Here is a 55554-nt window from a genome sequence, read left to right on the forward strand (position 1 = left end):
CAGTTTTGTGGATGGGAGCGATTGGCTTTTTGGACGATTATCTAAAAAAAGTTAAGAAAAATAAAGACGGTTTAAGTGGAAAATTTAAAGTCATTGGGCAAGTTGGTTTAGGCCTAATTGTCGGAGTTACAATGTATTTCCATCCTGATGTCGAGGTTAGGAGAAAGTACGCCGATGCTACAGTTATTAACAGAAATAATGTGGAGAAGAATTTTATGCAAGATGAAAAAATTCCGGTTTCCACGGTTCCGTTTACTAAAAATAATGAGTTCGATTACAGTGGAATTTTATTCTTGATGGATGATGCAAAAGCGCACGAATGGGCTTGGATTGTCTTTATTCCAATCGTGATTTTCATTGTAACAGCAGTTTCCAACGGAGCGAATATTACTGATGGGATTGATGGCTTGGCCGCAGGAACAAGTGTAGTGATTTTGCTGACTTTAGCATTTTTTGCCTACGTTTCCGGAAATATGATTTTCGCAGATTATCTGAATATTATGTTTCTTCCACATATGGGAGAAACCACCATTTTTGCGCTTGCTTTGGTGGGAGCTGTGATTGGTTTTTTTTGGTACAATACTTATCCAGCTCAGATTTTTATGGGTGATACAGGAAGTCTGATGTTGGGCGGTGTGATTGCCGTTTTGGCAATTATCCTTAGAAAAGAATTATTAATTCCTGTTTTATGTGGCGTGTTCCTTATCGAAAATCTTTCCGTGATTTTGCAGGTGATGGTTTTCAAATACAGAAAGAAAAAACATGGGCTGGAATATGCTCAAAACAATAGATTATTTAAGATGTCTCCACTACATCATCATTATCAGAAAGAAGGTTTTCACGAGAGTAAAATCGTGAATCGAATGATAATCATAGGTGTTATGCTGGCAATTATTTGTCTAATCACTTTGAAAACTAGATAGAGAACTGTAAAATGTAAAAAGTATAATATATAATGTATTTTTTACAGAATAATTAAAATTAATAATGAGTTGATGTACAATTTATAAGTCATTTTACTTCGTACAAAATACATTTTACAAAATAGTTATGAGAGTAGTAATACTTGGAGGAGGCGAAAGCGGCGTCGGAGCTGCGTATCTGGCAAAAGCCAAAGGCTTTGATGTCTTTCTTTCGGACATGGGAAAAATCCGTGAGAATTACAAAAAAGAATTAGATAAGCTTGGGATAGACTACGAAGATGGAACTCATACAGAAGAAAAAATCCTGAATGCCGATTGGGTCATCAAAAGTCCTGGGATTCCGAAAAAGGCGGAAATGGTGCAGAAGATTCAGGAGAAAGGAATCAGATTGTCTTCTGAGATTGAATTTGCATCAGAATTTACAGATGCGAAAATTATTGCGATTACAGGAAGTAATGGAAAAACGACGACAACGTCTTTGATTTATTACATTCTGAAAGAAGACGGATTCAATGTCGGATTGGGCGGAAACATCGGAAAAAGCTTTGCAAAACAGGTGGCTAAGGAGAATTTTGATTATTATGTATTGGAAGTAAGTAGTTTCCAATTGGATGATATTCAGAATTTTAGACCATACATTTCATTGTTATTGAATTTATCCAAGGACCATCTTGACCAGTACAATTACAATTATGAAGAATATGCTTTGGCTAAATTCAGAATTGCTGAAAATCAGGATGCTAATAATTTTTTCATTTACAACAAAGATGACGAAATGAGCAAATCGATTCTTGAAAAATTGGATTTGAAAGTAACTAAAGTTCCATTTTCGCTAGAGGAAAAATTAGAAAAAGGTGCTTTCTCGATTGATGAGAATTTTGTAGTCAATATCAATGAAGGATTCACGATGAAGATTGACGAATTATCATTGGTTGGAAAACATAATGTTGCGAACAGCTTAGCGGCAAGTATTGCGGGAAAGTTATTGGAAATCAGTAATGAAAGCATCCGACATTCGTTAATGACATTCCAGGCAGTTGAACACAGATTGGAACCTGTAGCAGAAATCAAAGGTGTGAAGTTCATCAACGATAGTAAGGCAACAAACGTGAATGCTACTTACTTCGCTTTGGAAAGTATGAAACAGCCAGTTGTTTGGATTGTTGGCGGAAAAGACAAGGGAAACGATTACTCCGAAATCGAAGAATTGGTCAAGAAAAAAGTTAAAGCAATTGTCTGTTTAGGTGTTGATAATCATAAGATTATTGACTTTTTCAAAGACAAAAAAACCGAGATTTATGATACTTCGAGTATGCAGAAAGCAGTAGAAGTTTCAAAATCTCTTGCAGAAAAAGGAGACGTGGTTTTATTGTCGCCTTGTTGTGCCAGTTTTGATTTGTTCAATGGTTATGAAGACCGAGGAAATCAATTCAAAAAAGAAGTTTTACAAGAATTGACAATGAAGAATTAGAATTATCAATAGGATTGGGCTTTAGCCTATTCTAAAAATGAACGAACAAATTGGCTTTAGCCAAAATAAAAATGCCTTTTGTAAAAGTTTACATACACATTGTTTGGAGTACAAAAAACAGAATTCCTTTTCTCAATTCCAAAGACTTGAGAATCAATGTTTGGAAACATATAAAACAAAATGCGAATGAAAAAGGGATTTTTATAGATGTTGTAAATGGATATTCAGACCATTGTCATTGTTTAATTTCTTTGTCAACAAATCAGACAATAGAAAAAGTATTACAATTGATAAAAGGAGAATCTTCATTTTGGATTAATAAAAATAATTTGACTGAAGAGAAATTTGCTTGGCAAGATGAATATTTTGCAGTTTCTGTTTCAGAATCGATGATAGAAAAAGTCAGAAATTATATTATTAATCAAGAAAAACATCATTTGACGAGAAGTTTTTCTGAGGAATATGAAGAATTTATTTCAAAATATAAGTTCAATTCAAATCAAAAATAAGTTTTGGCTAAAGCCAATTCGAGAATGATAAGAAACATCCGGCTAAAGCCGGACGCAATTGAAAATAAATAGAGAATATATTCAATAAATCAGAAATATTGAATTGCAAATATCAATAGGATTGGGCTTTAGCCCATTCAAAAAATGAACAAAAAAGATTGGCTTTAGCCAAAATTTATAATAAGAATGAGCGAACAAACTACAGAAAACAAATTCGAATTACTGAAAGGCGACAAAGTCCTTTGGTCGGTTATCATTTTGATTTCCTTCCTTTCCGTATTTCCGGTTTATTCCGCAAGTTCGAATCTGGAATATATCGTGAACAACGGGACTACAACTGGTCATGTTTTCAAGCATATCGTTTTCGTTTTCATTGGTTTGGGCATTATGCGTTTCGTGGGAACAGTTAAGTACGAATACATCGGAAAACTGAGTTCCATTCTGCTTTTAGTTACAATTGGATTGTTATTAATAACAATGTTCACCGGACAAAAGATTGAAGGTGCGAGTGCTTCACGTTGGTTAAAGATTCCGGGAACACCGATTTCTTTTCAGCCATCATCATTCGCTTATTTGATGCTGATTATTTATCTGTGCAGATATTTAACTAAGAAAATCAAAAGAGAAAGACTTCCTCTGGAGAATATCATTTACATATTCGGACCAATTCTGATTGTTTTCGGATTGGTTGCAAAAGACAATGGTTCAACCGCTTTGATGATTATGATGGTTTCGATTATCATCTTGATTATCGGTCAGTTGGCTTGGCAATATGTAGCGGGATTTATCTCGCTTTCAGTAGTTTTCATCGTAATGTTTTTAGTGATTGCATTGAATACTAATTTACTTGGCGGAAACCGTGTTCACACTTGGATGAGCCGTATAGAAACCTTCTCAAACTCGAAAAAAACGGCAGATGTAGAAGACGAAAGTTTGAAGGCGAAAAACTATCAGGTAATGCAAGCGAAAGCGGCCATTGTTCACGGCGGATTCAATGGAATTGGACCAGGGAAAAGTGCTTTGAAGCAGACATTGCCACAATCAGTTTCGGATTTTATTTTCGCCATTATTGTGGAAGAATATGGCTGGATTGGAGCCTTCGTTCTAGTTAGCCTTTATATGATAATGATTATTAGGATTGTGATGATAGCCAGTAAAATGCCCGCATTTTTCGGGTCGTTGCTGGTTCTAGCGATTGGACTGATGATTTTTGTTCAATTGTCAGTTAACATTGCAGTTGCCGTGAATCTGATTCCGGTAACAGGTCAGCCTTTACCACTGATAAGTTATGGAGGAACATCGATGTTAGTAACCTACATTCAGTTGGGAATTATTTTAAATGTAAGTTCCAGAATTCAGGTTTTTGATGAAGAAGGTTTGGGGAAAAAACAGAGTGTTGAAGAAATAAATGATATCGCGTAAATGAGCAAAAAACTAAAAATATTAATGAGCGGCGGCGGAACAGGTGGGCACATCTTTCCTGCGGTTGCGATTGCTCAGGAAATCCAGAAAAGATTTCCCGACGCAGAGTTTTTGTTCATTGGTGCGAATGGAAAAATGGAAATGGAAAAAGTTCCTCAATCCGGATTCAAAATCGAGGGATTGAATATCGCTGGATTTGACAGAGGTAATCTTCTGAAAAATATCGGATTGCCGTTCAAAGTCATTTCCAGTTTGGTAAAAGCCAAGAAAATCATCAAAAATTTCAAACCGGATTTTGCGGTTGGAACTGGTGGTTTTGCAAGTGGCCCAGCTTTATACATTGCTGCGAAAATGGGAATTTCGACTTTTATTCAGGAGCAGAATTCTTTGCCGGGAAAGACCAATGTTTTCAATGCTAAAAAAGCAAAAGCTGTTTTCACGGCTTATCCGGATATGGAGAAATTTTTCCACGGAACGAAAACTTACTTTTTAGGAAATCCGATTCGTCAGAATATCATAACTGATTTGATTGATAAGGATTTAGCTAAAGAAAAATTAGGTTTAGATAAAAATAAATTAACGATTCTTTCAGTTGGCGGTTCTCTTGGTTCGAGAACTTTGAACAACGGCTGGAAAGATAATTTTGATAAACTGAAAGAAAAAGATTATCAGTTAATCTGGCAGACTGGAAAAACGGATTTTGCTGAAATAACTTCCAGCATCCAACCTCCAGCTTCCATCCAAATAAAGGAATTTATCTCAGATATGGCTTTGGCGTATTCGGCGGCGGATATAATTGTTTCCAGAGCTGGTGCAATTGCTATTTCAGAACTGGCAGTTGCGAAAAAGCCGGTTTTACTGGTTCCGTTTCCATTTGCAGCGGAAGACCATCAAACCAAAAATGCATTGACTTTGGTTGATAAAAATGCGGCAAGAATGGTCAAAGATTCTGAGATGAAGGATAAATTCTGGAACACACTTTCAGAAATCTGTGAGAACGAAAGCGTGAGAAAAGAAATGTCGCATAATTTAGAATTCTTTGCAAAGCCAAAAGCAGCTGAAGAAATTGTGGACGAGATAATTAAAAATTTAAATTTTAACCAATAACTATATGAAAACTAAATTATTAGGACTGTCAATTTTGATTTCAGCATTATTTTCTGCACAAAAATTAGATTCAAAAATGATTGGATGTTGGAAGGGAACAGAAACTGACCAGCAAATGGAAGGAATGAGTAAATATTGGATTTCTTGCCGACAAGATGATGGGAAAAGTATTCTATTATTCATTGCTCTGAGGGATGGAGAGGTAATACAGCAATCTACAGAAAATGGAAAATGGTGGACGAAAGATGGGAAATATTATGAACTCCACGATTATGATGGAATTACGGATGTTTATAATTATAAATTAGTAGGAGATAATAAGGTTGAATATAGATCTGTTGAACTATTTGGTAAGCCAGATACATCTTATGTTTTCAGTGATGAAAGAATAATTGAAACAAGAAAAAAATAAAGTTCGCTAAATATAATGAGCATCTTAAATAAATATCAAAACTTCTATTTCATCGGAATCGGTGGAATTGGGATGAGTGCGCTGGCGAGATATTTTCACGCCAACGGCAAAAATGTTTTAGGTTATGATAAAACGCCAACAAAACTGACGGCTCAGCTTGGTGTTGAAGGTGTTGATATGACATTTGAAGATGTGATCGATGAGAAAATTATAGCGTTGGACAAAGAATCAACTTTGGTGATTTATACGCCGGCAATTAAGAAATTGTCAATTCTGGATTACTTAACCAGCGAAGGTTTCGTCATCCTGAAACGTGCAAAGGTTTTAGGTTTGATTACTGAAAATACAGATTGCATCGCTGTTGCAGGAACACACGGAAAGACCACAACTTCTACTTTAATTGCGCATTTGTGCAAAGAAGCCAATCTTCCGTCGTCCGCATTTTTAGGCGGGATTTCCGAGAATTTTAAATCGAATTTTGATTACAACGGAAACCAATATTCTGTAGTTGAAGCCGATGAATATGACAGAAGTTTCCTAAACCTTTCTCCGGATTGGGCAGTTGTAACCTCGATTGATGCAGACCATTTGGATATTTATGGCGATAGAGTTCAGATAGAAGATGGTTTCCGTCAGTTTGCAGGATTGGTTCCGAATGATAATCAGTTGTTCGTGAGAAAAGGAATTGCAATAGGAAGAGAACACAAAACTTATGCTGTGAATGAAGAAGCAGATTATTATTCCGATAATCTGAGGATGAACCACGATAAAATCTATTTCGATTTTCATACACCAACGCAGAAAATTGAAAATTTTGTTTGGGAAATTCCGGGAATTCACAATGTTGAGAATGCAACGGTTGCTTTGGCAATTCTGAGCAATTTGGGTGTAGATTTCGATACTTTGAAAAAAGCGATTGCAAGCTTCAAAGGCATCAAAAGAAGATATACCAAACATATTTTCGATAACGGAAAAATCTACATTGATGATTATGCACATCATCCAACAGAACTGAATGCAGTTATTGGTTCGATAAAAACCTTTTATCCGACCAAAAAATTGCTGGTAGTTTTCCAACCTCATTTGTTCAGTAGAACTCGAGATTTTGCAGAAGATTTTGCAAGAAGTCTGGAAAACGGAGATGACTTGTTGTTGTTAGATATTTATCCGGCGAGAGAACTTCAGGAAAATTTTGAAGGAATTACTTCGAGCTGGTTGGCGGAAAAAATTGAAACAGAAAATAAAGAAGTCTGCACATTGCAAGAGACTTTTGAAAAAATAAAAGAAAAAGACTTTGATATTTTATTGACAGTCGGAGCGGGCAATATTGATACACTTTATGATCCGATTATGGAATGGCTTCCAACATTAGAATTAAAAATTAGTAATTAAAAAAACACTTTGTACATCATACATTGTACTTTATAGAAAATAGAATGAAAAACAAGTGGAGAATATTGAAGATATTGATAACAGTCGTCCTTTTTGGAGTTCTGCTCAGTTTCTCATTGAAGCGTTTTAACAACGCAAAGATGGAGAATGTATCTATCAATATGAACCAGACAAAAACGCCGGTTTATTTTGTGGATGAAAAGGATATCAAAGATTTGGTAAAGCAATTCAATCCGACGAAAAAAATTGGCGATGTTAAGATTCCAGAATTGGAGAAGAAGATTAACGAGATTCCGTTTGTGGACAGTGCCAATGTTTATATGAATCTGAACGGAAATCTGAATGTTGATATCAAACAGCGCATTCCGATTTTCCGATTGAACAAAAACGGAAAGGATTTTTATGTAGATGAAAAAGGCGTAGAATTCCCGATTTCGAGAAATTTTTCTTATCCGTGTATGCTGGTAATGGGAGATGTTGATGCTTCGGAATATCAGGAACTGGGTCAATTGGTTGAGAAAATTGACAAGGATGATTTCAGTAAAAAATATTTCATCGGAATCAAAAAAGAAAAAAATAATTATAATCTTCTAACGAGTGATGGGAATTACAAAGTTGAGATTGGAGATTTAGAAAACATTGATTTCAAGGTTAAAGGATTTAAAACTTTTGTAGAGAAATATCTGGTTTACCAAAATCCGAATAAGTACAAAAAGATTTCGGTTAAATATAACAATCAGATTGTAACCACACTGAATCCTTATTTCAAAGAAAACGACAGTATTCTGAGAAATGCACCAAAAATTGAAATAAAGCCAGAAGTAGAAAGTCACAAGCCGGAAGAAAAAAAATCGGAAACCAAACCGGAACCGAAAAAAGAAATAAAAAAAGCTGAACCTAAAAAATCAAAAGCCAAGAAAGAAACTTCGAAACCGAAAAAAATAGAGAAGAAATCTGAACCGAAAAAAACTTCGCAAAAGAAAAAAGAAACCTCTTTCAAATCTTCTTCTGAAAAAAAGAAAAAAGCAAAAGTAGTAGTAGAATAAATTAGATATAAATAAAGTCTTAGCTGAGTAAAAAGCCTTTGCGAGCTTAAAAGCATAATAATGGTAAAACAAAACTTTGCGGACTTTGCGTTAAAATTAAAAAAATCAAATCGAGCATATAATGGAAAATCAAGAGTATTCAGTAGGTCTGGACATTGGGACAACTAAGATTGTCGCCATTGTCGGAAGATGTAACGCTCACGGGAAAATCGAAATCCTGGGCGTTGGGAAGGCTAAAAGTCTTGGTGTTCACAAAGGAATCGTGAACAACATTTCCCAAACCATCAATTCCATCAAAACTGCAGTTGCAGAAGCGCAGTCTAGCGCCGGTGTTCCTATCCATAAGGTAACTGTAGGAATTGCAGGAAAACATATCCGTTCTCTCCAGCATTCGGATTACATCATGAGAGAGCATCCGGATAGATACATCACAGAAGATGATATCGAAAAACTAAAAGACCAGGTAAAGAAATTGGTAATGTTACCTGGCGAAGAAATTATCCACGTTTTGCCTCAGGAATACAAAGTAGATTCTGAAGGCGAAATCCAGGAGCCAGTTGGGATGCACGGCAAAAGACTAGAAGCTAATTTCCACGTTGTTGTGGGACAGATGGGTTCTATCAGAAACATTGCAAGATGCGTTCGAGAAGCAGGTCTTGAGATGGAAGCTTTGACATTGGAACCTTTGGCATCGTCTGAAGCGGTTCTTACAAAAGAAGAAAAAGAAGCAGGCGTTGCGATTGTTGATATTGGTGGTGGAACTACGGATATCGCAATTTTCAAAGACAACATCATTCGTCATACTTGCGTGATTCCTTACGGAGGTGGAATTATCACTGATGATATTAAAGAAGGATGTTCAATCATCGAAAAACACGCAGAACAATTGAAAGTGAAATTCGGTTCGTCTGTTCCGGAATTGGAAAAAGACAGCACATATGTGACAATCCCAGGATTGCACGGTCGTCCGGATAAAGAGATTTCGTTGAAGGTTTTGGCCCAGATTATCAATGCAAGAGTTGAAGAAATTCTTGAAATGGTCAATACTGAATTAAAGGCTTACGGTGCATTTGAACAAAAGAAAAAACTGATTGCAGGAATCGTTTTGACTGGAGGTGGTTCCAACTTGAGAAACCTTCGTCAGTTAGCGAATTACACTACAGGTTTCGACAGCAGAATTGGTTTCGCAAACGAATATGTTGCGAATGACAAAAACCAATATCTGAAAGGACCGGAATTTGCAACGTCCATCGGTTTATTGATGGAAAGTCTTAAAATCAGAGATAAAAAAATCATTCCACCTGAGGAAGAAATTATCGAAGAAAAGAAAGAAGAGGGAAGTCAGAAGTTGGAAGTTGCCAACCAAAAAACCGAAGTGGAAACTCATCCATCTTCCATCATCGAGCCTCCAGCGGAAATTGCAAAACCAAAAGAAGTGGCTAAAAGAAGCAAACCGACTTTCGGACAGTCTCTAATGGATAAAGTGAAAAAATTCTTCGAGGAAGTAGAAGAGTAAATAATAATTGTAAAGTCGCGGAATCGTGAAATCGTAAAACCAGCAAAAGCCAATTTTGCAGATCAACGATTTAACGATTTAACAAAAATTGAGAAAAATAAAATACTATGGACAATATAAATAATACACAAGGATTTTCATTTGATTTACCAAAGGGCAATTCTTCAATTATTAAAGTAATTGGTGTTGGCGGTGGCGGAAACAACGCTCTAAAACATATGTACGAAAAGGGGATTTATGGTGTAGATTTCGTGATCTGTAATACCGATGCACAGACGCTTGATAATAATCCTGTGGCCAACAAAGTGCAGTTGGGCGTTACAATGACAGAAGGTCTTGGAGCTGGCGCTGACCCAGAAGTGGGAGAAAAAGCAGCCATCGAAAGTATTGATGATATCAAAGCATCAATGGGACAAAATACCAAAATGGTTTTCATCACTGCAGGAATGGGCGGTGGAACGGGAACCGGTGCGGCGCCCGTGATTGCAAAAGTGGCAAAGGAAATGGGGATTCTTACTGTTGGAATCGTAACCGTACCTTTTAGTTTCGAAGGAAAAAGAAGATTGGACCAAGCTAATTTAGGTTTGGAAAAATTGAGAAATAATGTTGATTCTTTAATTGTCATTAATAATGATAAATTGAGACAGCAATTCGGGAATCTAGGTTTCAAGCAGGGATTTTCCAAAGCTGATGAAGTTTTGACCAATGCGGCAAAAGGAATGGCAGAAGTGATTACTGGTTATTTCGATGTGAATATTGACTTCCGTGATGCTAAATCTGTTTTGGCAAATTCGGGTACAGCGTTGATGTCAACTGGCGTTGCCACTGGCGAGAAAAAAGCGGAAGAAGCGGTTAAAAAAGCATTGGATTCTCCTTTATTGAATGACAACAAAATCACTGGTGCGAAAAACGTTCTACTATTGATTAGAAGTGGTGTTTCTGAGGTGACGATGGACGAAATCGGGGTGATTATGGATCACATCCAGAAGGAAGCCGGAAACACAGCAGATATTATTTTCGGTGTTGGAACAGATGAGGAATTGGGCGACGCAGTGAGCGTTTTGGTGATTGCAACTGGTTTCTCTAATGAAGACAAAAAGCACTCTGGCGTTACAGAGACCATCAAATATACTTTGGAAGACAGACCAACGCCTTCTTCCAGACATAGAGAATCTCCGTTTAAAAGCCGAGCTCAGGAAGAAAGACAACAGCCAGAATATAGAAAGAATTTTTTTCGATTAGAAGATGATGACGATTTCAGAACTTCGAATTTTCCAACTAATTCTTTAGGAGAAAGTCTTGTGGAAGAAGTTAAAACCGAAACGCAAATCATCGAAAACGAGGAAATCCAAGATTTCTCAAATGATTATCGACCAAACGAAAAGCAAGAATATAACCTTTTCAATTTTGACGAAGACGATAGCTATGATCTCGATTTAGAACCACAATCTTTTACTTTCGAAGTGGAAGATAAGCCAAAAGCGTCTTTCAAAGAAGAAGATACTTCGACTCCGCTCAGTATGACAGAAAAGCCTGTTGAAGTAACTTTTACAATCAACGAAGCGGCTTTTGAAGAGGAATTTCCTGTGATAGAAAAGCAAGTAGTTTCAGAAATTAAGACTGAATTGACTGATGAAACACAAACTGAGGAAATAAAGAAAACGGAAAATCCTACTGCTTTTTCTTTCACATCGGAAGTTAAAGAAGAAATTGTTGAGCAAAAATTGGAAGAACCAGTTCAGGAAACTGAAAGCGGATTCACATTTTTCAACAAAACTTCTGACTCTTCCAAAGCGATGGAAAGAAGAAACAAGCTGAAAGAATTCAATTCCAGATATCAACAGTTTGATAATGAAAATGTTTTTGAAACCGTTCCGGCTTTCAAAAGGAAAAATATAAACATAGATGGTTCCAATGCATCAGACCAACACATCAACACGTATTTGTCTGACAACAACGGAAGTATGCAACTGAGAGAAAACCGTTTCCTTAATAAAGATGTAGATTAATTAGTTGATAGTTTTCAGTTGTTTGTTGATAGAGTTTTGACCATCAAAAATCAGCTAGCAGCCACCAACCAAAATTGAAAAAATGAGTTTAGAAACTATAATAAGTGATGCGATAAAAACCGCAATGCGTGAGAAAGACAGAGTTGCTTTGGATTCTCTTCGTGCAGTCAAAGCACAGATTCTGTTGTTACAAACGGAAGCAAGAGGCGCTGAAGTTACTACAGAACAAGAGATTGCTATTTTGCAAAGAATGATAAAGCAGAGAAAGGATTCTTACGAGCAATTTACGGCTCAGGGAAGAACAGACCTTGCTGAAGTAGAAGAAGCTCAATCCAAAGTGATTGAAAAATTTCTTCCAAAACAATTGTCTGCTGAAGAATTAGAATCAGAAATCAAAAAAATCATTTCTGAAACAGGAGCAGAATCTCTAAAAGATTTAGGAAAAGTAATGGGCGTTGCTTCCAAAGCACTCGCCGGAAAATCTGACGGAAAAAGTATTTCCGAGATGGTTAAGAAGTTACTTTCTTAAATTGCTGGAAGCGGGAAGTCAGGTGCTTGAAGTTTTCTTCCTACATCTATCCTCCAACTTCCACCCTAAAAAGGATATACTTAATATGCATATCGATTTGATTAAACCTAGAATCTTCGGATTTTAGGTTTTTTATTTACTAAATTGAAATATCCGAATCCAAAAAGCGATTAGTTTGAAGCAATTTTCTGTCAAAATGGCTCAATAGATTTTCGGAATGAATTTAATAGAATGATAAATAAGATAATCAAAGTTTTATTTGATAAATTTGCAGTTCAAATTAATCTAAATATATAATTATGTATCCAGCAGATTTAGTATTGCCAATGAAGGCAGAACTTACAGATAAAGGTTTCCAAGACCTTACAACACCAGCACAGGTTGACGAAGCTATCAAGCAAAGCGGAACCACTCTTTTAGTAATCAATTCCGTTTGTGGATGTGCGGCAGGAGCAGCAAGGCCAGGCGTGTTGTACTCTTTGACCGGTGAGAAAAAGCCCGATCACTTGGTAACAGCATTTGCAGGTTTTGATACAGAGGCCGTAGCAGAAGCTAGAAGGTTACTTGCACCTTTCCCTCCGAGTTCACCAGCTGTAGCTCTTTTCAAGGATGGCGAGTTGGTGCACATGTTAGAAAGACACCACATAGAAGGTAATCCGGCAGGTGCAATTGCTGCAAATCTTCAGGCTGCTTTCGATGAGTATTGCTAAGAAAAATTAAAAACCAGAATAGAAATATTCTGGTTTTTTTATGGGTTTTTAATATAAAATTTCGAGGCAATGTCACCCATAGTGGTCGTTTGCGTATTTTCGATTACACAGTTTAGGAAAAGAATCTCAGAAAAGTTCAAAAATCGACTTTCAGACTTTTCATTATTTTATAAATTTGCAAAAAAGTAAAAATGTTAGACCAAGCAAGTTATTTGTTTTCTACAAGAACCAGCCACGAGCTGGCAGAAAAAATCGCTCAATCGTATGGGCAGCCTTTAGGCAAGATTAACATTCAGCATTTCAGCGATGGCGAATTCGAACCGGTTTTGGAACAATCGGTGAGAGGTGCAAGAGTTTTTCTTATCGCATCCACGTTTCCGCCGGCAGATAATCTTCTGGAATTACTATTAATGATTGATGCGGCAAAAAGAGCATCCGCCAAAAATATCACTGTCGTAATTCCTTATTATGGATTGGCAAGGCAGGATAGAAAAGATAAGCCAAGAGCGCCAATAGGGGCGAAATTAGTGGCCAACCTTCTTACTGCTGCCGGTGCTACAAGGATAATGACTATGGATTTACATGCGGATCAGATTCAGGGCTTTTTCGAAATTCCTGTGGACCATCTTTATGCATCCACTATTTTTGTAGATTACATTCAGTCTCTAAAATTAGATAATTTAACCATTGCATCACCGGATATGGGTGGAGCAAAAAGAGCGAAGAATTATGCAGGACACCTTGGGGCTGATGTGGTAATAGCTTACAAAGAAAGAAAGAAAGCGAATGTAGTAGAGGAAATGTTCCTTATAGGTGATGTGACGGATAAAAACGTAATCCTTATCGATGATATGATTGATACAGCAGGAACACTTTGTAAAGCGGCAGACATCCTGATGGATAAAGGTGCAAAATCAGTCAGAGCAATGGCAACTCACGGTGTGCTGTCCGGAAAAGCGTACGAAAATATAGAAAATTCTAAATTGCAGGAAGTTATCGTAACAGATTCTATTCCACTGAAAGAAGGCTTATCGTCAAAAATAAAAGTGCTTTCCTGCGCTTCACTGTTTGCGGATGTAATGAAAAGTGTGCACGAGCATCAATCGATAAGTGATAAATTCATTATATAAAAAAAAATTACTATATTTGCAACCTCAAATTTTAATCATTATATAATGAAATCAATTACAATTCAAGGTACAAAAAGAGAAAACGTGGGCAAGAAGTCTACAAAAGCTTTACGTGATGCTGAATTAGTTCCTTGTGTTGTTTATGGTGGTAATGAGCCTTTGAACTTCTCTACAGAAGAGAAATCTTTCAAAAATCTTGTTTACACGCCTGAAGCACACACGGTATCTATTGAGGTTGACGGACAAACAATTCCTGCTGTTCTTCAGGATATCCAATTCCACCCTATTACGGACAGGATCCTACACGTAGATTTCTATCAGTTATCAGAAGATAAGCCTGTAATTATGGAAGTTCCTGTAAGAATCACTGGACGTGCAAAAGGTGTTGTTGCCGGAGGTGTTCTTAGACAATCATTCAGAAAACTGAAAGTTAAAGCTATACCTGCAAACTTGCCAGATGAGATCGTGGTAGATGTAACGCCTTTAAGAATTGGTAACAAACTTTATGTTGCTGCTCTTAAAAACGAAGCGTACACGTTTATGCATCCAGACAATGCAGTAGTTGCTGCTGTTAAGATGTCTAGAAATGCAATGAAAGGCGGTGCTGCTGCAATGGAAGATGAAGATGAAGAAGAAGTAACAGAGGGAGCAGCAGAAGCTACAACTGAGGAAACTTCAGCAGAATAATAGAAAATCATCAAAAAATACAAAGCCGTGGAATTTTTTCTACGGCTTTTTTTATACCTTTATTTTTAAAATAATAAAAATTTTGAATATGAAAAAACTTGTACTTCCGGTATTATTTGCTTCTTTTTTGGCAAATGCGCAAACTACGGTTTTTACCGAAAATTTTGAAGATATAACCGACTTGCAAGATGCGGGTTGGACATTGTATAATGATTCTAATATACCCTATGGCACTTATGCCACGGCATTCCCTGATGCATGGAGAATCATTTCCTGGACCAATGAAAGTTGAAATAAGGTAGCCTCTTCTCCATCTTGGTTTACAACTATTACTCCTGCCGATAGATGGCTTATAACTCCGGCAATAACAATTCCTGCCAATTTTACCGTTTCGTTGGAATATTTTGCAAGATCCCACGATGATAGCCCCTATGATGATGGTTTCAAGTTGAAAATCTCCACAACAACAAAGGATAAATCTGCTTTTTCAAATATTCAAACCGTAGATCATGCAGTTAACTCTTCCATAGTTTCCTTAGAACCTTATACTGTAGATTTGTCATCATATGTAGGAAAAACTGTTTATCTGGCTTGGGTAAATGATTATACCAACGGAAATTTACTCAGTATTGATGATATTATTATTTCTGCAACTTCTTTAGGTGTCAGCGATGTGAAAAAGAAAAATCTTTCTCTATATCCCAATCCGACAAAAGATTATTTCCAGTTATCTGATAATAGAGGGAAAATAAATGTAGTTAAAATTTATGATATTTCTGGAATACTAGTGAAAGAAATGAAGGTACAAAATTCCGGGAAGTATAATGTATCTGATTTGAAAACAGGTGTTTACAATGTGTCTGTGGAAGATACAAAATCAACACAGAATATCAAGTTGATAAAAAAATAATATTATCCGATCAAAAAATCAAGGGATATCCAATCGGTTATCCTTTTTTGTTTTACATTCTTCCCAAAATAGAATCCACCGAAGGAAAAGGATGCCTGTAAAACGGTGTTGTCCTTGAGAATTTGATATTTGAACTTTCCTGATAACAGTACCTTTTTCCCAACTCAAAATTTATTATATTTGTGAAGCATGGCAACGAAGGCTCTTTTTAATACAGTGGTCAATTGGTTTATCCGTCAAAGGATAGATCAGATAGAACATTTTATAAAATTTCCTGTGGAAACTCAGGAAGGACTTTTGTTTTCACAGTTGTTCCATGCCGAGGAAACCGAGTATGGGCAGAAGTATGGCTTCAGTACCATTTCCAATTACCAGGATTTCCAGAGAAAAGTTCCAGTAGTTTGTTATGAAGATTTTGAACCGTATATAGAAAAGGCGAGACAAGGACAAAAAGATGTCATCTGGCCCGGTCAGATAAAGCAGTTTGCAAAATCTTCCGGAACTACCAATGCTAAAAGCAAATACATCCCTATTACCGCAGAAAGCTTGGAAGATTGTCACTATAAAGCTGGGAAAGATATGGTATCCATTTATGTTAATAATCATCCTCAAAGTGAGCTTTTTCAGCATAAGAACCTAAGGCTGGGCGGCAGTGCGGAAACTTACCAAGATTTCAATACAAAATTTGGAGACCTTTCTGCGATTCTTATTGAGAATCTTCCGTTTTGGGTAGAAATCATCAATACGCCTAATAAAAAAATTTCTTTGATGTCCGAGTGGGAAAGTAAGATGAAGGCAATCATTACTGAGGTTAGGAATGAAGATGTAGGCAGCCTTACAGGTGTTCCAAGCTGGATGATGGTACTTTTGCAAAGAACATTGCAGGAAACCGGAAAACAAAACATCGGTGAGCTTTGGCCCAATCTGGAAGTGTTTTTTCACGGTGGTATCAGCTTCAAACCCTATAAAAATCAGTATAAGGAAATCATCGGAAAGAATATCCGGTATTATGAGATCTATAATGCGTCAGAAGGCTTTTTTGGCATTCAGGATCAGTCAGGTAGCGATGAGATGCTGCTGATGCTCGATTATGGTATTTTCTACGAATTTATCCCGATGGATCAGTATTATGCCGGCCGCAGGGATGCTATTCCGATTTCTGAGGTTGAATTGGGTAAAAACTATGCAGTTGTTATCAGTACCAATGGCGGTTTGTGGCGCTATCTTATTGGCGATACGGTTATGTTTACATCACTCCATCCTTACAGGATTAAGATTTCCGGCAGAACGAAACATTACATCAATGCGTTTGGCGAAGAATTGATGATCGACAATGTGGAAACAGCACTAAAAATAACGTGTGAAAACCTGGATGTAACCATATCGGATTACACTGGTGCTCCCGTTTTTATGACCAACAGTTCAAAAGGCTGCCACGAGTGGGTCTTCGAATTTACTAGACAACCAGCCTGTCTTAATACTTTTAGTGATATGTTTGACAGAACACTAAAAACGCTCAACTCTGATTATGAAGCTAAGCGTTACAATGATATCACACTGCGAAAACCAATAATCCATGTTGCAAGACCAAATCTTTTTTATGAGTGGATGGCAAGCCGCGGAAAATTAGGCGGACAAAACAAAGTTCCCAGACTCAGCAATGACCGTGCATATATAGATCCTTTGCTCAAGCTAAACGAGCTATAATGTACGTTTTGAAGTTTCTGAAACCGTAATGTATTTCATCATCGTTACTGGTGATGACCTAAATATTTTTAATGATTAATTAGCTCTTTAGCCTGTGAAATAGCGGCGTCGGTAATTTTAGATCCGGAAATAAGCTGGGCAATTTCATTGAGTTTCTCCTCATCAGAAAGTTTCACAATGGTCGTCTTTGTTATACCATTTTCGTCATATTTAACAACCTTATAATTCTCATTTCCTTTTGCAGCCACCTGGGCAAGATGCGTAATCACGATGAGCTGAAGATCATTGGCCATTAGCTGCATCAGTTTTCCCATTTCTTCGGCAATTCTACCGGAAACACCAGTGTCAATCTCATCAAGAATTAAAGTTGGCAAAGCATTATTTTCAGCCATTATTTTTTTGATGGCGAGCATTACCCTGGATCTTTCTCCACCGGAAACAGCACTCTGGATCGGTTTCAGCGGAAATCCGGAATTAGCCTGAAATAATATCTGAATAGCATTTTTTCCAAACGTGTTAAATTGTGAAGAATCTGTGATATCGATTTTAAGAGTCGCTTTCTCCAGACCAAGTTTATGGAAAATTTCTTTAGCCTTATTTTCAAGATCGGAAGAATGTTTCAGTCGGCTTTCAGTCAGTTTTTTGCTCAGGTTTTGTAACTGAATTTCTGCTTTGCCGATCAGTTTTTCTTTTTCGTGAATCAGATTTTCTACATCTTCCAGAGAGTTTTGGCTGGCGGCCAACTCTTCTCGGATGGCTATAAGTCCTTGGATATCATCTGTCTGATGTTTCAGAAACAAAGCATTGATTCTGTTGATGGAGCTAATAAGCTGCTGAAGTAATGCCGGATTGATATCAAGATTTTCCGCTCTGTCTTCCAGCTCTGCATTGATGTCTTTGATTTCTAGATAAGAAGCTTCCAGCCTTTGGCTCAACTCTTCATAATCAGATGAAAGCTCGGAAAGTTTAGAGATTTTATTTAGGATATCGAAAAGTCCTGGTAAGATTCCAAACTCTTCGGCATTAAGTTTTGATAACGATTGTGAAAGCTGCTCGCTGATCTGGTCTGCATTTTCCTGTATGCTCAGCTGATTTTGTAAGTCAGAGAAATCAATCTGATCCAGATTGGCTTCTTCCAATTCTGTTAGAAGAAAGTTTTTATAATCGGATTCTTTATTGCTTTCGGACAGTGTTTTCTTTAACTGATCTATATCTTTTTTTGCTTTCAAGTATTCATTAAAGACACTTTGATAGTCGGAGAGCAAACTGCTGTTTTTTGCCAGTCCGTCCAAGATTCCAAACTGAAAAGATTCGGTGAAAAGATCCGAGGTTTCAAATTGAGAATGGATGTCAATAAGCCTAGACGACAATTCTTTCAGAATGTCCAAAGTTACAGGAACATCATTGATAAAAGCACGCGATTTTCCACCCGGAGCTATTTCTCTGCGGATAATGGTTTGTGGTTCAAAATCCAAATCATTGTTATCAAAAAAAGATCTGAAACTATCGTCAATGCAGAATTCGGTTTCCACAATACTTTTTGAATCGGCTTTGGCAAATGATTTCGCATCGGCTCTTTCCCCCATTATCAGACGGAGTGCACCGAGAATAATGGATTTCCCGGCACCTGTCTCACCTGTAATCACCTGAAGTCCAGTCTTGAGATCAATTTCCAGCCTGTCAATAAGCGCAAAATTCTGAATAAAAATTCTTGAAAGCATTTCTTAATTATTAATAGTCAATTTTTAATTAATAATTATTTCCACTTATCCCATTTGGTGTCAATATCCTTTGGAGAGAATACACTCATCAGAGATTTCAGCTCGCTGATATTTACCGAAGTATTTGGCCCTGAATTAAATATGTTAAATATTTCGGTGCTTTTTGTTTCCATGAAAACAGAAAATGGATAGTTCATCTGGAAATTGTTTTCATAGAATTTCAATTGCATTAGAGATTCTGCAATGGTTTTCTTTGCAGGATTCTGATCTTGTCTTGCAAGATTGTCGAGGCCGGCTCTGTGATAGCTGTAATACACTGTTCGGAGTGTAGATGTATTTTCATTCTGTAGACCTGATATCAGCGCACCTCTGTTTCTTTGGCTCTCCACAGCATTCCATCCGCTATAATTCTGATTCTGGGAATTTTGTGCTATTTTAAAAGCCTTGTCAAACCAAGTCTGTCCGCCTTTCAGCTGAAAACTGTCTGCGTCGTATCCAAGAATCAGATATACATAAAAACTCACAACATCAATGAGGTTTTTCCCGGAAAACTGCCTTTCATTGAAAACCAGATTTTCATTTTCATTATACTCGAAGGTGAAATTGGTATCGTTGATGTTCATCAGTGGTGTTTCGTACTGAGAATTGAAAACAGGACGCGTAGCCTGAACTACAATCGATCCTTTGAAGCTGTTGTTAGTGGGCCTTTCGGAAATCACTACAGCAAAATTGCATTTGATCTTTTCGAAGTTCTGAAGTTTTTTTCCTGTCCAGCTTGTATTATTAATGAAATCTCTTAATGACTTTTCCAGTATTCTAAAAACCTGTGTGTTACTTCCTGCAATCTGTTGGTTGTTAATCTGTACGTTTGCCAAAAGTTCTTGGGAATAAATACTTTGGCAGAAAAGCATTGCAAAGAATATGTAAAGTGATTTTTTCATTCGCATAAAAAGTGTTTGTAAAAATAAGGATTCTTTCCTAAAGATTATGATTCAAAAGGATAAAATGATAACGTAAAAGGTTCTGATTTGTTACAATTTCTGCGCAATAAAGTTCAGAATGTCGCGGGCAACTTCTTCTTTTGATTTTAATGTAAAAGACTGTTCTTCAGTGGGGGTAAATATTTTGATTTTATTGGTAGCATTTGCAAAGCCTGCACCTTCGTCCCGAAGAGAGTTTAGGACAATCATATCCAAGTTTTTTTTGACAAGTTTTCCTTTGGCGTTTTCTTCTTCATGTTGAGTTTCCAAGGCAAAACCTACCAGGAACTGATGGGTCTTTTTCTCACCCATCGTTCTCAGAATATCTTTATTTTTGATCAGTTCTATCGTGAGTTCATCATCATTCTTTTTTATTTTTTCTGTTGCTTTTACTTTTGGTGTATAATCTGCCACGGCGGCGCTCATTATAGCAATATCCGTATTTTCATAATGTTTGAAAACTTCATCAAACATTTCCTGGGCAGATGTTACTCTGTAAACGTCAATGTTTTTGTCATCGGTTTTCTGAGAAGAAGGTCCAGATATTAAAGTGACTTCGGCACCTCTTTTCGCTGCTTCTTTTGCAAGATCAAAGCCCATTTTGCCTGAGGAATGATTCCCGATGAATCTTACAGGGTCAATATTTTCAAAAGTCGGACCTGCTGTAATCAGGATTTTTTTTCCTGCAAATGCCGCATCTGTATCGGTAAACTCATTGCCAACAGTTCTGAAAATGGTTTCCGGCTCAGCCAATCTGCCTTGGCCAATCAGTCCGCTTGCGAGTTCGCCATATTCCGCTGGAATGATTTTGTGTCCAAAACTTTCTATAATATTCAGATTTCGGGTAACCGCAGGATGAGCATACATATCAAGATCCATCGCTGGAGCAATGATAACAGGACATTTTGCAGACATGTAAACCGCCATCAGGAAATTGTCACAGATTCCATTGGCTATTTTTGCCAGAGTATTAGCTGTGCAAGGCGCTATCAGCATCACATCAGCCCAGAGTGCCAATTCGACGTGGTTATTCCACGTTTTGTTTTCGTCATAAAAATCAGTATAAACCTTATTCCTGCTAAGGGTGGACAAAGTAAGTGGCGAGACGAAGTCTTCCGTGGGTTTGGTCATTACAATCCTCACTTCCGCTCCAGCTTTTACGAAATCTCTTACCAGATAATTGATTTTATAGGCTGCAATTCCGCCGGTGATCCCCATAATGATCTTTTTGTTCTCCAAGCTCATTTTGCTTCTGATATTTATCAACGAAAGTATTAATAATTTTACTAACAAAAAAACCGTTTCAAGATGAAACGGTTTGTATTATGAATTGAAAACTTATTTCTTTTCTTCAGTTTTTCTGAAATAGATTTCATCATCCAGCCATTCTTTGATCGCAATAGATGTTGGCTTAGGAAGTTTTTCGTAATGTTTAGAGATTTCTATTTGCTCTCTGTTTTCGAACACTTCTTCCAAAGTAGAGTTGTGGACAGCAAATTCATCCAATTTACTGTGCAATTCCGAACGGATTTCAGCATTGATTTGCTCCGCTCTTTTGCCCATAATGACAATCGCTTCGTAGATACTGCCTACTTTTTCTTCGATTTTATCTTTGTCGTAAGTGATGGTGCTTACTTCTGCCTTTGTATCTTTAACACTCATGGGTGAAAATTTTTGAGATTGCAAATATAGTAATTATCTTTTAAACTTGAAAGTGGCCTGAGGCTCAGAAGAGTTAATCTTCGCACTGTCTCTTCTGGTTTGTTCTGCGGCTTTTTCCATATCACGCTGATTTTTTTCCTGAGCTATTTCCTTTTTTTCATTTTGCTCAGCCTGAGCATTTTTTGTTTTTGCTTCATATTCTGCCTTTCTTTTTTCTACTTCTACTTGTAATTTTGCAAATTTTTCTTTTTCTACTTCAAGTTTATTGTAGATATCATCTGCAGATTTTGAATATTCTGAATCTGGCAATTCTGTAATAACTCTTTTTGCATAAGCAGCTGCCGCATCCAGACGTTCTTTTTTGAGATCATAAACCGAATTAAGAGCCAGCTCATATTTCGACTTCATTATGATATCATAGATTTTCGGTCTTAATTTAGTTGCCGGAAAATCCTCAAGAACATTTTCAAAAGCTACTGTTGCAGCTTTATATTCTCCCATTTTATAATATTGTCTTGCATTTTCAAATGCTTTGAACTCCAACTTGTAACTCAGTTCATCAATCATCTGATTAATGTTTTTCGAACGCTCGGAATCCGGATATTCATTGATAAAATTCTGAAGTTCTGTAATGGCAGATTCCGTATTGCTCTGATCCAGATTGTAATCTAAAGATCCTTCATAATAGCAAAGTGCGGAAAAATATGCAGCTTCTTCTTTTCTCGGATCTTGAGGGAAACTGATGGCGAAGTTCTTAAATTGGTTTGCAGCTAATCTGTAATTTTTGTCATAATAATTAGCATAAGCAGAATTAAAGACAACATTGGGCGCATCATCCGTCCCGGCTACTAAATTTGGCAATCTATCATATAAAGCAAGTGCGTCGCTCCATTTCTTTTTCGCAAATTTTTCATTGGCTACCTTCAGGATAAAATCCTTATCGGCACTTTTCATCGCCCTATCCATTTCTGTCTTGCAGGAAAGCAACACCACCGACAGCATCAGCAAACTAATATATTTCTTCATAACGATTGTCAGAATATTCTTAACAGTTGAATATTATTAATAATCTGCAAAAATAAAACTTTTTTCATCAATCTCTTTTTTTTATGAAAGATTAACGTTTGTCTGTGACAAATGTGAGTTTTATGTTATGAGGGCAAAATATTTTTTTGTCGGCAATCATCTAACATCTAACATCCAGCGCCCAACTTCTTGCAAAAAAATGTATTTTTGCAAATTACAAGAATTATCAATGAAGAATATTAGGAATTTCTGCATCATTGCGCATATCGACCACGGTAAGAGCACGTTGGCAGATCGTCTTTTAGAATATACAAACACTGTTAGTCAAAGGGAATTGCAATCGCAAACCTTAGACGATATGGATCTTGAGAAAGAACGAGGAATCACCATCAAGTCTCACGCGATCCAGATGGATTACGAATATAAAGGAGAAAAATTTGTTCTTAATCTAATCGATACACCAGGACACGTAGACTTTTCTTATGAAGTTTCCCGTTCTATTGCGGCTTGCGAAGGTGCGCTTTTGATTGTGGATGCTGCTCAAAGTATTCAGGCACAAACAATAAGTAATTTGTATCTGGCGTTGGAAAATGATTTAACAATTATTCCAATTCTGAATAAAATCGACTTGCCTTCAGCAAACCCAGAAGAAGTGACCGACGAAATTATGAATCTAATCGGTTGCGAATATGAAGATGTTTTGAGAGTGTCTGGTAAAACAGGAGAAGGTGTTCATCATTTATTGGAACAAATTGTTGAAAGAATTCCGGCACCGGTTGGTGATCCAGATGCGCCGCTTCAAGCTTTGATTTTTGACTCTGTTTACAATCCGTTCAGAGGAATTGAAGCATATTTCAAAGTGGTGAACGGAAGCATTTCTAAAAACGAAAAAATCAAATTTTTCGCCACTGGAAAGGAATATGGAGCCGATGAAGTGGGAACACTGAAACTCAAACAGGTTCCAAAGAAAACCATCGGATGTGGTGACGTAGGTTATCTGGTTTCGGGAATCAAAGATGCCAGGGAAGTTAAAGTTGGTGATACGATTACTTCATTTGAAAAACCTGCAGCAGGACCGATTGAAGGTTTTGAAGAAGTAAAACCAATGGTTTTCGCAGGAATTTATCCTATCGATTCAGAAGATTTTGAAGAGTTGAGATTCTCTCTTGAAAAATTAAGATTAAATGATGCTTCTTTGGTTTTCGAGCCGGAAAGTTCTGCTGCACTTGGTTTTGGTTTCCGATGCGGATTCTTAGGGATGTTGCATATGGAAATTGTTCAGGAACGTTTGGATAGAGAATTCAATATGAACGTGATTACCACGGTTCCCAACGTATCTTATTTTGGATATTCTAAAAAAGAACCAGAAGTTCCAATCTTGATCAATAACCCATCAGAAATGATGGATCCATCCATAATGGATCGCGTAGAAGAACCTTTTATCAAAGCCTCTATCATCACAAAATCTGATTTTGTAGGAGCTGTGATGACACTTTGTATAGAGAAACGAGGCGAAATTGTTAACCAAAGTTATCTGACTTCCGAAAGAGTAGAATTGATTTTCAATATGCCTTTGGCTGAGGTTGTTTTCGATTTTTATGACAGATTGAAATCTATTTCCAAAGGTTATGCGTCTTTTGATTATCATCCAATTGGTTTCCGAGCTTCTAAGTTGGTGAAAATGGATATCTTGATTAATGGCGATATGGTAGATGCTTTATCTTCATTAATTCACGATTCCAACGCATATCACATCGGTAAAAAAATGTGTGAAAAACTTCGTGAACTGATTCCGAGACAACAGTTTGATATTGCAGTTCAGGCCGCTCTTGGAACAAAAGTAATTGCTAGAGAAACCATCAAAGCTTTAAGAAAAGACGTTACCGCAAAATGTTACGGAGGTGATATTTCCAGAAAACGTAAACTTCTTGAAAAGCAAAAAGAAGGAAAGAAAAAGATGAAACAAATTGGTAGAGTAGAAGTCCCTCAATCCGCATTTATGGCGGTTTTGAAGCTAAACGATTAATCTATCTCTGTGAAGCATCTCTTTTGTTTTCTTATTTTCTTTTACAGTTTGTCCAAATGTCAGGATATTTACAGACCTACGGACACGGCTAATTATGTTTATAAAAAAACATTACTGAGCAAACTGGATGAAGACAAAAAAGCCTTTATTCAATCCGTCAGAACCGAGCCTTCCGAAAAAAGAAAAGTCTATAACAATCTTTATAATAGTATATTCGACGGACTGATAAGAGATGTAAATAACAATGAAATCTATAGTTATCCAAAACTGGAAGATTACATCAGAAGTATTGTTTCTCAATTTACATCTTATGAGGAAAATGCTAAACGTCTGAAAATAATGATTTCACGAGATGAAGTCAAAAATGCCTATATGACAATTAACGGCACATTGATCTTCAATCAGAATTTTCTTACAATTCTGGAAAATGAGAATCAGCTAGCTGCCGTTTTAGCTCATGAACTTGGTCATAATGTTTTAGCTCATTCTAAAAATAAAGTGGATAAGTATGTTCAGATTTCTACTGATGATGAGCTGATTTCTGAAGCAAGGCAAATCAAAAAGCAAAAATTCAATAAAAATAAAGAAGCAGAATCTCTTCTTAAAAGTCTGGTTTATAACAATCAGAAAAAACGAAGAGAAGATGAAATTGATGCAGATAAAAAATCTTTGGAAATCTTGAAAGGAACTAAATATTCTACAAGTGAAATTTTAAAGCTTCTGAAAATACTGGAAACTTCCGATATAGAAAAAGACAGCCTTACGACTGAAGATTTTCGTAAAATTCTTTCTTTGGAATCTGCCGATGCCAAGCTTTTTTCTGGAGAAGGGATGTCTGAATACACCAGCATCGACGAGAATTTTTTTAAATGGAATATCGATTCTCTAAAAACGCATCCTTCTTGTGAGGAACGTATCAATATTGTTAAAAATCTTGAAGGCAATCAAAATCCGGTTTTTGAAAAAAATCATTCAATGTTTCAGGAGTTAAAGCAAGCGGCAGAACTCGAAAATATTCAAAACGCATATCTTCTGAAAAATTATGGAAGATCTCTTTATTTTTCGATGCTATATCTTAAAAAGCATCCCAATGACAGATTTGCAGCCAATATGCTGTCAGAAAATTTAAAGCAGCTTAAAATAGCTAGAGAATCTAAAAACTACGGTAAATATATTATATTTCCGAATCCTAAGGAGCATAGCAGAAGCGAGCAGCTTTTTTATACTTTTTTTGATAATATTTCTAACGCCTATCTTGATAAACTCGTTATTCTGTCCACACAAAAAAATAAACCATGAAAAAACTATTGACATTATTTCTGATCATCTTTATGGCAGGAAGCCGGGCTTATTCTCAGACTTATGAAATCCTAGGCAATCTGGGAGGCGAATTGGAAGAGTTCAAATCTCTTTATGACGGCGAAGAACTTTTCGGGTATCTGGAGCTTCATAAGCTGGATAAAATTGATGCAAAGCAAAATAAATACAAGTATATTATCCTAGATAAAAATTTTAATAAAATATCAACAAATGAATTTGTAATTGCTCGTCAGGTTCCTAATCAAAGACTTAGTCAGGCCTTATTCAACAAAGGGAAAGTTCTTTTGGGCTTCACAGAATTGGCTTCAGGAGGATTTTATAAAAATCAGCAGTATGTTTTGATCGACATCAAAACTGCCGAAGTGAAAAAGCCGTTTACTTTGCAAAATTATCAGCTAATGAACACGGAAAACACTGTTCTTAAAGACAGTTTTGATAAATTCTATAATGAAGGTGGTCTGGCTTATAAAGCAAAAGACAAAGGTTTTCTTTTAGCAAACAGATCGATTAGTGGTTCCTATTCTTTTATGAAGAACGGGATTTTTATTGATCTGGATGGAAATCAGAAATGGATCTTGCCTACCAAGGTCGGAGAAACGCTGGAACATTTTTATGAATACGACTTTCTTGCTAATGACGAAAAAAGTATCGCGCTAAAAGCTAATTATTTCAAAAAGAAAAAATATCTCTCCAGCAAGCTGCTTATTCTTGATACAGAAACTGGCAAAGAGTCCGCCTTTTCATCAATGGATGAGACCGGAAAGAAATTAGTGATAAACACGGTCAAGTTCATAGGCGATGATCTTGTGAGCATTGGCGAGTATTATAGCGGAGATCAGACATCCGCGGCTTTTACGATGAATAAACTCGGGATTTTCAAAAAAAGCTATAAAAGGAACGGGGGTAACATAGTCACCAACAGCTATGTTCCATTTACAGATCTGGCGACGTATGTTCCTATTGACACGAATGGGAAAATAGCAAAGGAGGGATTTCTGGATTTTAAAGATTTCGAGATCAGACCAGACGGAACACACCTGGTTTTTGGAGAAACATTTAAGTCAGATTTTATGTCTGGTGGATACAAGTTTACAGAACTTTTTTATCTGATTTTGGATCAGAATTTCAAAGTTGTAAAAATGGCTTCTAATGAAGTTAATAAAAGTCTGTATCCAAAATACAGATATGGGCAGAGTATTCAGAATAATAATGGATATGCCTCTTTTTTCATAGATCCGGATCAGGAAAAAAAGCTTGTTCTGAATATTTTGGTTTATAGTGATGCAACAAAATCTTTTAAGCTGGAAAAAATAGATCTGGAAAAGAAAGATTCCAACACCTGGTTTTTTGCTGCTAAAAATGGTTATGTCGGCTTGATTGAATATTTTAAAAAAGATAAAAAGAATCCAGCCGGAAAACAAGCAGAGCTGCATCTTGAAAAAATCTATATAGAATAAGAAAAATCGCTTCAGCTGAGGCGATTTTTTATTTATACTTTTCTACATTTACAGTATGAAAAATCTCTCCATTCTATTCATCGTTATTTCTGTTTTCGGTTATTCTCAAATGCTCACGCCTTACGAAAAAGGCAACGGCAATCAAACCACAACTTTTGATGAGATGCGAAAATTCTATCAGGAATTATCAAAACAATATCCATCAATCAGTTACGAAACTAAAGGCGAAGATGACAACGGCGCTCCAATCGATGTGGTGATTTTCAATCCGACGAAATTAAGTTTCGAAGAAGCGAGAAAAGGAAAATCGGTTTTGTTGGTTAATAACGGTATTCATCCCGGCGAACCGGACGGAATCGATGCGACGATGATGTTAATGAGAGACTTGGCAACTGGAAAAGTCAATACACCAAAGAATGTAATTTTCACAGCCATTGCAAGTTACAATATCAGCGGAATGATGAACCGAGGAAGTTTCTCAAGAGCCAATCAAAACGGGCCGGAAGAATATGGTTTCCGTGGCAATGCTCGAAATTACGATTTGAACCGGGATTTCATCAAGACAGATTCAAAAAATTCCAGAAGTTTCCAGCAGATTTTCGGGTGGCTGAAGCCTGATGTTTTTATTGATAATCACGTGAGCAACGGCGCGGATTATCAATACACTTTCACTTATATCTCTACCAACAAAGAACGATTGGGAAGTATTTTAGGAAATTATTTCAATGACGAAATGCAGAGAACGCTTCTGAAAAATATGGAGAAAAAAGGTGTGATTTCTGTTCCTTATGTCAACATTCACGGCGATGTTCCGGACGGAGGTTTTCCCACTTTTGTAGATTCGCCGAGATATGCGACGGGTTACACGACTTTGTTCAATGCCATCGGAACGGTTGTGGAAACGCATATGCTGAAACCTTACAAAGACCGTGTGAAAGTCACTTACGATTATATGGTTGACAACCTGAATTATATTGATGGAAACTACAAAACCATTCAGCAAAAAAGAGCTGAAAATCTGAAACAATACAAAGTCGGAAACCGATATGCTTTAGCTTGGAAACTCGATTCTACGAAATATGAAAATATCGATTTCAAAGGTTTTGAAGCCAAATATAAACCAAGCGATGTTTCCGAAAAAGCCAGGCTTTGGTATGATAGAAATTCTAAGTTTTCAAAACCTGTCAAGTTCTACAACACTTATGTTCCTGCAAAAGAAATCACGATTCCAAAATATTATGTCATTCCACAATCCGAATGGAAAATCATTGATTTGCTGAAACTCAACCAAATCAAAATGATTCCAATAAAACAGGATTCTACAATTGTGGTGGAACAATACAGAATAAAAGATTTTAAAACGGTTCCGAATCCTTATGAAGGTCATTATCTGCATTACGACACTTTTGTGACCAAAGAATCCGGAAAAATAAAATTCAGAGCGGGTGATTTCCTTGTACCGCTAAATCAAGACGGCGTCAAGTTTTTGTTAGAAACCTTGGAGCCGGAAGCGGTGGATTCTTATTTCAACTGGAATTTCTTTGATGCGATTCTCGGTCAGAAAGAATATTATTCGGCTTATGTTTTCGAAGATACAGCGAGCCAACTTCTGAAAGACAACAAAGCTTTGAAAACAGCTTTCGAAATGGAAAAAGCCAACAATCCAAAATTGGCTGAAGACGGACAAGCGCAATTGGATTGGGTTTACAAACATTCGGAGTATTACGAGAAAACGCATCGTCTTTATCCGGTTTTTAGGGTAGATTAGAGTATTTATTTGGGCAGCTTAATCCGCCCAATCTTTTCACTCCACTACGTTGCGTAAAAAGGATTTCCGCTCAAGTCGGGCTGCATTGTTTGTGTGTTCAGACGAAATTTTAATATGATTTTGAATTTATTTCATAAAGTTATATAAATAGTTTTCGTTTTATCTCCATTCTGAAACTATCGAATGTCCTATAAATTAAATCTGAGGCATCATTTAATTCTTGTTGTATTTTATTACGATTTTGATTAAATGCTGTCCAGTCGTCGTCATAACATTCTTTGGAAACTAAATATCTTTGACTTCTTTGAATGGCAATTATTTCGCTTTCCGCAGCATCAGGAGATTCTTCTTCATATCTTGTACCGGGATATTCATCAAATATCATTGTAATCGCACATAAAGAATTCATTGCATTTATGGATTTGATGAATTCTTTAAATTTAATATTTAAATCTTCATCAATATATTTATTATCAGAATTATCTGCAAAATTTGCAATCTTGTCTAAATAATTATAATAATATTGATTTGTCCTTAAATTAGTTGGTATAAATTCTAAGATTTCTTTTAACAAAACCTCATCAAATTCATTTTTGAAATTTTCAAAAATTTTTAAATCGTGTTGTCTATTTTCGTTTTTATTTATTTGTTTTTCAATACTTTCATAATTTAATATTATATCTTTGAGCGCTTTTTTTAGGGTGTCTTTTAGATTGTTACTATGTTTAATTTCCTTTGTTTTGCTTAGTGTGTATTGAGTTATTCTATTCTGTCTTATATCGAAGGGCAAATCATCAATTTTACAAAAAGAATTGTTTATTATTAAGATAACTCTTTCCTTACCTAAAGTTTTTAATGCATAACCTAATTCTACCAAAACGTTAGGGTTTGGTGTTTTTCTACCAATGTTGAAAATGTTTTTATTAACAATTGACACGTCAGCTATAAATATATTACAGATATCGATTTTGTCAAATATCGTCTGAACAATGTCAGGGCTTCCAGTTGTATTTTTTGTATCACGGTCAAGTCTAAGTTCTAATTTAAAATCTTGTTTTAGCTCTTTTAGAGCTTTTACAATACAATCTTTGATATAATAATTGTTTAGCCTAAGATTTAAATCTGATTGCCAAGAATAAAAGATGTTGAATTTTTTCATAATTGTACTTAAATCCAAATATACAAACTTGATACAACTTGCCATTCAACAAAAACTTAGTATTTTTGGTAAAATTATTATAACAAACCTTTTAGGTTTAATCATAAATCTATGAAAAAACTGAAATTCTCTCTATTCTCAATTCTTTTTTCTTTAATCTTATCGGCTCAGCAAAATCCTTATTATCAACAATATGCCAAATATAAAATGGATATTGATGTGGATGCTGCCAATTTCACATATCAAGGAAAACAAACTTTAGATTATAGAAACAATTCGCCAGACGAGTTGAAAGTCGCTTATTTCCATTTGTATTGGAACGCCTTCAAGCCAGGTTCTATGATGGATCAGCGTGTGCAGTCTCAAGGCGTAAATGCAGACGGAAGATTGGCGAAAAGAGTAGGGAATACAGTGGTTTCCAGATTGTCAGAAATTCCTAAAAATGAAGAAGGCGCACAGAATATCCGTTGGATAAAGCAGAATGGGAAAGATTTGAAGTTTGAAATTCAGGGAACTGTGATGAAGGTTTTCTTAGCAGAATCAATCAAACCAAATTCTTCCACCACGTTCACAATGGAATGGGACGCCAATATCCCAATGCAAATCCGTAGAGCCGGAAGAAATAACCGCGAAGGTGTTGATATGACAATGACACAATGGTATCCAAAAATCGCTGAGTACGATTATGACGGCTGGGCAGCTTTTGATTATGTCGGAAGAGAATTTCACGCACCATTTTCGGATTATGAAGTGAATATCAAAATCGATAAAAATTATGTCATCGGAGCTGGAGGAAATCTGGAAAACCCAACGGAAGTGAAAGGTTATGACAGCAATGCAGCTATAAAACAAGATATTTCTAACAAAGTCACTTGGAAATGGACAGCAAAAAATATTCTGGATTTTGCTTGGGCAGCAGACAGAGATTATTCGGTGGAGAGTTTCCCGATTTTGGATGGACCAAAGGTTTACTTAGTTTATCAAAAATCTGAAAAGACAAAATATTGGTCAGAAATGAAACCGTACATCACGAAATATTTCCAATTGATGAATGCAACATTCGGTCGTTACAAATGGCCAAGTTATTCCTTCATCCAAGGTGGAGATGGCGGTATGGAATATGGAATGTGTACAATGGTTTTGGGTGAAGCTACTTCGTTGGAAGGACTTTCTGGTTTGATGTTCCACGAAGGTGCGCATTCTTGGTTTCAGCAGATGCTTGCGACCAACGAAAGTATAAGACCTTGGATGGATGAAGGTTTTACGCAGTATGCAGAAGATTTTGTGTCTTACAGATTGTTCCCGCCAAAAGAATCTCAACCGAACCCATTTGTGGGCGCGTTGAAAGCTTATGCTAATTTCGCCAAATCCGGAAAAGAAGAACCTGCAGTTTGGTTAGGTGATCATCACGACAACGGAACAGCTTACACTTATGCAAGTTATATCAAAGGAGAAACTTTTTTAGTAGAGTTGGGTTACATCGTGGGCGAAGAAAATCTCAGCAAAATTATGCTGAAATATTACGACGAATGGGCGATGAAACATCCAACGGAAAGAGATTTCATCCACATTGCTCAGTTGGTTTCCGGGATGGATTTGAAGTGGTTCCAGCATTATTGGATTAATACGACAAAAACTATTGATTACGGCATCAAGAATGTGAAATATGACCCGCAATCTACAACGATTACTTTGGTGAATAAAGGTGGTGTCCCAATGCCTATTGACTTCAGTATTTTGACAAAAGATAAAAAAGTTATCAATTACAACATTCCATTGAACTTGACCAGAGTTTGGAAAACGAAAGATATCTACGGTAATATTCAGACTTTACCTTACTGGGCTTGGACACAGCAGGAGTACAGTTTTACAATACCTTATACCAAATCTCAGATAGCAGCAATGGGAATAGATTTCAGCCAAAGATTAGCTGATGTTAATCCTCAGGATAATTATCTGGAAGTGAAATAAGGGTCAGAAGATGGGTATCAGAAGTCAGAAGACTTCAATAAAAATATTATAGTCTATACATAAAAAACTTCCGTCTTCCAACATCGGACTTCGGACAAAAATCAAAAAATGAATTCCATTGTAATCAATATAGGTAATACCAATATCCGTTTCGGATTGTTCGATGATGACAATTGTGATATCTCTTGGGTCATCAATACAAAACCTTACAAAACGACGGATGAACTTTTTGTTCAGATTCTGATGCTTTATCAGACTTATAAAATTGAAGTTGATAAAATTGATAAAATCATCATTGGCTCTGTTGTTCCTCAATTAACAAAAGTGGTGAGCAGTGCTGTTAAGAAAATTCATCAGAAAGTGCCGATAATTGTTGACAGAAACACGCCATCTGGAGTGATTCCAAAGTCCAAACAGATGGGGACAGATATCTATGCAAATCTTGTTGCGGCGCATAATCTATATCCGAGAAATAAAAAAATCATTTTGGATTTTGGAACTGCGCTCACAGCAAGTTGTCTTACAGAGAATGGAGAAACTGTAGGCGTTATAATCGCGCCAGGAATTGTGACCTCACTCAATAGTTTGATAAAAGGAACCGCCCAACTACCGGAAATCGAATTGGTAAAGCCGAAATCTGTTTTAGGTTTGGATACGATTACTTGTATGCAAAGCGGAATGGTTTACGGTTTCCTTGGTATGGTAGAAGGTTTTATAGACAGGATTAATGATGAGGTTAATGATAACTGTTTCGTTATCGCAACCGGCGGTGTAAGCCACGTTTATAAACCTTTGACTAATAAAATCAATATTGCGGATAAACTTCACACTTTGAAAGGTTTGTATTACCTTGGGAAAGACTTATAGTTATCTTTTATTTTTAAAGAAGTCTTTTACGATTTCAGAACATTCCTTTTCCAAAACACCTGTCACAACTTCGGTTTTTGGATGAAGAGATAATCCTTTGTTGATAAAACCTCTTTGCTCATCTCTAGCGCCAATCACCACTTTGGAAATTTGTGACCAAGACAAAGCTCCGGAACACATTACGCAAGGTTCTAAAGTTACATACAAAGTACAATTTTGAAGATATTTTCCGCCTAAGAAATTGGCCGCTGAGGTTATTGCTTGCATTTCAGCGTGAGCCGTAACATCGGTAAGTGTTTCCATAAGGTTATGAGATCTAGCAATCACTCTATCATTTGAAACAATGATGCAGCCAATTGGAACTTCGTCTTTTTCTAGCGCTTTTTCGGCTTCCTGCAAAGCCATTCTCATAAAATAATCGTCTGTGAACATAGTTTAGATAGGGAACTTTTCAGATTTCGTCATATCAGCGATGCTTGTATCCAAAATTGGAAGCATACTGTCACGAACATTGATTAGAAGTTTTCTGATGCTGCAGGTAGCCTCATCTGTGCAGTCCGCACATTTTTCATAAAAATTGAGTGATGCGCAAGGTAACATTGCAACCGGACCATCTACAATTCTAATCACATCCAGAACTTTGATGTCAGCAGGATCTTTCATAAAGGTATAACCACCTTCTGCGCCTCGTTCGCTTTTGAGGATTTTATTTTGTTTCAGTTCCCTCAGGATCTGCTCCAGAAATTTGAGCGGAATACGTTCGTTCTCCGATATTTTTTTTGCTGAAAATAATGAAGCATTGTTTGTCCTGTTAAGGAAAAGCAAAGTTTTGATAGCGTATTTGACTCTTTTTGAAAGCATTTTGTAAAAATAATCAAAATTTTATATTTTGAAAATATATTTATTATCAATAAAAAACCGCCTCATTAACTTAATGAGACGGTCATATAATATCTAATTCTGATTAAGGAAATGTAACTCCAGAATAAGAATTCGGACTAATCATTGGTAGATTAGATTTGTATTTAGTATTGATTGCTTTAAGGAATTCATTAGCAATAATAGCATAACCACGTCCGGTTAAATGCACTCCATCAAGAGAGAAAGCTCCTCCAGTTACAAATTTTGCAGAATATCTTACGCCATCCCATTGGATTCCAGATGCAGAATTCAATTCGACCATTTTAGCATTGGCATCTACAAAAGCATAACCATTATCGTCCGCTGCTTTTTTAATAATAACATTATAGCTGTTAATTGCAGTGTCAATAGCTGTAGCTTCTGTGCTTGTTAAAATATATTTGTCTTCGAACGGGTACGCAACACCTCTTGCGCTTAAACTAGCTGGGATACCTGAAGGAAGAGTCGCGGCAGTACCAATTGACGCAGACGTAGTCAAAGGAATAAGGTCTGTGGATTTCGCCTGTCTGGCACGACCATAGGTAGCACCCAGATAAGGTGCTAACGCCATCAATTGTGGGTTTCCAGATGCTAATGCAACTGTTGTTATAGCGTTACCTAGGTTAGGAAGGTTTTCATCAAAAATCAATAAAGGATTGGTTGTGGTTTTTGATAATGGTTTAATTCTGTCAGCAGCTCCCAAAGCAGTTAAAATTTGATTAAGTGGTCCATATAAACTACTATTTAGTTGGTCAATCGTAGCGTTTCCAACATTTACATCTCCCTTACCAAGCAATTTTGCTGTTAACGGGTTGTAAGGAACCGTTGTTAAAGAAGGAATAGTTGTTACATTTGGGATGTTTGCAATTACACCTTTCGCTCCAGAAGTCTTGATTTGAGATACCAAGAGATTATAGTAGGTTCCGAATTGGTCTGCTGGAGTTAATTTTTCAACAGTATCATCAGCACCAGCTAAAGCGTAAAGAAGAGCATCATTATTTCCAATCCATAAGCTGAAAAATGTTGGTTTCTGTGCTAAAAAGTCTTGGATAACAGAAGTTGTTGGGCTTGATGCAAATCTAACAAAATAAGGGTTAGCTGTTTTAGCAAGAATACCTTGAACGTTTCCATAACCAGGAGCTAACAAATGTGATACTTTTGCACCAGGAACTCCCATATTATTAAATGGACCTGTTAATACAGTATTGCTGATAGTAGCAGCTTTGTTATCATTAGCAAAAGCTATTGTAGGTGTTCCTCCACTGAAGCCGGTAATTACTCTTTTAGTATCTGCTATCTGTATATTTCCTGTCGGCAGAGTAAGTAGTAAACCTCCATTATTATCAGGCATCAATGGTTGCTTGAATTCTCCACCGCCAGCTGATTGCATTTGTTTAGCAATCATACTTGGGTAAGACTCGTTCTGTCCGTCCGCATATAGTGCATCATCTCTGTAACCAGCAGTTAAAGAATTTCCTAGAGAAATATATTTTGAAAAGTTGGCCTCACCCGATGTTACCACCACATCTTCTGTACTGTTTTCGAAATCTGTCTTACAGCTCGCAGCTAATAAAAGCGTTGCAGCTACTGTTGATATATATAATTTTTTCATAATTAGTTCAAATATTAGAATGCGTTATAAGATAATCCAAGACCAAAATAGAATACATCAGCCTTTGCCTGCCCCGCAAAGTTCAGGTTAGGATTGTTAAATGTTCTGCTCTCTGGCATTGCATACGCTCCGGAAAGATCAACTCCAAGTTTGTTGAACTTAAATCCTACACCACCTGTTATAACGTAATTGTCAAAAGAAGGTGTTTCAGAGATAAAATCTTTGTCTGCGTAAGTTGACTGATCATAATACCAACCCAATCTACCAAAAATCATATCGTTAAACGCATACTGTGTTCCGATACGCACACTCGATGAATTCTTAAAGTTTTTAGGTGAAACGGAAACGGTTGGATCATTCGGCTGATTGCCTGCTGCAACTGTACTGAAGTCAAGTGTCAGCTTGCTGTATCTTTCCCAGCCGTGGTAATTATAGTCCGCAGAAATTAACCATTTAGGTGTAACTTTGTAGGTAACACCGACAGTATATTCGTCCACAAGAGGAAGTGTAGCCTTGAAATTGTCCGAACCACCATTAAAATTAGATAGCAGAGAAGATGGCACCGTAAAAGTTGCCTTTCCTTCTTTTGCCTTCATATCTACCGGTGATCTGTATGCTACGCTGACATCCAAATTGTTATTTGGCTGGAAATAGAAACCAAAACCGAAACCGTGTCCTGAAGCGGTGTCATCTAAAAGATTGAGCTGTCCGCCGTATTGAGTCAAAGCTTTTGTCCAGTCCACTTTTCCTTTTGCATAGATGTAACTTGCTCCAAAAGAAGCCCAAGGTGCCAGTTTAACTGAAATCATTGGTTGGAAGAAATAACTTTTCAGTTCGAGTTTCTGAACGATTTCTTTCCCTTCCCAAGCGCTTGGCCATTCTATGGTGCTTCCGAAAGGTGTAGAAAAACTAAAACCAATGGAAACATTATCCATCATCTTATAAGCTATTGCTGCATAAATCGGTGTTCCCAGCGGGTTGTCCGTTTCTGTCTGTTGCAATGTGCTGGTATTTTGGTAAGTAATTTTATTAGAAACACCAAATCCTCCTGCAGCAACACTAAGTTTTGCCGGGATAAAAGAAATACCGGCAGGATTGAAGAATGCAACACTCGCATCCTCTGCGTGTGCGCTGGTATGTGCCATTGCCAGCTGCTTAACACCCTGAAGAGACACTCGGAATCCTCCTGCGTAAGCCATCATACCGGCAGCCAATGCCATGGATACTAAAATTTTTCTCATATAATTATTATTAATGTTCCAAATTTATAATTATTTTAATAATAACTATAAAAATTATTAAAAAAAGTTAAACATTGCTATTCTGTGAATAATTGTTTAGTTTTGGGTAATTGTAAAAATGTTATAAATCAGTTGTTTATGATGTATATTAGCGACTATTTAATTTTAGTTTAATTTTAAACGTTATGATGCAAACCATAATAAAGAGGCAAATTGTTATTTATGTAATAATTGTTTAAATGCTTGTTTTATTGCTATATTATCAATGTTACAACTGTATTAACTCAAAATTAACAAAATAGTTTTTTTAAAAAATATATTCGGTAAGCTTAAATAAAAATTATATTAACTTTGCAATTATTAAAATAAAATAAATATGAGTTGTGGATGTAAAACATCCGGCGATTCTTCCCATTCCTGCGGTACCAAGAGCGCCAACGGATGCAGTAGTGTAGATACCTGTGGTAATAGTTATAAATTAAGTGTTTTTGACTGGCTTTCAGACATCAGTCCATCCGGATCAAAAGTTTCGGAATATGTTGAAGTCCGTTTTAAAAATGACCGCAAATTATATTATAAAAATGTAAATAATCTGCCATTACATATTGGTAGTATCATTGCTGTAGAATCGAGCCATGGACACGATATTGGTGTCGTGAGCCTTGCCGGAGAACTGGTGAAAATCCAGATGAAAAAAAAGAATTTTCCTGAAGATCATTCCCTGAAAGTTTATCGATTAGCGAATCAGAAAGATATAGAAACCTGGCAGGAATTAAGAAAAAAGGAAAATAACATCAAAATTGATGCGCGTAAAATTGCTTATGGACTAAATCTGGAAATGAAAATTACGGATGTCGAGTATCAGGGCGATGGGTCAAAGATCACTTTTTATTATACTGCGGATAGCAGAGTAGATTTCCGTCAGCTTATCAAAGAGTACGCAGGCACATTCCGTACAAAAATTGATATGAAACAGATCGGATTTCGTCAGGAATCTGCAAAAGTAGGCGGCATTGGGTCATGCGGTAGAGAGCTTTGCTGTTCCACGTGGCTTACGGATTTTCGTTCTGTGAATACAAATGCGGCTAGATACCAGCAGCTGAGTATCAATCCTCAAAAATTAGCGGGACAATGCGGAAAGCTAAAATGCTGTCTTAATTATGAACTAGATAGTTATCTGGATGTGCTCAAAGATTTTCCCTCATCCAGCACGGTTTTGCAAACTGAAAAAGGAAAAGCATTTTGTATAAAGATTGACGTCTTCAAAAAGAAAATGTGGTTTGCTTATGTAGAAAATTCTATGGCGTGGTATGATCTGGATATTTTCGAGGTTAAGAAGCTGATATCTATCAATAAAAAAGGAGAAAAAGCACCGGCTCTCGAAGATCTGAAAGTGATTGAAAACAAAATGGTGACTTCTGATTTGATTCAGGAAAACAGTGTAGACCGTTTTGAGAAGAAAAACAGAAGACCCAATAAGTCTAATAAGGACAGAAGCAGGGATAAAGGACCAAAGCAGAATGATGAAAAAGGACAGAACGAAAATAGAAGTAATGTTCCGTCGAAACCGCAAAATAACCGTCCACAAAAGCCGCAGAATGACAGAAACCGTTCTAATAAACAAAAAACTGCTCAAAATAATAATGCTGCTGCAAAACCTGTAGAAAATAAAAATCCAAATCAGAACCAGAATCCGAATCAGAAAACGGAAAATAAAAGTCATAAAAAACCGTTCAAAAAAGCGAAAAAGAAAATGCCGCCTAAAAATGAAGGTAATGCTTAGAATAACTGCTGTTTTAATGTTTCTATTATCATTGGTTTCCTGTACAAACGCTAATGAGAATACTTTCGTAAACGATATAGATAGCAAATGGGATAAAAAGAAAATACAGAATTTTGATTTTAATATCAACGATTTTCAAAATCAGAAAAATCTTATTTTTATAATAAGAAATAACAATGATTATCCGTACAGCAATATCCGTCTGATAGCTAGCATCGAGCATAATAAAAAAGTGATTTCAAAGGATACGCTTAACTATGTTCTTGCCAAACCAAACGGAGAATGGCTGGGAACTGGTTTTGGAGAAACTAAAGAAGCATTATTTCAATATAAGCTCAATTATAGGTTTCCTCAGAATGGAAAGTATTCGGTAAAAGTAACTCAAGCTATGAGACGCAATGTTTTACCGGGAATAGAAGACCTAGGAATTAAAATTCAAAATGTAAAGCCTTAATTCATCAATGGAAAATAAAAAATCTGAAAATAAAACTTTTCCGCTTCCGCAAAAGAAAAAATCCAACTCTAACATCAAGAAATGGATCAAGATTGTCTGGGTTGCATTTTTTGCAGTAGTTTTGGGGATTTCCACATTATTTTTTGCGGTTTCTCAGGGTTTTGTGGGAGATATGCCGGATGTGAAGGAATTGGAAAATCCGGATATATTTGTTGCATCGGAGATCTATTCATCGGATAATGTTCTGCTTGGTAAATTCGAAAAGGAAAAAACCAAACCGGTTAAATACAGCCAGCTTCCGCCTTATCTGGTTTATGCACTACAGGCAAAAGAAGATGAGCGTTTCAAAGAACATTCTGGGATTGATCTAAAATCTGTTGCAAGAGCCATATTTTTCCGTGGCGAAAGAGGCGGAGGTTCCACGATTACTCAGCAGCTAGCAAAGTTGCTTTTTACAGGTCAGGCTTCTCAAAACAAATTTCAGAGAGCATTTCAGAAACTTAAGGAATGGAGTGTGGCGGTAAGTCTGGAAAAGCGATACACTAAAGAAGAGATCATCACATTATATTTTAATAAGTTCGATTTTCTTTTCAACGCCAAAGGTGTTGAGATGGCTTCAAGAGTTTATTTTAATAAGTCTACTAGCCAATTAACATTACCGGAAGCTGCAACTTTTGTAGCAATGTTGGAAAATCCGAGAAAAAACAACCCTTACCGTTACCCGGAAAAAGCAAAATTGAGAAGAGATGTTGTACTGAAGCAGATGCTGGACACAGGCTATATTGATAATTCAACATATGATAAAGCTGTTGCGTCACCTGTTTCTGTAGATTATCACGAAGTGAAAACGGTAGAAGAAGGGTATTCTGCTTATTATAAATTCTATCTCAGAAAAGAAATTCAGCAATATCTTGATGCTTATGAAAAGGAAACCGGCAAAGATCTAAATCTTTATAAGAATGGACTTAAAATTTATGTGACTTTAGATTCCAGAATGCAGAAATATGCAGAGGAAGCTATTAAGGAACATTTAACCAATCTTCAGAGAAACTTTGACAGTGAAATGAAGCGCAACCCGAACCGTCCTTACTACAATCTTTCCAAGTCACAGATCAATGATCTGATGATGTCAGCTGTTAAAAGAACCGGACGATATAAGCAACTGAAAGCCGAAGGAATGCCGGAAGATTCTATTCTGATGGAATTCCACGAACCGGTAAAAACCACAAGATTTACTTGGCAGGGAGAGGAAGAGGTAGAAATGTCTCCTTGGGATTCTATCCGCTATCATAAGCAAATTGCGCAGGCCGGACTGATGTCTATGGAACCAGCAACAGGAGATATCAAAGCTTGGGTGGGTGGTATCAACTGGCAACATTTTCAGTATGACCACGTGAAGCAAGGAAAACGACAAGTTGGATCAACCTTTAAGCCTTTTGTGTATGCGACAGCGATTATGCATCTTGGAATGACGCCGTGTTCTACAGTTTCTAACGCCACTTTCGTAAATGGTAATTACCGTGTTCCAGGAAGAGGAGGTATGCTAACCTTGAAAGAAGCTTTGGCTCAGTCTCAAAACCCTGTAGCATTGCGTCTTGCCGAAAAAGCAGGAACGCAAAACATTATTCAGCTGGCTAGAGATCTTGGGGTTACAGATCCGATAGATTCTTATTTACCAATGGCGTTGGGTACATCTGACATTACAATTTACGAAATGCTCGGTGCTTATAGTACTTTTGCCAACTTTGGAAATTATACCAAACCGGAAATGATTTGGAGGATTGAAGACGCCAATGGCCGTGTGATAAAAGAGGTGAAACCGGTGGTGAAAGAAGTCATGAACGAAATGTATGCCTATACTATGATCGATTTGATGAAGGGTGTGGCAGAGTTTGGAACGGCTTCCGGAGAACTGAGAAGACAGGGAATTCCTGCAACTGTTGAAATCGCAGGTAAAACCGGAACCACACAGAAAAATTCAGATGGTTGGTTTATGGGAATTGTTCCTAAATTGGCTACAGGAGTCTGGGTAGGCTGGGAAGATAGGGCGACACACTTTTTGAGTACTGGTGAAGGTCAGGGTGCAAAAATGGGGCTTCCGATCTGGGCAATTTACATGAAAAAGGTTTTTGCAGATAAAGCATTGAACATAAAGCCTGAAGAAAAATTTATAAAACCCACCAATTGGACGGGAAGTTGTTCAGATCTAACCAGTCTGAGAGGAGGCTACGGAGATGACGGCGGCTTACAAACTATAGATGAGCTGAAAAATGCACCAAAAGTTGTTCCGGATAAACCCGTGAAAAGAGAAGATAATTCTAATGAAGCCATTAATGCTTCTGAAGATATTGATTTTAATAAATAAATAATTCCCGTCTCATTAAAAGACGGGATTTTTGATTATGAATCTTAAGAATATTACCCAAAATTTTACTCAAAAATTCCCCGGCGATTTTTCCGAAAATACAATGCAGAGGCAAACTCCGAAAGTTCTTTTCTGTTTTATAAAACCCGCGGAATTCGACAATACGAAACTGATAAATTTTAATGAAAATTTATCCGTGGAAATCGGTTTGGGGGCTTTAGAAAACGATGAAGATTTTTTAGCGGCTCAAAATCTTCCAGATAATTTTCAGACCTACGCAACGGCTTATGCAGGACATCAGTTCGGGAATTGGGCAGGACAATTAGGCGATGGAAGAGCGATTTATGCCGGCGAAATTATCAATGAAAATCATCAAACCGAAATCCAGTGGAAGGGAGCGGGCGCAACACCCTATTCCAGACACGCAGATGGAAGGGCAGTTCTCCGGTCATCAATCCGGGAATATCTGATGAGCGAAGCTATGTTTCATCTCGGAATTCCTACCACAAGGGCTTTGAGCATTACTAAAACCGGGGAAGATGTCGTAAGAGATATGCAGTATTCTGGAAATCCGCAAAAAGAGCAAGGTGCTGTAGTCGTGAGAACTGCTGAATCTTTTCTGAGGTTTGGACATTTTGAATTGCTGTCAGCAAGAAATCAAACCGATTTACTGAAGCAATTGGCAGATTATACCATTGAGAATTTTTATCCGGAGGTCAATTCTGAAAACAATCATAATAAATATCTCGACTGGTTTCAGGCTGTATGTGACAGAACATTGAAAATGATTATCGATTGGTATCGTGTAGGTTTTGTTCACGGGGTGATGAATACCGATAATATGTCTATTCTTGGACTGACGATTGATTACGGACCTTTTTCTATGATGGATGGTTATGATTTGGAGTTCACACCCAACACAACGGATTTGCCTGGAAAAAGATATGCTTTCGGAAAACAAGGACAGATTTCTCACTGGAATCTGGCAACGTTGGCGAACGCTATTTTTCCGTTAATTAATGATGCGGATGCTTTGGAAAAAATTCTTGATAATTATGGCAAGAAATTCTGGACAGATCACGACAAAATGCTAGCCAACAAGTTTGGTCTCGATGAGGTTTTACCGGAAGATGAGCGCTTTTTTACCGATTGGCAGCAACTGATGCAAGATCTTAATCTTGATTATACTTTATTTTTTCAAAGTCTTGAAAAGGCTGTTTTAGATATTAAAATCGATGATTTTTCTAATTCATTTTACCGAAAACTGAGCGAGAGTGAACTGAGTAGACTTTCTAATTTCATAGAGAAATATCAGAAAAGAAAACATAGAAATAAAATTTCAGAAACGGAGTCTTTAGAATTAATGTCCAAAACCAATCCGAAATTTATTCTAAGAAATTATCTTTTATTCGAAGCGATTCAGGATGCGGAACAGGACAATTACGAAAGGTTTTTTGAGCTGAAAGAAGCGTTGGAATACCCTTACGAAAACCGTTTCCCACAGTTCCATCAGAAACGACCTTCAAAATATGATAATCAGACAGGTTGTAGTCAATTGTCTTGTAGCTCATAAGTTTTTTCTTGAAATTCAAAAGCAATAATTTTCTATCTTTGTTATAATCAATCTATAAAAACAATGAATTTAGCATCTGAAAAAAATGAAATCATCAAGTGGATTCATTCTTTAGAAAATCCTGCTGTCATTGAAGAAATTAATAAAATCAGAAATAAAAAATCTTTTGATTTTGAGAAAGAATGGCGAGAAGGAATCACTGTTTCCGAAGCAAGAAAGAAAACTTCTGAGTTTATAAAATCTTTGAATTGGAAAAAGTAACGTCATAATTCGTAAAAATGTTACGGATTATTTAGAAGACCTTGTGTTCATTTTATATAAAATGAATATTTTGGTTTTGAAAGTGATGCACAAGATTATGTACAGAAAATTTACGATTTCATAGAATATAATCTCTCAATTTTTCCATTCAGAAAAAGACCCGAAAATTTAATTGAGCTGGGTTCAAAATACATTTTTTACAAAGCTAATCAAACGACAACTTGGTATGTTTTCTTTGAAAATGTAGAAAATCGTTATCTTGTCACTTTTATTACGAACAGTCATTCCGAAATTGTTCAACATCTTTAAAGTTTCATCATTCTAAACAAAAATCATTTTCTATTTTTGCAGAAAATATCACCGATTGAAACTATTGAATAAAACTCTATCCATCCTGAAAATCATTTTTCCTTCTACCAAATTTGAGGTTCTTATTTTCTTATTTTTTGTCGTGTTATATGGTGCCAATGCCTGGTTTATTGCAGAGAATTTCCGAATCGTTTATGATGACAGAATCCCTTGGGATGGTTATTTTAGTTTTGATAACAGAGCGATTGTTCAGACTGGTGGCGGTTTTGAGAGACATCCTTTGTCTAATTATTTCTTTGACCAAATCCGAAATTTCGCTTTATGGATTTCCGGAAATCGGTATGATTCTGTTTTTAGATTGGTTTTAGCTTTATTTTCTACTGTGGTGATTTCTTTAGCCAATGTTCAAATATTTAAATATCTGAATAACATTATTAAGCTTCCTCTTAAAATCAGTCTTTTGATTCTGGCTTTCTACGGATTGTTTGTGACGAATATTCTTTTGTCTTTCACGCCGGAAACTTATACTTATACATTGTTATTTCTTTCGATTTTCAATTATTATTCTGCTCAGAAGATCAAAGAAGAAAAATCTGTTTCTTTTGCAGCAAGCATTTTGGGTTCCATTTTTATCGGTGGGTTAACGATTACGAATATCGTTAAAGTTTATATCCCGTTTTTGTTTGAGAAAAAAATCTTTTGGAATTGGAAGAAAATCGGGATGGCTGTTGCAAAAATTGCGACTTCGGTTGTTGTATTTGTTTTTCTGTTTTTGCTGAGATTGGATTTTAATTTCCAGAATTTCCTTAACAAAACCGAAGAGCAATATGATAAATTCTCCAAACCAAAAGTGACACCGCTTTGGGATATGATCACTTCCTGGTTTTTTGGTGGTAATGTTTTATTTTCTAACTACGAAATCCGGGATTATCACACCAAGGATAAAACCTTTTATTACAAAGCACTTTTTATGGATGTCTACACATCAGCGATTCCATATTTTTTTATTGGATTGATTTTATTAATAGTGATTTTAAGTGTTGTCAAGAATTATAAAAACAAGTTGATTTGGATTCTTGTGATTTCTTTTTCAATCGATATTTTAATCCATTGTGTGCTAAAATTTGGGTTGCATACCTCTTATATTTACGGCGGACATTTTGTGTTTGTTTATCCGCTGTTGCTCGGCTGGTTATTTTTCAGTTACCGTAACAAAACCATATCTCTGAGCATTTTGTATGGAGTAATAATGATGATGACAGTTTACCTTGGATTCAATAATTTTTATAGGCTTGGCGAGTTTTATCAATTTTTAGAAACCTATTACCAATAAAAAATTCCGCATCACTGCGGAATTTTTACTTTATCGTTGATTGAATCAAGAATTTTATTTAGCTTCAACACAAAAAACAGCGTAAGGCACTACCATTGCGCTGGGATAAACTCTTTTTACGTTTCTCAAATCGTCTGCTGCGCTTTGTTTTGAAAAGTAGCTCCCTGCAAGGATTTTATAATTTGGTCGCAGTGAAGCATCGGTTTCCACTTTCAGGCTCCTGAAGTTATTTCTGAATTCTGTTGCGATTTTTCTAGCGTCTTCATTGCTTTTAACTGTAATAACCTGAATTTTGAATCCCATAATCTTTGGGTTTTTTCTGCAGACTTCAGCATTGGTAAGTTCTCTACTAGGTACTAAAATTTTTTGAGGTGTTTTAACAGGTGCAGCAGAAACTCTGTCGCAGTTGCCTTCAATTTTTTCTAATGCACTATTAATTCTGTCATCCATCGATATGGAAAGCTCTGTTCCAGAAAGGGTGTCTTTTTTCACAACATATTGAGCATCAATCTTGTAAAAACAGAATAATGATGATACTATGAGTAGCCTAAGAAGATTGTTCATTTAAAATATTTTTTTAGCAAATTTAAAATAAATTGAACGAAAGACAAATCCTCTTATTTAGAATAGTTACAAATTATAGAGAAATGAGAAAATCCATACAAATAGGTCTTCTTAATTTTTGTTAAAGTACTATTTTTGCGGAATAGAATGTAAACTCAATACAATTTACTAACCCAAGATTATATAAATGATTAGTTGGAGAAAGCATTACAAAAAGGGTCTGATAGCAATTAGTTTATTGTTGTCAACCGGCACTTCTGTTTATGCACAAGGCGATCCAAAAAAAGGACAGGATTTGTTCAAGACAAACTGTACGGCTTGTCACGCATTGGATAAACAAGTTATTGGACCGGCACTTGGTGGCGTAGTGGACAGATTAAAGAAAGAACAAAATCTTGACACAGATTGGCTTCACAAATGGATTAAAGACAGCAAAGCTTTAAGAGCATCAGGTGACAAATATGCCAATGAGGTTTTTGAGAAATTCAATAAGACTGAAATGTTGGCGTTTCCTAATCTTTCTGATCAGGACATTGATGACATTTTAGCTTACACCACTAATCCTCCGGCAGAGGAACCTGCGGCTGATAAAGTAGAAGGTGTAACAGCGGCAGATAGTATGGCTTCTATTGAAGCTGCAAAAGCTCAGCAGCTGAATACCAAAATTATGGTAGCAGCATTGGTGGCGATTGCAGGACTTCTTTTCTGGTTGCTTTTGGTCATCAGAAGATTGGTGAAACTTCAGCAGTCTCCGGAGCTTTCTGAGCTTAACGCAACTAAAATCACTTCTTTCTCCAAGTTATATGAAAAGTATAGCTTTGTAGGTAAAGGTGCTATTGCATTATTGGCATTGTTTGCAGCTTACGGAGTTTGGAACTGGCTGATGTGGATTGGTGTTTATAAAGGTTACGCACCAGAACAGCCGATTTATTTCTCGCATAAAATACACGCTGGTGAAAATAAAATCGACTGTCAACTTTGTCACTCAAGTGCAAAATATGGTAAAGTGTCCGAGATTCCTTCCGTAAACGTTTGTATGAACTGTCATAGAGCGATTTCTGAATACAAAGGCAAATACATTGAGCCAGGAAAAGACAGAGAATTCTACACAGGAGAAATTAAAAAAATCTATGCGGCAGCTGGATGGGATGAGTCAAAACAGGCTTATACTGGCAAGACTACACCGATTGAATGGACAAGAATCCACAATATGCCAGATTTCGTTTACTTCAATCACGCACAGCACGTGGTGGCAGGAGAGCAGGCGATTATCAACAGTTTCAATGCTAAGCAGAAAGACCCGGCTAATAAGATTGATGTCGTTTGTAAGGCTTGTCACGGCAAAATTGATACAATGAACGTGGTGCAGATGGCGAACAACTTCACAATGGGATGGTGTATCGAGTGTCACAGAACCACAGAGGTGGATATGAACAATGGTTACAATAAAGAATACTTCAAGAATCTCCACGATAAGTTGAAAAAACAATATGGTGAAGGAACTAAGATTACTGTAGATGCAATCGGAGGTCTTGAGTGCGGTAAATGTCATTATTAATAACAAAAATTAGAAGTATAAATGGCTTCAAATAAAATACAATTCAGAAGTATTCACGAACTAAAAGACCCGACTTTGAATGCAAAGTTGGCGTCTAAAGAGTTCCAGAATGAAATTCCGGTTGAAGATTTCTTAGATAACTCTGAGAACAATTCAGGGACTTCTCGTAGAGATTTCTTGAAACTACTGGGATTCTCTACTGCTGCAGTAACTTTGGCAGCTTGTGAGGCACCGGTTATAAAAACGATTCCGTATGTGGTAAAACCGCACGATATCATCCCGGGAATTCCAAACTTTTTCGCATCTTCATATTTTGATGGTTACGATTTTGCCAGCGTTTTGGTAAAAACAAGAGAAGGTCGCCCTATCAGAATCGATGCGAATCCTGGAGCTGGAAATCTTGGTAAAACTAACGCAAGAGCACAAGCAAGTGTACTTTCACTTTATGATAATGATAAAGTAAAGCAACCAAAGCTTGATGGGAAAGACGAAACTTTCGATAAAATAGATGATTTTATCCTGAAAGGTCTTGCAGAGTCTCAGAATGGTGGGAAAAAGATTGTGGTATTATCACACTCTTTTCCAAGCCCGACTTTCAAGAAATTGTTCGGAGAGTTCAAAACCAAATATCCTTCCGCAGAACTAATTACTTACGATGCGATTCCTTACGCGGCAGCTTTGGATGCAGCACAGGAAGTATTCGGACAGAGAGCTTTGCCGGTTTATGACCTTAGCAAGTCTCAGTTGGTGGTCTCTTTCAATGCAGATTTCTTAGGCGATTACAACGCTTCAAGCCTTGAAGTTTCCTACGCTGCGGCTAGAAAACCAGGCGCAAATATGTTGAGACATATTCAGGTAGAATCTAACATGAGCTTAACGGGTGCCAATGCCGACAGCCGATACAGACTGAAGCCAAGTGCAGTTTTCAAAACTTTGGTAGAAGTTTATAACGGACTAAATGGTGGAACTTCTGATAAAGTGGCTTCCGAAATCGTGAAAGAACTTCAGTCAAAAGGCAGCAACGCTGTTGTTTTTGCTGATGGTTCTAAAGCGGCTTATGTTTTGGCGCACTTAATTAACCAAAAATTAGCATCTAACGCATTTACTGGAAAAGCTAATTTCCTTAAAGAATATGATAACGCAAGATTCAACGAGTTTTTATCCTGGTTGAATAGCGGACAGGTTGGTGTTTTGATTACGAATAATATAAACCCGATTTATTCGCACGCAAAAGGTCAATCTCTAAAGGCTGCAATCGAAAAGGTTCCTTATTCTGTTGCAATTACCGATAAGAAAAACGAATTATATAAAGCTTCAAAGGCAGTTATTCCTTTTACTCATTGGCTAGAATCTTGGGGTGATATCACACCGGAAACAGGTGCATATTCTTTAATGCAGCCTACAATCCAGAAGATATACAAATCGAGACAGATTGAAGAATCTCTTTTAGTGTGGATTAATGGAAAAGATAACCCGGCTAATAATTATTATAATTATTTGAAAGCTAACGCATTGACGCTTAATGGAGGGTTGTCATTCAACAAAAATCTATACAACGGATTTGCAGCTGGCGGACTTTCGACAGGATTATCTTATTCCGGCGGAAATGCTGCTCAGGCTATCGCTGAATTATCAGCTTTCAAACCAGCTCAATTGGAGTTACAGCTTTATACCAAACCTTCTATTGGTGACGGAACACAATCTAACAACCCTTGGTTGATGGAACTTCCGGACCCAATTTCAAGATTGTCTTGGGATAATTATATTACTATTTCACCAAAAGATGCAGAAAGTCTAGGCTTGGAAAACAGTCTTAATGCAAGAATGCAGTTGGATGGAGATACAGTAAAAGTTACAGCAAATGGCGTTACTTTGAAAGATGTACCCGTGTTTATCCAGCCTGGTCAGGCAGATGGTTCTCTTGGACTTGCTCTTGGCTACGGTAAAAAAGATTCTGGTAAAGTAGCAGAGACTGGCGTTAATGCTTATCCATTGTTCGATGGTTACAATACGGTTATTACCAATGTTAAAATAGAGAAATCCGGAGACGGACACGAGTTTGCAGGAATGCAGCTGCAAAATACCTTGATGGGTCGTTATGAGATCGCTAAAGAAGTAACATTGGATGATTTCATCAACAAACCTGTTGATGAATGGAACAAACCTTTGGCAATGCACACTATTGGTGGTGAGCTACCGATTGGCAAAATTGATCTTTGGGAAGCATTTGATGATACTGACGGGCCACATTTTAATCTATCTGTAGATCTTAATTCGTGTACCGGTTGTGGTGCTTGTGTTATTGCTTGTCAGGCGGAGAACAACGTTCCTGTTGTGGGGAAAGAAGAGGTGAGAATGTCCAGAGATATGTATTGGTTAAGAATTGACCGTTACTATTCTACTGAACAGAAAGTTGAAGTTTATGAAGGTCTGAAAGAGGGAATGGCTGTTCCTGAGTTATACGGTAGTGAACTTCTCGGAATCAAAGGAGCATTGGAAAATGCTGCAGAGAATCCGGATGTAATTTTCCAACCGGTAATGTGCCAGCACTGTAATCACGCGCCATGTGAAACTGTTTGTCCTGTAGCGGCAACATCTCACGGGAAACAAGGGCAAAACCAAATGGCTTATAACAGATGTATCGGTACAAGATATTGTGCGAACAACTGTCCATATAAAGTAAGAAGATTTAACTGGTTCAATTACGCTCTTAATGATAAGTTCGATTTCCATATGAATAACGATCTTGGAAGAATGGTATTGAATCCAGATGTTGTTACGAGAACAAGAGGGGTGATGGAAAAATGTTCTATGTGTATCCAAATGACACAGAATGTTATCCTCGAAGCTAAGAAAGATGGCAGAAAAGTTCAGGATGGAGAGTTCCAAACGGCTTGTGCCAATGCTTGTTCTACTGGTGCTTTGAAGTTCGGAGATATGAATGATGTCAACTCAGAAGTTCGCAGCTTGTTCAACAGTAACAGAAAATATGTTTTGTTAGAAGAAATTGGTACAAAACCAAATGTATTCTACCATACAAAAATCAGAAACAGAAAAGAAAGTTTAAATAATAAATAGGTAAAAAATGTCAGGACATTACGAAGCTCCGATAAGGGAACCTTTAATTATTGGTCACAAGACTTATCACGATATTACTGAAGATATCGCAAGACCTATCGAAGAACGCGCAGGCAAATTATGGTGGGTATCTCTGTATGCAGCCTTAATACTGTTCGTTTACGGATTTGGTTGTATCGCCTACACTATTGGAACCGGAATCGGTGCGTGGGGACTAAACAGAACTATCAACTGGGGTTGGGATATCACCAACTTTGTATGGTGGGTTGGTATTGGTCACGCCGGAACACTGATCTCTGCAGTACTATTATTATTTAGACAAAGATGGAGAATGTCGGTTAACCGTTCTGCTGAAGCGATGACGATATTCGCTGTTTGTCAGGCGGCTATTTTCCCTGTTATCCACATGGGTAGAGTTTGGGTTGGTTATTGGGTATTCCCATTGCCAAACCAGTTTGGTTCTCTTTGGGTTAACTTTAACTCTCCGCTTCTTTGGGACGTATTTGCAATCTCCACCTATTTCTCAGTATCAGTTGTGTTCTGGTTTATGGGATTGATTCCAGATTTTGCAATGATTAGAGACAGAGCAAAAACGCCATTTAACAAAAAGATTTATACCATTCTTGCCTTCGGATGGGGTGGAAAAGCAAAGCACTGGCAAAGGTTTGAAGAATTATCTTTGGTGTTAGCAGGTTTGGCAACGCCACTTGTATTCTCAGTACATACCACGGTATCCTTTGACTTTGCGACATCAGTTATCAAAGGATGGCACTCAACAATCTATCCACCTTATTTCGTTGCAGGTGCAATTTTCTCAGGATTTGCGATGGTACAGACACTATTGTTGGTAGCTAGAAAAGTTTGTCACCTTGAAGATTATATCACAATGTACCACATCGAGATTATGAATATCGTAATCGTTGTAACCGGAGGTATGGTAACTGTTGCTTATGCAACTGAATATTTCATCGGATGGTATTCTGGGTCAAGATATGAAGATTTTACTTATCTTTCTCCAGGAGCAGCGGTAGGACCTTACTGGTGGGCATTCTGGGCATTGATTATATGTAACTTGGTTGTGCCGGCTCTGTTCTGGTTCAAAAAAGTCAGAACCAATATCTTCTGGACATTTATTATTGCCTTGATTATCAACATCGGTATGTGGTTTGAACGATTCGATATTATTGTTATCAACTTGTCCAGAGACTACTTACCATCATCTTGGACAATGTTTAAGCCGACTATTATAGATGTTGGTGTATATCTTGGAACAATCGGATTCTTCTCTGTATTATTCCTTTTGTATGCAAGAACATTCCCTGTAATTGCACAGGCAGAATTGAAGAGTATTTTGAAAATTTCCGGTGAAACTTATAAAGCAAAAGAAGGAGATGAGCACCACTAAGATTATATATGGACTTTACGGCGACGACGATGATTTGATGCACGGCGTTAAAGCCTTCAATGATAAAGGGATCAAGATAAATGAAGTTTATACGCCATTCCCTGTACACGGATTGGACAAGGCTCTTGGACTTAGAAAGACAAGAATCTCTGATGCTGCATTTATCTACGCTTGTTATGGTGTTACTATCGGGATCACATTGACCGCTTGGATCATGAATCACGACTGGCCACAGAATATTGGAGGTAAACCATCATTTGACTGGTTTCATAACATGGGAGCTTTTGTAGTCCCAATGTTTGAATTGATGGTTTTCTGTTCTGCCCACTTGATGTCGCTTACGTTTCTTGTAAGAAATAAAATGTATCCAGGAGCTAAGCCTCAGAATCCTGATCCTAGGACTACTGATGATAAATTTATGATGGAGTTTGTTTCTGATGATGTTGAAACTATTAAACAGCTGTTGATTGATACAGGTGTTGAAGAAATAACTGTTAAAGATGCCTAAGATGAAGAATAGTATATTAAAAATTACAGCAATCTTTGGTTTAACAACTGTTTTACTAAATTCTTGCGGACCAAAAGATAACCCACCTTTGGTTTATTTTCCAGATATGTATTTTCCTGTGGCTTATGATCCATTGATGAAAGCTAAGGATGCATATTCAGATCACGAAAACGAAATTCCAGCTTTTGTAGAGCGCGACGGTGCAACTGGTTTATATCCAGTTGAAGGTTCTGTTTCAAGAAACAAAGATGGTGTCATCAGCGAAGAAACACTTCCTAAGAATATGGATGAGTACAATGCAGGTTATGATGCTTCTAAAGCAATTACAGCATCTCCTCTTAAAGCAGAAAACCTTGAAAAAGACTTGGCACGAGGGAAAAGCTTGTACGAACATACTTGTTCCGCTTGTCACGGTGTTAATGGAGACGGACAAGGGCCGATTGTTCAAAGTGGTGCTTATTCGGGGGTTCCTAAATATGCAGATAGAGAAATCACTATCGGATCTATTCATTATGTTTTAACAAATGGTAGAAACGCGATGGGTTCTTATGCTGGGCAACTGAACGTAGGAGATAGATGGAGAGTTGCACTTTATGTTTATAATACATTTAAAGCACCAACAATGTCATCTGCACCAGCTAACGCAAATGCCGCTCCTGCAAATACAGCTGCGGCCCCAGCAAAAACTGAAGATAAAACTAATGCTAAATAAAAAAAGAAGTAATGTATAGTTTTTCACCTAAATTAAGATTATATTCAATCATACTCATCGTTGTAGGCGTTGTTTTATTCGGTATTGGTTATGCCCTTAACCATGGCCTGGATGATGCTACAATCACACACTGGATGGAATCTGTCCATTCAAAAGGACATGAAGCTCCATCACATTCCAGTGAGTTGGTGGGTCCTCAGGATCATAATGCGCATCTAGAACATGCAAAACATCAGGTTCACAATCAGCCGTTGGCAGCGATTCATACTTTTGCTGTTTTCGCCTTTGGAATTAGTTGTTGTGCATTGTTTTTCTACAGCATACAGCACGCTGCGCACGCAGGTTGGTCTATTATTGTCACAAGAGTAATGGAAGCTATAGCTTCTTATATCCCATACGGAGGAGCAATCTTGATTATTATAATGTTGTTGAATATTACACATCAAGGTCATCTTTTCCATTGGATGGATCCTAATCTTACAGATCCTAACTCTCCGGAATTTGACGTTATATTATTCGAAAAGAAAAGATTTCTTAATATTCCCTTTTATGCTATCAGAACTATAATTTATGTTGTGGGCGCGTCATTCTTTGTTTGGAAGCTGAAAAGTCTTTCTAAGAAAGTTGATGAGAATAAGGGGAACCGAAAGATCTATGCTAGTCTTTACAGCTGGAATGTAGGTTACATTGCCTTCTTCGGTTTTGCATCTGCAGCGTGGGCTTGGGATTGGTTGATGTCTATTGATCCACACTGGTATTCTACACTATATATTTGGTATTCTATGGTAAGCTGTCTGTCAACTTCTATAGCTGTAATGATTATCATAAGCGTTTACCTTAAGAAAAAAGGAGTTTATCCTCAGTTTAACAACAACCATTTGCACGATCTCGGAAAATTCTTGTTTGCTACGAGTATGCTTTGGTCATACCTTTGGTTTGCACAATTTATGCTTTACTGGTACGCAAATATTCCAGAAGAAGTAAATTATTTCTTCGGCAGATTTGAGTACTACGCACCGACTTTCCTGCCAATGCTTATTGTTAATTTCCTTGCACCATTATTAGTGTTGGTAAGCAGCAGTATCAAGAGAAATTATAAAGTGGTTACCTTTATGGCTTGCCTTGTGATTTTCGGACACGCTGTTGATTACTTCAATATGGTAATGCCGGGAACTGTAGGACCTTACTGGAATAACCTTCCAATGGCCTTGTTGGTTTTAGGTTCTTTCATCTTCGTAGTAGGAGTTTTCACTTTTACGGTGATGACAGCCTTGGCAAAGCTGAAGCTGATGCCTACCGGAAACCCTTATTACCACGAATCGGAAATCTACGAGTATCCTTTCTAATTCTATTAGAAAATTTAATATAACCCAGCAGTAATGTTGGGTTTTTTTATTATTTTTAAAAAAATAAAATACAGATGATTCATAAAATACCGATCGAAAATATTCTATTCTTAGATATAGAGACTGTTCCTCAAATTGATTCCTGGAATAATTTGGATTCAGCTACGCAATATCTTTGGGACAAAAAGACAAAGTCTCAGCGAAAGGAAGAAATACAAGCTTCAGATTTTTACGAACAAAGGGCCGGAATTATGGCCGAATTCGGGATGATCGTCTGCATTTCAATCGGAATGATTGATAACAATTCCGGAAAGTTAAAAATCAAAACGTTTTCTGGTGATGAAAGAAACTTGTTAATTTCATTCTGCGAATTGTTCAATAGTCCTCGTCTGAATAATATAATCCTTTGCGCGCACAATGGAAAAGAATTCGATTTCCCTTATATTGCAAGGAGACTTTTAATCAATGGTATTCAGCCTCCGGTTCCGTTTCAGATGTTTGGTAAAAAGCCTTGGGAAATTCCGCATATTGATACTATGGAACTCTGGAAATTCGGAGATTGGAAAAGCTATGTATCACTGGAATTGCTGGCTCATATCTTTGGGATACCGACACCAAAAGATGATATCGACGGGAGTATGGTGGCTGATATATACTACAAAGACGGCGATATAGACAGAATCATTCACTATTGTGAAAAAGATGTCTTAACTTTGGCAAATGTTTTCCGGCGGATGCGGCAGGAAGATTTATTAAAAAGATTAGATTAAAAATGAAATATACGGACGACCAAATAGCAGATATTGGGGAAGAAATAATCAGGGAACTGAAAACGGTTTATGATCCTGAAATTCCGGTGGATATCTATGAGCTGGGACTGGTTTATGATGTTCAGATTTCAGATGAAGGCGAAGTGCTGGTCATAATGACATTAACCTCTCCTAACTGTCCAGTTGCGGAAACATTACCGGTAGAAGTGGAAGATAAGGTAAGAGGTGTAGAAGGTGTGAAATCGGCGAAAATAGAGCTTACTTTTGAACCAACCTGGACCAAAGAAATGATGAGTGAAGAAGCCAAGTTTGAACTTGGAATGTTATAAAAAGAATCCGTCTCAC

47 protein-coding genes and 1 pseudogene (1 of these 48 cut by a window edge) are annotated in these 55554 nt (G+C 36.9%); 37 read left to right on the plus strand and 11 right to left on the minus strand.

What is annotated here, in order from left to right; translation table 11 throughout:
* The 17 genes and pseudogenes from mraY to EGH73_RS12760 all read left to right on the plus strand — a co-directional run.
* On the plus strand, window positions 1-923 hold the 3' portion of the coding sequence (gene mraY, locus EGH73_RS12680; protein ID WP_123282150.1) for a phospho-N-acetylmuramoyl-pentapeptide-transferase. 319 nt of this gene lie to the left of the window's left edge; 923 of the gene's 1242 nt are visible here — the last part of the coding sequence; its start codon lies beyond the left edge, outside the window; it ends in the stop codon at window positions 921-923.
* A 127-nt stretch (window positions 924-1050) separates the two neighbouring features.
* Window positions 1051-2394 (plus strand): UDP-N-acetylmuramoyl-L-alanine--D-glutamate ligase, encoded by a 1344-nt coding sequence (gene murD, locus EGH73_RS12685; RefSeq protein ID WP_123282151.1) that lies wholly within the window; start codon window positions 1051-1053, stop codon window positions 2392-2394.
* Between the two features lie 71 nt (window positions 2395-2465).
* On the plus strand, window positions 2466-2903 hold the full coding sequence (gene tnpA / locus EGH73_RS12690; protein ID WP_123282189.1) for an IS200/IS605 family transposase: 438 nt from the start codon (window positions 2466-2468) through the stop codon (window positions 2901-2903).
* Window positions 2904-3089: 186 nt separating this feature from the next.
* Complete coding sequence (locus EGH73_RS12695) at window positions 3090-4325, plus strand: FtsW/RodA/SpoVE family cell cycle protein (RefSeq protein WP_123282152.1); 1236 nt, start codon at window positions 3090-3092, stop codon at window positions 4323-4325.
* On the plus strand, window positions 4326-5432 hold the full coding sequence (gene murG / locus EGH73_RS12700) for an undecaprenyldiphospho-muramoylpentapeptide beta-N-acetylglucosaminyltransferase (protein ID WP_123282153.1): 1107 nt from the start codon (window positions 4326-4328) through the stop codon (window positions 5430-5432).
* Window positions 5433-5436: 4 nt separating this feature from the next.
* A complete protein-coding gene (locus EGH73_RS12705; protein ID WP_089768053.1) occupies window positions 5437-5844 on the plus strand; it encodes a hypothetical protein in 408 nt (135 codons plus the stop codon).
* A 15-nt stretch (window positions 5845-5859) separates the two neighbouring features.
* Window positions 5860-7236: a UDP-N-acetylmuramate--L-alanine ligase gene (murC, locus tag EGH73_RS12710; protein WP_123282154.1), complete on the plus strand. Its 1377-nt coding sequence runs from the start codon at window positions 5860-5862 to the stop codon at window positions 7234-7236.
* A gap of 44 nt (window positions 7237-7280) precedes the next feature.
* The gene (locus tag EGH73_RS12715; protein WP_089768056.1) at window positions 7281-8282 is read left to right on the plus strand and encodes a cell division protein FtsQ/DivIB; all 1002 of its coding nucleotides are present in this window, start codon (window positions 7281-7283) and stop codon (window positions 8280-8282) included.
* Window positions 8283-8403: 121 nt separating this feature from the next.
* Entirely contained in the window at window positions 8404-9798 is a 1395-nt protein-coding gene (ftsA, locus tag EGH73_RS12720; RefSeq protein ID WP_123282155.1) for a cell division protein FtsA, read from the plus strand.
* A 107-nt stretch (window positions 9799-9905) separates the two neighbouring features.
* On the plus strand, window positions 9906-11807 hold the full coding sequence (gene ftsZ, locus EGH73_RS12725; protein ID WP_123282156.1) for a cell division protein FtsZ: 1902 nt from the start codon (window positions 9906-9908) through the stop codon (window positions 11805-11807).
* 82 nt (window positions 11808-11889) lie between these two features.
* Window positions 11890-12336 carry a GatB/YqeY domain-containing protein gene (locus EGH73_RS12730; RefSeq protein ID WP_123282157.1) on the plus strand — a complete coding sequence of 149 codons (447 nt, stop codon included), beginning with the start codon at window positions 11890-11892 and terminating at the stop codon, window positions 12334-12336.
* 299 nt (window positions 12337-12635) lie between these two features.
* Entirely contained in the window at window positions 12636-13046 is a 411-nt protein-coding gene (locus tag EGH73_RS12735; protein ID WP_089768062.1) for a BrxA/BrxB family bacilliredoxin, read from the plus strand.
* Between the two features lie 191 nt (window positions 13047-13237).
* The gene (locus tag EGH73_RS12740; RefSeq protein WP_123282158.1) at window positions 13238-14176 is read left to right on the plus strand and encodes a ribose-phosphate pyrophosphokinase; all 939 of its coding nucleotides are present in this window, start codon (window positions 13238-13240) and stop codon (window positions 14174-14176) included.
* 45 nt (window positions 14177-14221) lie between these two features.
* Window positions 14222-14863 (plus strand): 50S ribosomal protein L25/general stress protein Ctc, encoded by a 642-nt coding sequence (locus EGH73_RS12745; RefSeq protein WP_089768066.1) that lies wholly within the window; start codon window positions 14222-14224, stop codon window positions 14861-14863.
* A gap of 88 nt (window positions 14864-14951) precedes the next feature.
* Window positions 14952-15155, plus strand: a complete 204-nt coding sequence (locus tag EGH73_RS12750; RefSeq protein ID WP_123282159.1) for a hypothetical protein — start codon at window positions 14952-14954, stop codon at window positions 15153-15155.
* Window positions 15156-15173: 18 nt separating this feature from the next.
* Window positions 15174-15773 (plus strand): annotated as a pseudogene (locus EGH73_RS14420) (choice-of-anchor J domain-containing protein); the annotation flags it as partial.
* A gap of 189 nt (window positions 15774-15962) precedes the next feature.
* On the plus strand, window positions 15963-17480 hold the full coding sequence (locus EGH73_RS12760; protein ID WP_123282160.1) for a GH3 auxin-responsive promoter family protein: 1518 nt from the start codon (window positions 15963-15965) through the stop codon (window positions 17478-17480).
* Window positions 17481-17548: 68 nt separating this feature from the next.
* Here EGH73_RS12760 and EGH73_RS12765 read toward each other — a convergent pair whose 3' ends face one another.
* The 5 genes from EGH73_RS12765 to bamD all read right to left on the minus strand — a co-directional run bounded on the left by EGH73_RS12765 (window position 17549) and on the right by bamD (window position 22869).
* Window positions 17549-19201: a DNA repair protein RecN gene (locus tag EGH73_RS12765; RefSeq protein ID WP_123282161.1), complete on the minus strand. Its 1653-nt coding sequence runs from the start codon at window positions 19199-19201 to the stop codon at window positions 17549-17551.
* Window positions 19202-19236: 35 nt separating this feature from the next.
* Window positions 19237-20142: a type IX secretion system protein PorD gene (gene porD / locus EGH73_RS12770; RefSeq protein ID WP_123282162.1), complete on the minus strand. Its 906-nt coding sequence runs from the start codon at window positions 20140-20142 to the stop codon at window positions 19237-19239.
* A gap of 90 nt (window positions 20143-20232) precedes the next feature.
* Window positions 20233-21426 carry a bifunctional phosphopantothenoylcysteine decarboxylase/phosphopantothenate--cysteine ligase CoaBC gene (gene coaBC, locus EGH73_RS12775; RefSeq protein ID WP_123282191.1) on the minus strand — a complete coding sequence of 398 codons (1194 nt, stop codon included), beginning with the start codon at window positions 21424-21426 and terminating at the stop codon, window positions 20233-20235.
* Window positions 21427-21519: 93 nt separating this feature from the next.
* Window positions 21520-21843: a DNA-directed RNA polymerase subunit omega gene (locus EGH73_RS12780; RefSeq protein WP_123282163.1), complete on the minus strand. Its 324-nt coding sequence runs from the start codon at window positions 21841-21843 to the stop codon at window positions 21520-21522.
* 33 nt (window positions 21844-21876) lie between these two features.
* Window positions 21877-22869 carry an outer membrane protein assembly factor BamD gene (gene bamD, locus EGH73_RS12785; RefSeq protein ID WP_123282164.1) on the minus strand — a complete coding sequence of 331 codons (993 nt, stop codon included), beginning with the start codon at window positions 22867-22869 and terminating at the stop codon, window positions 21877-21879.
* A 229-nt stretch (window positions 22870-23098) separates the two neighbouring features.
* Here bamD and lepA point away from each other — a divergent pair, with 229 nt between their 5' ends.
* Genes lepA through EGH73_RS12805 form a run of 4 tightly spaced genes read left to right on the plus strand, consistent with a single transcriptional unit; the run spans window position 23099 to window position 29440 of the window.
* Window positions 23099-24895 (plus strand): translation elongation factor 4, encoded by a 1797-nt coding sequence (gene lepA, locus EGH73_RS12790; protein WP_123282165.1) that lies wholly within the window; start codon window positions 23099-23101, stop codon window positions 24893-24895.
* A gap of 9 nt (window positions 24896-24904) precedes the next feature.
* A complete protein-coding gene (locus EGH73_RS12795) occupies window positions 24905-26194 on the plus strand; it encodes a M48 family metalloprotease (protein ID WP_148041709.1) in 1290 nt (429 codons plus the stop codon).
* On the plus strand, window positions 26191-27672 hold the full coding sequence (locus tag EGH73_RS12800; protein WP_123282167.1) for a DUF6770 family protein: 1482 nt from the start codon (window positions 26191-26193) through the stop codon (window positions 27670-27672). The genes EGH73_RS12795 and EGH73_RS12800 overlap by 4 nt, the downstream gene beginning before the upstream one ends.
* Window positions 27673-27727: 55 nt before the next feature.
* Window positions 27728-29440, plus strand: coding sequence for a M14 family zinc carboxypeptidase (locus EGH73_RS12805; RefSeq protein ID WP_123282168.1), 1713 nt, complete (start codon window positions 27728-27730; stop codon window positions 29438-29440).
* A gap of 139 nt (window positions 29441-29579) precedes the next feature.
* Here EGH73_RS12805 and EGH73_RS12810 read toward each other — a convergent pair whose 3' ends face one another.
* A complete protein-coding gene (locus tag EGH73_RS12810; protein WP_123282169.1) occupies window positions 29580-30599 on the minus strand; it encodes a hypothetical protein in 1020 nt (339 codons plus the stop codon).
* A 111-nt stretch (window positions 30600-30710) separates the two neighbouring features.
* On the opposite strand from EGH73_RS12810, the gene EGH73_RS12815 reads away from it, so the two are divergent.
* Together EGH73_RS12815 and EGH73_RS12820 are read left to right on the plus strand one after the other, a co-directional pair.
* The gene (locus EGH73_RS12815; protein WP_123282170.1) at window positions 30711-32570 is read left to right on the plus strand and encodes a M1 family metallopeptidase; all 1860 of its coding nucleotides are present in this window, start codon (window positions 30711-30713) and stop codon (window positions 32568-32570) included.
* 108 nt (window positions 32571-32678) lie between these two features.
* Window positions 32679-33437 carry a type III pantothenate kinase gene (locus EGH73_RS12820; protein ID WP_123282171.1) on the plus strand — a complete coding sequence of 253 codons (759 nt, stop codon included), beginning with the start codon at window positions 32679-32681 and terminating at the stop codon, window positions 33435-33437.
* Here the strand turns inward: EGH73_RS12820 and EGH73_RS12825 are convergent, their stop codons facing one another.
* The 4 genes from EGH73_RS12825 to EGH73_RS12840 form a co-directional block, all read right to left on the minus strand.
* Window positions 33438-33869, minus strand: coding sequence for a nucleoside deaminase (locus EGH73_RS12825; protein WP_123282172.1), 432 nt, complete (start codon window positions 33867-33869; stop codon window positions 33438-33440).
* Window positions 33870-33872: 3 nt separating this feature from the next.
* Entirely contained in the window at window positions 33873-34298 is a 426-nt protein-coding gene (locus EGH73_RS12830; RefSeq protein WP_089768090.1) for an RrF2 family transcriptional regulator, read from the minus strand.
* 103 nt (window positions 34299-34401) lie between these two features.
* Window positions 34402-35949, minus strand: a complete 1548-nt coding sequence (locus tag EGH73_RS12835; protein ID WP_123282173.1) for an SGNH/GDSL hydrolase family protein — start codon at window positions 35947-35949, stop codon at window positions 34402-34404.
* Window positions 35950-35963: 14 nt separating this feature from the next.
* Window positions 35964-37190 (minus strand): OmpP1/FadL family transporter, encoded by a 1227-nt coding sequence (locus EGH73_RS12840; RefSeq protein ID WP_123282174.1) that lies wholly within the window; start codon window positions 37188-37190, stop codon window positions 35964-35966.
* 376 nt (window positions 37191-37566) lie between these two features.
* On the opposite strand from EGH73_RS12840, the gene ricT reads away from it, so the two are divergent.
* From ricT to EGH73_RS12870, 6 genes are all read left to right on the plus strand, one after another.
* Window positions 37567-38973, plus strand: coding sequence for a PSP1 domain-containing protein (gene ricT / locus EGH73_RS12845; protein ID WP_123282175.1), 1407 nt, complete (start codon window positions 37567-37569; stop codon window positions 38971-38973).
* Entirely contained in the window at window positions 38966-39427 is a 462-nt protein-coding gene (locus EGH73_RS12850) for a gliding motility lipoprotein GldH (RefSeq protein ID WP_245985531.1), read from the plus strand. Before ricT ends, EGH73_RS12850 begins: the two co-directional genes overlap by 8 nt.
* A gap of 7 nt (window positions 39428-39434) precedes the next feature.
* Entirely contained in the window at window positions 39435-41792 is a 2358-nt protein-coding gene (locus EGH73_RS12855; protein WP_123282177.1) for a transglycosylase domain-containing protein, read from the plus strand.
* Window positions 41793-41829: 37 nt separating this feature from the next.
* The gene (locus EGH73_RS12860) at window positions 41830-43365 is read left to right on the plus strand and encodes a protein adenylyltransferase SelO (protein ID WP_123282178.1); all 1536 of its coding nucleotides are present in this window, start codon (window positions 41830-41832) and stop codon (window positions 43363-43365) included.
* Window positions 43366-43428: 63 nt separating this feature from the next.
* Window positions 43429-43626, plus strand: a complete 198-nt coding sequence (locus EGH73_RS12865) for a hypothetical protein (protein ID WP_123282179.1) — start codon at window positions 43429-43431, stop codon at window positions 43624-43626.
* A 364-nt stretch (window positions 43627-43990) separates the two neighbouring features.
* Complete coding sequence (locus EGH73_RS12870) at window positions 43991-45268, plus strand: DUF6080 domain-containing protein (protein ID WP_245985533.1); 1278 nt, start codon at window positions 43991-43993, stop codon at window positions 45266-45268.
* Between the two features lie 54 nt (window positions 45269-45322).
* Here the strand turns inward: EGH73_RS12870 and EGH73_RS12875 are convergent, their stop codons facing one another.
* Window positions 45323-45832 (minus strand): SPOR domain-containing protein, encoded by a 510-nt coding sequence (locus tag EGH73_RS12875; RefSeq protein ID WP_089768103.1) that lies wholly within the window; start codon window positions 45830-45832, stop codon window positions 45323-45325.
* 187 nt (window positions 45833-46019) lie between these two features.
* Here EGH73_RS12875 and EGH73_RS12880 point away from each other — a divergent pair, with 187 nt between their 5' ends.
* From EGH73_RS12880 to EGH73_RS12915, 8 genes are all read left to right on the plus strand, one after another.
* Window positions 46020-47390 carry a c-type cytochrome gene (locus EGH73_RS12880; RefSeq protein WP_123282181.1) on the plus strand — a complete coding sequence of 457 codons (1371 nt, stop codon included), beginning with the start codon at window positions 46020-46022 and terminating at the stop codon, window positions 47388-47390.
* 21 nt (window positions 47391-47411) lie between these two features.
* The gene (locus EGH73_RS12885; protein ID WP_123282182.1) at window positions 47412-50468 is read left to right on the plus strand and encodes a TAT-variant-translocated molybdopterin oxidoreductase; all 3057 of its coding nucleotides are present in this window, start codon (window positions 47412-47414) and stop codon (window positions 50466-50468) included.
* 7 nt (window positions 50469-50475) lie between these two features.
* Window positions 50476-51873: an NrfD/PsrC family molybdoenzyme membrane anchor subunit gene (gene nrfD / locus EGH73_RS12890; protein WP_123282183.1), complete on the plus strand. Its 1398-nt coding sequence runs from the start codon at window positions 50476-50478 to the stop codon at window positions 51871-51873.
* Entirely contained in the window at window positions 51860-52381 is a 522-nt protein-coding gene (locus tag EGH73_RS12895) for a DUF3341 domain-containing protein (RefSeq protein ID WP_089768109.1), read from the plus strand. Before nrfD ends, EGH73_RS12895 begins: the two co-directional genes overlap by 14 nt.
* Window positions 52374-53093 (plus strand): c-type cytochrome, encoded by a 720-nt coding sequence (locus tag EGH73_RS12900; RefSeq protein WP_123282184.1) that lies wholly within the window; start codon window positions 52374-52376, stop codon window positions 53091-53093. Before EGH73_RS12895 ends, EGH73_RS12900 begins: the two co-directional genes overlap by 8 nt.
* 11 nt (window positions 53094-53104) lie before the next feature.
* Window positions 53105-54439 carry a quinol:cytochrome C oxidoreductase gene (locus tag EGH73_RS12905; RefSeq protein WP_123282185.1) on the plus strand — a complete coding sequence of 445 codons (1335 nt, stop codon included), beginning with the start codon at window positions 53105-53107 and terminating at the stop codon, window positions 54437-54439.
* A 74-nt stretch (window positions 54440-54513) separates the two neighbouring features.
* Window positions 54514-55209: a 3'-5' exonuclease gene (locus EGH73_RS12910; protein WP_123282186.1), complete on the plus strand. Its 696-nt coding sequence runs from the start codon at window positions 54514-54516 to the stop codon at window positions 55207-55209.
* Window positions 55210-55211: 2 nt separating this feature from the next.
* Window positions 55212-55538, plus strand: a complete 327-nt coding sequence (locus EGH73_RS12915; RefSeq protein WP_123282187.1) for an SUF system Fe-S cluster assembly protein — start codon at window positions 55212-55214, stop codon at window positions 55536-55538.
* Window positions 55539-55554: the final 16 nt, after the last annotated feature.

Origin of the sequence: Epilithonimonas hominis (assembly GCF_003730015.1) — a bacterium.
Lineage (GTDB): Bacteria > Bacteroidota > Bacteroidia > Flavobacteriales > Weeksellaceae > Epilithonimonas > Epilithonimonas hominis.

Coding starts and splice junctions, on each gene's coding strand:
- murD (WP_123282151.1), top strand. CDS start 1,051: ATGAGAGTAGTAATACTTGGAGGAGGCGAAAGCGGCGTCGGAGCTGCG.
- tnpA (WP_123282189.1), top strand. CDS start 2,466: ATGCCTTTTGTAAAAGTTTACATACACATTGTTTGGAGTACAAAAAAC.
- EGH73_RS12695 (WP_123282152.1), top strand. CDS start 3,090: ATGAGCGAACAAACTACAGAAAACAAATTCGAATTACTGAAAGGCGAC.
- murG (WP_123282153.1), top strand. CDS start 4,326: ATGAGCAAAAAACTAAAAATATTAATGAGCGGCGGCGGAACAGGTGGG.
- EGH73_RS12705 (WP_089768053.1), top strand. CDS start 5,437: ATGAAAACTAAATTATTAGGACTGTCAATTTTGATTTCAGCATTATTT.
- murC (WP_123282154.1), top strand. CDS start 5,860: ATGAGCATCTTAAATAAATATCAAAACTTCTATTTCATCGGAATCGGT.
- EGH73_RS12715 (WP_089768056.1), top strand. CDS start 7,281: ATGAAAAACAAGTGGAGAATATTGAAGATATTGATAACAGTCGTCCTT.
- ftsA (WP_123282155.1), top strand. CDS start 8,404: ATGGAAAATCAAGAGTATTCAGTAGGTCTGGACATTGGGACAACTAAG.
- ftsZ (WP_123282156.1), top strand. CDS start 9,906: ATGGACAATATAAATAATACACAAGGATTTTCATTTGATTTACCAAAG.
- EGH73_RS12730 (WP_123282157.1), top strand. CDS start 11,890: ATGAGTTTAGAAACTATAATAAGTGATGCGATAAAAACCGCAATGCGT.
- EGH73_RS12735 (WP_089768062.1), top strand. CDS start 12,636: ATGTATCCAGCAGATTTAGTATTGCCAATGAAGGCAGAACTTACAGAT.
- EGH73_RS12740 (WP_123282158.1), top strand. CDS start 13,238: ATGTTAGACCAAGCAAGTTATTTGTTTTCTACAAGAACCAGCCACGAG.
- EGH73_RS12745 (WP_089768066.1), top strand. CDS start 14,222: ATGAAATCAATTACAATTCAAGGTACAAAAAGAGAAAACGTGGGCAAG.
- EGH73_RS12750 (WP_123282159.1), top strand. CDS start 14,952: ATGAAAAAACTTGTACTTCCGGTATTATTTGCTTCTTTTTTGGCAAAT.
- EGH73_RS12760 (WP_123282160.1), top strand. CDS start 15,963: ATGGCAACGAAGGCTCTTTTTAATACAGTGGTCAATTGGTTTATCCGT.
- EGH73_RS12765 (WP_123282161.1), bottom strand. CDS start 19,201: ATGCTTTCAAGAATTTTTATTCAGAATTTTGCGCTTATTGACAGGCTG.
- porD (WP_123282162.1), bottom strand. CDS start 20,142: ATGAAAAAATCACTTTACATATTCTTTGCAATGCTTTTCTGCCAAAGT.
- coaBC (WP_123282191.1), bottom strand. CDS start 21,426: ATGAGCTTGGAGAACAAAAAGATCATTATGGGGATCACCGGCGGAATT.
- EGH73_RS12780 (WP_123282163.1), bottom strand. CDS start 21,843: ATGAGTGTTAAAGATACAAAGGCAGAAGTAAGCACCATCACTTACGAC.
- bamD (WP_123282164.1), bottom strand. CDS start 22,869: ATGAAGAAATATATTAGTTTGCTGATGCTGTCGGTGGTGTTGCTTTCC.
- lepA (WP_123282165.1), top strand. CDS start 23,099: ATGAAGAATATTAGGAATTTCTGCATCATTGCGCATATCGACCACGGT.
- EGH73_RS12800 (WP_123282167.1), top strand. CDS start 26,191: ATGAAAAAACTATTGACATTATTTCTGATCATCTTTATGGCAGGAAGC.
- EGH73_RS12805 (WP_123282168.1), top strand. CDS start 27,728: ATGAAAAATCTCTCCATTCTATTCATCGTTATTTCTGTTTTCGGTTAT.
- EGH73_RS12810 (WP_123282169.1), bottom strand. CDS start 30,599: ATGAAAAAATTCAACATCTTTTATTCTTGGCAATCAGATTTAAATCTT.
- EGH73_RS12815 (WP_123282170.1), top strand. CDS start 30,711: ATGAAAAAACTGAAATTCTCTCTATTCTCAATTCTTTTTTCTTTAATC.
- EGH73_RS12820 (WP_123282171.1), top strand. CDS start 32,679: ATGAATTCCATTGTAATCAATATAGGTAATACCAATATCCGTTTCGGA.
- EGH73_RS12825 (WP_123282172.1), bottom strand. CDS start 33,869: ATGTTCACAGACGATTATTTTATGAGAATGGCTTTGCAGGAAGCCGAA.
- EGH73_RS12830 (WP_089768090.1), bottom strand. CDS start 34,298: ATGCTTTCAAAAAGAGTCAAATACGCTATCAAAACTTTGCTTTTCCTT.
- EGH73_RS12835 (WP_123282173.1), bottom strand. CDS start 35,949: ATGAAAAAATTATATATATCAACAGTAGCTGCAACGCTTTTATTAGCT.
- EGH73_RS12840 (WP_123282174.1), bottom strand. CDS start 37,190: ATGAGAAAAATTTTAGTATCCATGGCATTGGCTGCCGGTATGATGGCT.
- ricT (WP_123282175.1), top strand. CDS start 37,567: ATGAGTTGTGGATGTAAAACATCCGGCGATTCTTCCCATTCCTGCGGT.
- EGH73_RS12850 (WP_245985531.1), top strand. CDS start 38,966: ATGCTTAGAATAACTGCTGTTTTAATGTTTCTATTATCATTGGTTTCC.
- EGH73_RS12855 (WP_123282177.1), top strand. CDS start 39,435: ATGGAAAATAAAAAATCTGAAAATAAAACTTTTCCGCTTCCGCAAAAG.
- EGH73_RS12860 (WP_123282178.1), top strand. CDS start 41,830: ATGAATCTTAAGAATATTACCCAAAATTTTACTCAAAAATTCCCCGGC.
- EGH73_RS12865 (WP_123282179.1), top strand. CDS start 43,429: ATGAATTTAGCATCTGAAAAAAATGAAATCATCAAGTGGATTCATTCT.
- EGH73_RS12875 (WP_089768103.1), bottom strand. CDS start 45,832: ATGAACAATCTTCTTAGGCTACTCATAGTATCATCATTATTCTGTTTT.
- EGH73_RS12880 (WP_123282181.1), top strand. CDS start 46,020: ATGATTAGTTGGAGAAAGCATTACAAAAAGGGTCTGATAGCAATTAGT.
- EGH73_RS12885 (WP_123282182.1), top strand. CDS start 47,412: ATGGCTTCAAATAAAATACAATTCAGAAGTATTCACGAACTAAAAGAC.
- nrfD (WP_123282183.1), top strand. CDS start 50,476: ATGTCAGGACATTACGAAGCTCCGATAAGGGAACCTTTAATTATTGGT.
- EGH73_RS12895 (WP_089768109.1), top strand. CDS start 51,860: ATGAGCACCACTAAGATTATATATGGACTTTACGGCGACGACGATGAT.
- EGH73_RS12900 (WP_123282184.1), top strand. CDS start 52,374: ATGCCTAAGATGAAGAATAGTATATTAAAAATTACAGCAATCTTTGGT.
- EGH73_RS12905 (WP_123282185.1), top strand. CDS start 53,105: ATGTATAGTTTTTCACCTAAATTAAGATTATATTCAATCATACTCATC.
- EGH73_RS12910 (WP_123282186.1), top strand. CDS start 54,514: ATGATTCATAAAATACCGATCGAAAATATTCTATTCTTAGATATAGAG.
- EGH73_RS12915 (WP_123282187.1), top strand. CDS start 55,212: ATGAAATATACGGACGACCAAATAGCAGATATTGGGGAAGAAATAATC.